Below are 56824 nucleotides of genomic sequence, written 5' to 3'. Positions count from 1 at the left end.
CGGCTGGTCCGCGAGGGTGTCGCGGATGACCCGTGACTGGTCGGCGACCTGGGCCAGGGTCTCGTCGCCGTAGAGGGACTGGCTCCCGGTGAGGAACCAGATCTCGCGGTCGGGCTGGGCGGGCGTCATGTCGGGGTGTGCTCCTTGTTGCGCGGGAAGGAAAGGTCCGGGCCCGGGGGCCTGCCGGTCAGCCGGCGGTGGCGGTGCGCGCGGTGTTGCGGATGCGGCGCAGGCGGTGCAGGAGGAGGTCGGCGCCGGTGCCGAAGTGGTCGTGCAGGGCGCGGTATTCGCGGAACAGCGCGTCGTAGGCGTCCGCCCGGCCGGGGTCCGGCGTGTACGCGTGCCGCTGGACGCTGCCCATCGCGGCGGCGGCGGTCCGGACGTCCGGGTGGGCGCCCGCGGCGACGGCGGCGTGGATGGCGGAGCCGAGTGCGGGTCCCTGCTCGGAGGTCCCGAGGGAGACGGGGCGGCGCAGGACGTCGGCGTAGATCTGCAGGAGGAGGGCGTTCTTCTTCAGGCCGCCGGTGACGATGAACTCCTCGACGGGAATCCCGCCGGCCTCGAACGCCTCCACGATCACCCGGGTGCCGTAGGCGGTGGATTCGAGGAGGGCGAGGTAGACGTCCTCGGGGCGGGTGTCGAGGGTGAGCCCCGCGACGACCCCGGAGAGGTGGTGGTCGACCAGGGTGGAGCGGTTGCCGTTCATCCAGTCCAGGGCGACCAGTCCGTGCGCCCCGACCGGCTGCCCGGCGGCCTTGCGGGTCAGCAGCTGGTGCAGGTCCTCGCCGGCGTCCCTGGCCTCGGTGCGGTAGTCGTCGGGTACGCCCTGCCGGAGCCACCAGGCGAAGATGTCGCCGACCGCGCTCTGTCCGGCCTCGTAGCCGTAGGCGCCGTCCACGATGCCGCCCTCGACGACCCCGCAGATGCCGGGGACGTCGGCGAGGGTGGCGCCGTTGAGGACGTGGCAGGTGGAGGTGCCCATGATGGCGAGCAGCCGCCCGTTCTCGACGGCTCCGGCGGCGGGGGCCGCCACATGCGCGTCGACGTTGCCCGCGGCGACGGCGATGCCCTCGGGCAGCCCGGTCCAGGCGGCGGCGCGGCCACTCAGTCCGCCGACGCGGGAGCCCAGGGGCGCGAGCGGGTGGTCGAGGCGGGTGGCGGGGAAGTCCGCGAAGTCCGGGTGCAGTTGACCGAGGTAGTCGGGCGAGGGGTAGGCCCCGTCCTGGTGGATGCCCTTGTAGCCGGCGGTGCAGGTGTTGCGTGACTCGGCGCCGGTGAGCTGCCAGACGATCCAGTCGGCCGCCTCGATCCAGCGGGCGCAGGCGGCGTAGACCCCGGGGTCCTCCTCCAGCACCTGGAGGGCCTTGGCGAACTGCCACTCGGAGGAGATCCGGCCGCCGTACCGGCCGATCCACTTCTCGCCCCGTTCGTGCGCGAGGGCGTTGATGCGGTCGGCCTGCTCCTGCGCGGCGTGGTGCTTCCACAGCTTCGGCCAGGCGTGCGGGCGGTCGGACCATTCGGGCAGCAGGGCGAGCGGGATGCCGTCGGCGGTGGCCGGCAGGACCGTGCAGGCGGTGAAGTCGGTGGCGATGCCGATGACGCGGGCGGGGTCGACCCCGGCGGCCCCGACCGCCGCCGGGACCGCGGTGCGGAGCACGTCGCGCCAGTCCTCGGGGTGCTGCAACGCCCAGTCGGGGGGCAGCGGTACGCCGGTGGGCGGGAGGCGGTCCTCGATGACGGCGTGGCGGTAGTCGTGGACCGCCGAGCCGAGTTCGGCGCCGTCGCGGACCCTGACCACCACGGCGCGCCCGGAGAGGGTGCCGAAGTCCACGCCGACCGTGCAGGCGTCGGGATGGTGACGTTCGGCGGGGCCGGAAGAGGCGTGTGGCGTCACGATGCGGTCTCTCTCGTCAGGGGTGAGCGGGGCGGCATGCAGCCCCCGATGATTGTTAGCGCTAACAATCATGAGGGGCAAGAGTTGCGCGCGCTTTGCCGCCCCCCGGCCTCGCCCACCGTGCCGCGATCGCGATCAATGGGTTAAACCTGCGGGATGCGCCACGGTTACCTCCGTTTCCTCCGGTTACGACCGGGCGGCGGCGCAAGAAAAGGCGACGAGGACCCTTGCACCCCATGGATGCGAGCGCTAACAATCGAGCCTCCACCCAAGGCCGCCGCCACGACGGGATTGTCAGGTAATGCCCATGAAGAACTTCCGAGCCGCGTCCGCCCTCGTGGCGGTGACCACCGGCTGCGCCCTGCTCCTCACCGCCTGCGGACAGAACAGCGAGGGAGGCAGTCAGGAGGGGAAGGACAAGAAGGACCTCACCATCGGCATCGCCATGCCCACCAAGTCCTCCGAGCGGTGGATCGCCGACGGCAAGAACATGACCGCGAGCCTGAAGAAGGCCGGATTCGCGACCACCCTCCAGTACGGCGAGGACGACCCCGACCAGCAGGTCGCCCAGATCGAGAACATGATCACGCAGGGTGTCGACGCGCTGGTCGTGGCCGCCATCAACGGCGAGGCCCTGTCCAACGTCCTCCAGCAGGCCGCGGACGCCGACATCCCCGTGATCTCGTACGACCGGCTCATCCTGGGCTCCCCGCACGTCGACTACTACGCGTCCTTCGACAACGAGAAGGTCGGCGAGCTCCAGGCCACGTACATCGTCGACAAGCTGGGGCTGAAGAGCGGCGCGAAGAAGGGCCCGTTCAACATCGAGCTGTTCGCCGGGTCCAACGACGACAACAACACCAAGTACTTCTTCAACGGCGCCATGAAGGTGCTGAAGCCCTACTTCGACAAGAAGCAGCTGGTCGTGCGCTCCAAGCAGACCCGGCTCAACCAGGTCACCACGCTGCGCTGGGACGGCGGCACCGCGCAGAAGCGCATGGACGACCTGCTGACCTCCGCGTACTCCAGCGCACACGTCGACGCGGTGCTCTCCCCGTACGACGGCATCTCCATCGGCATCCTGTCCGCCCTCAAGTCCGACGACTACGGCAGCAAGGCCAAGCCGCTCCCGGTCGTCACCGGTCAGGACGCGGAGGTCGCCTCGGTGAAGTCGATCATCGCGGGCCAGCAGACCCAGACCGTCTACAAGGACACCCGTGCCCTGGCCCAGGTCGCGGCGGACATGGTGACCGCGGTCCTCAACGGCAAGAAGCCCGAGGTCAACGACGAATCGACCTACAACAACGGCAAGAAGGTCGTGCCCGCCTTCCTGCTCGACCCGGTCAGCGTCGACAAGTCGAACTACCGGAAGGTCCTGGTCGACTCCGGCTACATCGACGCCAAGGAGCTCGGGTGACCGCCGCCGCGCCCGAATCCCCCACCGCGCCCGGCCCGGTCCTCGACATGCGCTCCATCGTCAAGACGTTCCCCGGTGTCAGGGCCCTCTCCGAGGTGACCCTGTCCGTGCGGCGCGGCGAGGTGCACGCCCTGTGCGGGGAGAACGGCGCCGGCAAGTCGACGCTCATGAAGGTGCTCTCCGGCGTCCATCCGCACGGCTCGTACGAGGGCGAGATCCTCTTCGACGGCGAGCCGTGCCGCTTCAAGGACATCCGGGCCAGCGAGCAGCGCGGGATCGTCATCATCCACCAGGAACTCGCGCTCGTCCCGCACCTGTCGATCGCCGAGAACGTCTTCCTGGGCAACGAACCGGCCCGGCGCGGGATCATCGACTGGCGCGCGTCGCTGCGCCGGGCGTCCGCGCTGCTCAAGCGGGTCGGCCTGGACGACCATCCGGAGACACGGGTCGCCGACATCGGTGTGGGCAAGCAGCAGTTGGTGGAGATCGCGAAGGCGCTGGCGAAGGACGTCCGGCTGCTGATCCTGGACGAGCCGACCGCCGCGCTCAACGACGAGGACAGCGCGAAGCTGCTCCGGCTGATGCGGGAGCTGAAGGACCAGGGCATCACCTCGATCATCATCTCGCACAAGCTGAACGAGATCGCCCGGATCGCCGACTCCGTCACCATCCTGCGCGACGGGCGGTCCATCGAGACCCTGGACGTCAACGACCCGGCCACCACCGAGGAACGCATCATCCGCGGCATGGTGGGCCGGGACCTCGACAGCCGCTTCCCCGACCGCACCCCGTACACCGGTGAGGCCGATGCCCGGCCCGCCCTGGAGATCAGGGACTGGACGGTGCGCCATCCGCTCGACCGCAGCCGCAAGGTGGTCGACGGGGTCTCGCTCCAGGTCAGGCGCGGCGAGATCGTGGGCATCGCCGGGCTCATGGGCGCCGGCCGGACCGAGCTCGCGATGAGCGTCTTCGGGCGCTCGTACGGGCATTACGAGCGGGGCTCCGTGCTGAGGGACGGCCGCGAGGTGCGTACGCGTACGGTGCCCGAGGCGGTCGCCCACGGCATCGCGTACGTCACCGAGGACCGCAAGCACTACGGTCTCGACCTCGGGGACTCGGTGGGCCGCAACATCTCCCTCGCCTCGCTGGGCACCCTCGCCCGGCGCGGTGTGGTGGACGGGCACGAGGAACGCAAGGTGGCCGAGCGGTACCGGCGGAGCATGAACATCAAGACGCCGAACGTCCTCGAACCGGTCGGCCGGCTCTCCGGCGGCAACCAGCAGAAGGTCGTCCTCAGCAAGTGGATCCTCACCGGTCCGGACGTCCTCGTCCTGGACGAGCCCACGCGCGGTGTGGACGTGGGCGCCAAGTTCGAGATCTACACCGTGATCGACCGGCTCGCCGCCGAGGGCAAGGCGATCCTCTTCATCTCCTCCGAGCTGCCCGAACTGCTCGGCATGTGCGACCGCGTGTACACCATGGCCGCCGGCCGGCTGACCGGCGAGGTCGCCCGCGAGGACGCCACCCAGGAAGTGCTGATGCGGCACATGACCCAGGACACCACCCCCGTACCACCCGAAGGACAGCAGTCATGAGCACCGACGTCAGCACCCACACGAAGACCGACCCGCCATCCGGCGAGGGCGGTTCACCGCCGACGGGAGTCCCGGTCGTCCGGGTGCTCCTGGACGGCGTACGGCGGAACATGCGGCAGTACGGCATGCTCTTCGCGCTCGGTCTGATCGTGCTCCTGTTCCAGATCTGGACGGGGGGCGACCTCCTGCTGCCGCGCAACGTCTCCAACCTGGTGCTCCAGAACAGCTACATCCTGATCCTGGCCATCGGCATGATGATCGTCATCATCTCCGGGCACATCGACCTGTCGGTGGGCTCCCTGATGGCGCTGGTCGGGGGCGTCGGGGCGGTGCTCATGGTCGAGCACCATGTCGCCTGGCCGGTCGCCGTGGTCCTCACCCTGCTGCTGGGCGCCGTCGCGGGAGCACTTCAGGGCTTCTTCATCGCGTACGTCGGCATCCCCTCGTTCATCGTGACGCTCGCGGGCATGCTGCTGTTCCGGGGGCTGACGGAGATCTTCCTCAAGGGCCAGACACTCGGTCCGTTCCCGGAGGGCATGCAGCGGGTCGCCAACGGCTTCCTGCCCGAGGTGGGGCCGGAGACCAACTACCACAACATCACCCTGCTGCTGGGCCTCGGACTGGCCGCGTACGTGGTGTTCCAGGAGCTGCGGGACCGCAGGCGGCAGCGCGAGTTCACGTTGGAGACCCTGCCGGCGAGCCTGTTCGCGCTGAAGGTGACGGCACTGGTCGCGGCCGTGCTCGTCACCACCCTGCTGCTGGCGAGCTACAAGGGTGCGCCGGTGGTGCTGCTGATCCTGGCCGTACTGCTGGTCAGCTTCGGTTACGTCATGCGGAACGCGGTCATCGGCCGCCATGTGTACGCGATCGGCGGCAACCTGCCCGCCGCGAAGCTGTCCGGGGTCAAGGACCGCAAGGTGACCTTCGCGGTCTTCCTCAACATGGGGATGCTCGCGGCGCTGGCCGGTCTCGTCTTCGCGGCGCGCTTCAACGCGGCCTCGCCGAAGGCGGGGGTGAACTTCGAACTGGAGGCCATCGCCGCCGCGTTCATCGGTGGTGCGTCGATGAGCGGCGGTGTGGGCACCGTGCTGGGGGCCATCATCGGCGGCCTGGTCCTCGGTGTGCTCAACAACGGGATGAACCTGGTGGGGGTCGGCACCGACTGGCAGCAGGTCATCAAGGGCCTGGTGCTGCTCGCGGCGGTCGGCTTCGACGTGTGGAACAAGCGGAGGGCGGGCGCCTGACCCGCCGGGAATGGCTGGTGCCACCGGGTCGCTGGCACCAGCCATTCCCGGAAGTCCGTTGCGCAGATGATCACGCTCTGCTGAGATCACCGGATGCTCGGTCTCATACTCCGCGTTCTGCCCTTCTGGGTACGCGAACCACTGCTCATCCTGCTCGGGTCCGTCTTCGGGGTGGGCATCACGATCCGCGCCGTATACGAGTCCTACTGGCTCATGGCGGGGCTCGGCGTGGCCGTCCTCGCCATCACCGCGTTCCGCATCCGTACGGTGCGCCACGCCTGGCGTGCCCGCCGGAGCGCGGTGGCGGCCGCCCCGGCGCCACAGCCCGGACCGCAGACCGGCGCCGGTCCGGCCGTCGCTCCGGCGCTTGCTCCGGCCCCCGCTCCGGCGGCGCCCCGGAAGAAGGAGCCCAGCGCCGCGGCGCAGGTCTTCGTCGCCCTGGCCCTGGTCGGGGCCCTCGTGGGCGCGGTGTGGCTGGCCCCCCGCGTCACGGGGGACGACGCCGCCACCGCCCGGAAGCCCGCCACCTGCTCGGACGACGCCGCCGGGGAGAAGCTGCCGAAGGCGTACGCCCGGACGCCGGGCGCGGTCACCGGCGACGACCTGTGCAAGGCGCTCAACCGCTCCGACCTGGCGGCCCTCCTCGGCACGCCCGGTGAGACCGCGCTGGTGGCGTACGGAAACAGCGGCACCGCGGCCCTGACCGCCGACAAGGTCGCCGAATCGGAGGCCCGGGTCCAGTTCGACACGTACACCGTGGACTTCTCGGCCACGTACAACCACATGACCATGGCCCTGTACGCGAAGGTACTGGCGCCCCAGAGCCTGGACCACCGGACGGACAAGGTCCTCGGCCGGCCCGCGGTCTTCACCTCGGACCACCTCACGCAGTTCCGCATCGGCGGCGACGCCTCCGGCGGCTCCGGCACGGAGGGCCCGCTGGCCAGGACGCTGACCGTCGCCCTCGACCGGAAGGACCCGGGCGGCACCTTCGACTTCACGGTGTGGAGCGAATCCGGGGCGGTCCTGCCCGAGGACGACGTCATCCTGGGCATCGTGGAGAAGATCCTCCCGACACTCCCCGGACAGCCCAGCTGAGCTGTGCGCCACCGGAGTGGCGTTCCTACGGTGGAGCCATGACGTCCTCCGCGCCGGACACACCGGCCACCCTCGCTCCCCCGGTCCCCGGGACCCGGATGACCGAGTCCTGCCTGCGCACGCTGGGCCGGGTCGCCTATCTGTGGGGGTGGCCGCTGGTGAACATGCACAACCGGCTCACCATCATGGAGAAGCTGCCCGCGCCCGGGCTGCTGGGCGGGATCGTGCCGGCCGGACCGCCGGGCACGCTCGGCATGCTGCGCGACTACATCGCCCCCGACGAACGCATCGTGGCCTGCCCGAACCAGGACGTGGCCTACGGCTTCGGCATCCTGGACGCCCGGCGCGGTCCCTCGGTGGTGCAGGTGCCCGACTTCGGTGACCGGTTCTGGGTGTACCAGGCGGTCGACCAGCGCACCGACTCGTTCGCGCGGCTCGGCGCGCCGTACGGCACGAAGCCCGGCTGCTATCTGCTGGCGCCCACCGGGTGGGACGGCGAGGTCCCGGAGGGCATCGCGGGCGTCTTCCGGTTCGACACCCGGATCGCCGTGTGCATCCCCCGGGTCTTCATGAACGACACCGACGAGGACGGGGCCGCGATCCAGCCACTCGTGAACCAGATCATGGCCTATCCGCTCGCCGAGTTCACCGGCCGGCTGCGGACGACCGACTGGTCGAAGGCACCGTCCTACCCGGCGGGCAACGCGACCGAGGGCGAGCAGGAGACGCGGTGGGTCGATCCGGCCGTGTTCTTCGACCTGCTGCCCGCGATCCTGGACGAGGTGCCGGCGCGCCCCGGCGAGGAGGCCCTGTACGGCGTGCTGCGCTCGCTGGTGGACGAGGCGGCGGCCCGTCCCGAAGCGGCCGACGTCCTGAGGGACACGGCGATCGAAGCGGACGGCACCCTGATGCGGGAGCTGTTCGAGTTCCGCAACATCGGGGTGCCGCTGGACCACCACTGGAGCACGCAGCGCAACGGGGCGGCGTTCGGCGGGGACTACCTGAGCCGCACGGCGATGGCCCGGGCCAACATCTTCGTCAACACGCCCCGGGAGACCGCGTACTTCTACCAGGACTGCGACGCGAACGGCGAACTGCTCACCGGCGGACACGGCTATGCGCTCACCTTTCCCGCCGGTTCGCTGCCCCCGGTGCAGGGGTTCTGGTCGGTGACGCTCTACAACGAGCACCACTTCTTCCACCCCAACGAGCTGAACCGGTATTCGCTGGGGACGAAGAACAAGACCCTGGTCCTCGGGGACGACGGCTCGCTGACCCTGTACGCGGGGGCGCGGCCGCCCTCCGACGGGCCCCGGGCGAACTGGCTGCCGGCCCCGGACGGGCGCTTCTCGCTGTACCTGCGCGCGTACTGGCCCGAGCAGCCGGTCGTCGACGGGACCTGGCGCCCGCCGGCCGTCACCAGGACGGCCGGCTGACGCGGACCGGTCAGGCGGACCCCAGCGCTTCGAAGTCGCCCGGCCGCCAGCTGCCGTCGAAGGCCGGTTCCGCGGGCCCGTAGATCCGGAAGTAGGCGAACCAGCCCCGGCCGGGGACGGTCCCGAGCCAGCGTTCCTTCTGTCCGGCGGGCGGGGTCGGGCCGATGTACAGGTCGACGGTGCCGTCCAGGTCCGGCGCGGGCTTCTCGTACAGGGAGCGCAGCGCCGCCCGGCCCTCGCCGGTCACCACCTGGGAGCGGGTCTCGCTGTCGTAGACGGTCAGGGACCAGAAGAGACCGGCCGGCACCGGGCCGGGGACGCGGAGGCGGTACGTACGCGAGCCGTCCAGCCACGCCCCGTCGGCGTCACGCGCGGCGAGCCAGTAGAGCGAACCGGAGCCGGCCTTGCGGCGGAACATCGCCGGGGAGGCGACGACGGCCTGGGCGAACCAGCGGTCGCGGGCCTCGGTGTCGAGGTAGTGCTCGTCCTCGAAGTCGCCGTTGGCGGGCTGGAGCCCGACCCACTCCCACCGGCGGTCCTCCCACACCGAGCGTTCCGGGCGGCGCCCGTCGAACGTGGTGGCGAGGAGCTGGTCCCGGCCGGTGCGGGCGGCCCGGGCCAGGAGCTCGCGCCGCTCGGTGTCCGGGGCGAAGGGCCGTCCCTTGGCGATGCCGAGCTGGGCGAGCAGGCCGTACATCGGGCGGTACTCCTCGCGGGCGGGCTCCGCGTCCACGATCCGGTGCAGCACCTCCCAGTACGCGAGGTTGTCCTCCCACGCGCGGGGCGTGAGGTCGATGTCCTGGTCACAGACGTCCACGAACCGGTAGGCGTCGGCCCGCTCGGGGTGGTCCAGCGGGTACACCTTCACCTCGCGCAGTGCGGCGAGAGCCGCATCGGGGCCGTCGACCGGGAGGCGGCGCAGCACCACGTAGACCTTCCAGGTCGGGGCGTGGGCGACGTGGTGGCCCTCGGGCACCTCGCCCTCCCGGCCCGGCGGGCAGATCAGATGGCGCCCGCCGCCGCCCGCGTCCGGGCCGGGCAGCCCCAGGTCGGCGACCCAGCGGTGGTGGTGGTCGTCCACGAGGGCGACGTACGGGCCCGCCGGGATCTCGATGACCGCAGGGCCCCACTTGGCGAGGTCGAGCACCGTGCCGCCGTACGGCGTATCGGAGTTGGGGGTGTAGATGGCGTGGCGGGGCGTCGTGTCGAGGACGATGAACGCCTCGTTGTCCCGGGCTCCGGCCGCACGGGTGCCGTGCATCAGCGCTTCCATCGACACGTCCGGGTAGAAGAACTTGTACGCGACGAGCGCGGCGGCGAAGTCGCCCTCGGCGTAGGCGCGTCGGGTCGTCTCCGGGTCCGGGAATCCGGCGGGGGTGGCGGGCATGGAGGGGCTCCTGTCCTTGAAGAGGTGTGCCGGGCGTCAGGCCCTGCGGGCGGGGGCGTCGAGGTGGGCGAGCGCGCTCTCCGCCGCCCTCGCGCCGCACATGCCGTGGACCCCGGCGCCCGGCGGGGTCGACGCCGAGCAGAGGTACACGCCGGGGACGCCCAGGCTGTACGGGTCGGCGGCGGCCCGGGGGCGCAGCAGGAGCTGGCGGGCGTCGTTGGCGCCGCCCGCGATGTCCCCGCCCACGTAGTTCGGGTCGTGGGCGGCCAGTTGGAGGGCGGTCCGGGAGTGGGTGGCGCGGATGCGGTCGCGGAAGCCGGGGGCGAACCGTTCGATCTGGGCGGTCACCGCCTCGGTGGCGTCGCCGGTGTGGCCGTGCGGGATGTGCGCGTACGCGTACAGCGGGTTGAGCCCGTCCTTGGAGCGTGACGGGTCCGCGAGGTACTGCTGGCCGACCAGGGTGAACGGGCGGCGCGGCAGCGTGCCCCGTGCGGTGGCGGCTTCGGCGGCCGCGATCTCCGCCGCGCCGCCACCGAGGTGGAGGGTCCCGGCCCGGCGGCAGTCGTCGTTGGTCCAGGGCACGTCCCCCTCGATCGCGTAGTCGACCTTGTGGACGGCGGGCCCGTGGCGGTACCGGGTGAGGGCGCGGCGGACCCGGGCGGGCAGCCGGTCGCCGACGATGCGGGCGGCGGCCCCCGGGGCGGTGTCGAGCAGGACGATGTCCGGGGCGGCGCCCAGCAGTTCGGTCAGGTGGTCGAGGCTCGTGACCGTGACGCCGGTGCGGACCGTGCCGCCGAGGGTGTCCAGCAGCCGGAGCATCGCGGTGGTGATGGCGTAGGTGCCGCCCTCCGCGACGGGCCAGCCGACGGCGTGGCCCGCCGTGGCGAGCAGCATGCCGACGGACCCGCTCAGCGGGGTGTCGAGCCGGCCGAAGGCGTGTGCCGCGACGCCCAGGAACAGGGCGCGGGCCGGTTCGTCCCGCCAGTAGCGGGCCGTCCAGGTCGCCGGGGGCAGCACGCCCAGCCCGAACCGGGCCAGGGCCAGGGGGTGCCGGGGCAGGTGGGGCACCGGCCGGAACACCTCGTCGGCGATCCGCGGGAAGCGGGCGGTGAGCGGGGCGAAGAGCCGCCGCCACGCCGCTCCGTCGCGGCCGAGCGAGTCCACCGTACGGGCCATGTCGCGGGAGATCACCCCGGCCCGCCCGTCGTCCAGCGGGTGGGCCAGGTCGATCTCGGGCCAGAGCCAGCGCAGGCCGTAGCGCTCAAGACCGAGCGAGGACAGGAAGGGTGAGGCCACACCGGTCGGGTGGATCGCCGCGCAGTCGTCGTGCAGCAGTCCGGGCAGGGTCAGCTCCGAGGTGTGGGTGCCGCCGCCGGGCCGCTCGGCGCCTTCCAGCACCGTGACGGTCAGTCCGGCCCGGGCGAGCCGGATCGCGGCGGCGAGACCGTTGGGGCCGCTGCCCACTACAGCCGCTGTGGCCATGGTGCTCAGCCCTCCGTGACCAGGGTGCCGGTGTCCCGCGCGGGGCGCGCCCACTCCACCTCGACCGGGACGGGACCCGCGGGCTCGGGCAGCCAGGGCTGGCGCTCGACGCAGTCCTGGACCTTCCAGGTGCCGCGCTCGATCACGCCGAGGGCGGCGTCGATGACCTGGTAGCGCTGGAAGTCCTGGTGGATGGCCTGGGACTCCACCCAGACGACGGTCAGCTCGCCGGGGGCGAAGTTCAGCCTCTTCTGCAGGGCGTTGATGAGGCGGATGTCGTGCAGGTGGCCGTCGCCGAAGTTCCAGCCGGTGAGCTGGTTGCAGACGAACTCGGCTTCTCGGACGGTGTAGTTGTCGATGTCCGGCACATGGCGGATGAGCACCGAGAACAGGCCGCGGCCCTGGCTGTGCAGGGAGCGCCAGGCCAACGGCATCTGCATGGCGACGGCGGCGGCGTCCTTCTCGTAGGGCATGAGCATGTTCTGCATCTGCTCGACCTGGATGCGGGCCGGTGCCTTCACCTCGTTCAGGCGCTCCTCGCAGCCGGGGGCGAAAGCCCAGGTGGCGGAGGCCCAGTTGCCCGCGTACTGGCGCATCGACGGCAGGAACGAGACGAGATCCGGGCGGAAGTTGCCGAGCACCGGGAAGAACGCGAGGGCGACGACGATCACCGGGAGCATCCAGCCCTGCGAGAAGTCCAGGACGCCGTAGCCGTCCTGGGCCGGATAACCGACGAAGAGGAAGACCGCGCCGAAGGCGAACAGCACGTTCCACTCCAGCGGCACCGCCAGCGGGAACGTGGACAGGATGAAGAGGTGGAAGACCACCATGGCGCCCGCCGCGAGCACGGTCACCGTGGTGTTCGGCGAGAAGAGGAGGATCAGCGGCAGGCCCAGCTCGACGGCGGTGCCGAAGATGTGGCCCATGACCCAGGCGAGGCGGGCGGGGCGCAGGTCGCGGGGGAAGTCGCGGTAGTGCGAGCGCCGCAGTGCGCGGGACGGGTTGAAGGGCGCGTTGAAGATCATCGGCGGAATGACGTTGGTGAAGTGCTTGCCGAACTTGGAGACGCCGGCACCCATCCACACGACGACCATGAGCAGCTTCCAGGCGATGACCATGTCGGTGAAGCCGAGCGACGCCGACAGGACGATCGCTGGCAGGTACTGCTCGCCGCGCGAGCCCAGGAATATGAGGCGGTCGCGCAGGCCGCACAGCACCAGCAGGACGGCGACGACCACATGGACGAGCGGGGGCACCAGGCCGCCCGTGCTGCCCGGCACCGCCGAGGTGAGAGCACTGTCGGCCTCACCCGGCAGGACCAGTCCGACGACGAGGCTCGCCAGCAGGGCGGCGTACAGCAGCACGTCCCCGACGGTCCGCTCGTCCCCGGCGGTGAAGGGGACCTTGCCCGGCCACGGGGGCAGCCGGATGGTGCCCGGCCGCAGCCAGTAGCCGACCGGGCCGGTCATCGGCTTGAAGTGCCCGGCCAGCGGCCCCCACGAGCCGGCCAGGCCCAGCGCTTCGAGGAGCACCGTCCACAGGATGAGCTTCTGGTAGACGACGGGCTCGTCCCACCACGCGGTGAAGTCGGCGAACGTGCCGAGGTCCGAGGTGTAGCGGACGACGAGGAGTCCGCCCAGGCAGTAGAGCACGGCCACCTTGACCACGTAGATCCAGGACACCGCGCGCGGTGCGCCGAAGCCGTGCTCGGCCCAGTGGGTGCTGAGGATCCGGATGCGCTCCAGGAAGGGGCGGGCCAGTAGGGCCCCGGGGTCTTCCTGTGGGGGGTTGGGCTTGAGGAATCCCATGGTCAGGCTCCCTTGGGGGGCGTGGAGGCGGATGAGGTCAGGAGGGCGCGCAGGGCCGGCTTGTCGATCTTGCCGACGGCGTTCTTCGGGAGGGCGTCCAGGACGTGCAGGGCCACCGGGTTCTTGACCTTCGTCAGGTGGGCGGCGCAGAGGGCGCGGAGTTCGCCGGTGTCCAGCGGTCTGCCGGGGTACGCGGAGACATAGGCGACCGGGACCTCTCCGTACACCTCGTGCGGGGCGCCGACGACGGCCGCCTCCCGGACGGCGGGGTGCTGGTGGAGGACGGACTCGATCTCCTTGGGGTACAGGTTCTCGCCGCCCCGGATGATCATGTCCTTGATCCGGTCCACGATCCGGAGGTAGCCGTCCTGGTCGAGGACACCCACGTCACCGGTGTGCAGCCAGCCGTCGCGCAGGGTCTCGGCGGTGGCGTCGGGGCGGCCCAGGTAGCCGCGCATGACGTTCGCGCCCCGGATGACGATCTCGCCGCGCTCACCGGCGGGGAGCAGCCGGCCGTCCGGTGCCATGACGGCCACCTGCTGGCCGGGCATGGCGACGCCGACCGTGCCCGCGCGACGGGGACCGTGCAGCGGGGTGGTCGTGGAGGCGCAGCTGCCCTCGGTCAGGCCGTAGCCCTCGATCACCGGGAAGCCGAAGCGGGTCTCGACGGCGGTCAGCAGTTCCTCGGAGGCGGGCGCGGCGCCGCAGACCGCGACCCGCACCGAGGAGGTGTCGGTCTTCAACTCCTCCGGCAGTCCGACGAGATGGGCGTAGATGGTGGGGACGGCGGAGAAGAAGGTGGGGCGCAGCCGTGCCACGGCGGCGAGGAAGTCCGCCGGGTGGAAGCGGCTGAGGACGGAGAGCCGCCCGCCGGCGCGCAGGGTGCTGAGGAAGCTGACGCAGATGGCGTTGACGTGGAACAGCGGGAGCACCAGCAGGCAGTGGTCGGTCTCGGAGATCTCCAGGGCGGCGGAGATGGACGTGACCATCGCGTCGATGTTGGCGTGGTCGAGGATGACGCCCTTGGGGCGGCCGGTCGAGCCGCTGGTGTAGATGAGCAGGGCGACGTCGTCCGGGGCGGTGGCGGGCTCCGGGAGCGTGCGGTACCCGGGGGCGCGGCGCAGTTCGTCGACGGCCAGCGCGGGCCTGCCGCCGTCGGGCGCGCCCGGACCGGTGTGAACGACGAGCGCGGCGCCCGAGTCGGTGATCTGGTAGTCCGCCTCGGCGGCGGTGAACACGGGGTTGACCGGTGTGGCGACGGCCCCGAGCCGCCAGGCGGCGGCCAGGCAGACGAGGAGTTCGACGCGGTTCGGCAGCATGATCGCGACCACCGTGCCGTGCTCGACGCCGTGCTCGGCGAACTGCTCCGCCACGGCTTCGACGCGGTCGGCGAACTCCGCGTAGCTGAGTTCCTGGTGTTCGTCGCCCACGCACGGCCGCCCGTCGAAGGCGGCCGGCCGGTGCCAGGGCAGGTGGGTCAGGGGCATGGTGCGGGATGCCTTTCGGGGCTGGGTCAGGGGCCCTTCGAGGGCCGGTGGACGGGCGGCGGTCTCAGAAGAGCGACGCGTCCAGGCCGCCGTCCAGGAGGAGGCCCGAGCCGTTGCAGAAGGACGAGCGGTCGCCGGCCAGGAAGAGCACGGCCTCGGCCACCTCCTCGACCGTGCCCAGCCGGCCCTGCTTCTGGTCGATGAGCGCGGCGAACCCACCGGACGGGAGGCCGAGTTGCTGCTCGAAGGTGTCGACGGACGCGTTCACCAGGGCGGTGCCGACGAATCCGGGCAGCACCGCGTTGACGCGCACGTTGTGGGCGCGCAGCTCGGTGGCGGCAGTCTTGGTGAGGTTGACGACGGCCGCCTTGGACGCGGCGTAGTGGGCGATGAGGGGGGTGCCGGCGGTCGCGGTGACCGAGCCGAGGGTGACGATGCTGCCGCCGCCGGCGGCGATGATCGCGGGGGCCGCGTAGCGGATCGAGAGGAAGACGCCGTCGAGGTTGACCGAGGTGACCTCGCGCCAGGCGGCCAGGTCCATACCGATGATCGGCGCGGGGCGCACGACCCCGGCGTTGGGGACCATGATGTGGAGGGCGCCGAAGTGCTCGACCGCCGCGTCCACCAGGGCCTTGACCTGCTCCTCGTCGCGTACGTCGCAGGCGACGGCCACCGATCCGGGGATCTGGGCGGACGCCTCCTTGGCCGCGGTCTCGTCGATGTCGGAGACGACGACGTTCGCGCCCTCCTCGGCGAAGCGGCGGGCGACGGCGAAGCCGATGCCGTTCGCGGCTCCGGTGACGACGGCGGTCCGGCCGGCCAGGTCCTGGTGCATGGGAGGGCCCTTCTGCGTGGCGTTCAGTGGTGTGCACCGAAAGCTAGAGGCGGGGAAGGGCGAGGTCCCTGTACCGGGAACACAAAGGTTGGCGGCCTCTTCGTGCGCCGGGGTCCAAGCAGGGCGCTCGTGAACCGGCGTACGGCTCAGGCGGTTTCGGGAGCCAGGACGGCGTCGCCCAGCCACTCGCAGGCGATGAGGGCCAGTTCGAGGTCGAGCCGGTCCTCGCCGAGTGGGCGGCCCCGCTCCTCCAGGGCCCGGTCCACGCGGTACTTCACGGTGTTCTTGTGCAGGTGGGTCCGCTCGGCCGTGGCCACGTAGCTGCCCTTCTCCGTGACGAACGCCAGCAGCGTGCCCCGCAGCCGGGCGGCCGCCTCGGTGTCGGCGCCGAGCGCACCGAGGGCGTCGCGGACGAGGCGGCGGGCCGCGCCCAGATCGGCGGAGAGCAGGGCGGCGGCGCGTACACCGGGGTCGGTGAACGAGGTCACCGTGCGGGCCCGGTCGCCCGCGGCCATGGCCACGCTGCGGGCGCGGAGCGCTTCGAGGTGGGACAGCCGGAAGCCTTCGGTGCCCGCCGACGGCGTGCCGAGCGCGACGCGCAGGCCCGTGCCGCCGCGGTGACCCGGCGTTGGATCTCGGCCAGGTCGGGGAGTTCGCCGCCGTGCCCGAGCGGTATCCAGCCCCAGCTGCCGGCGCCGTCGTTGCGGCCGAGCAGCGGCTGTCCCCTGCTCCCGGCGGCCGTCGCGACCTCGGCGAGCAGGGCTTCGCAGTGGTGCAGCTCCCGGGTGGAGGTCCGCCGGTCCCCGCCCCAGATCACGACACCGAGGTGGCGTCGGCCGAGCGCGTAACCGAGGGCCGCCTCGGCGGCGGCGGGTTTGACGGGCTCACCGGCGAGCAGGGAGGTGATCATGGCCGCCCGCACGGTGCCCCGGTTGGCGAGATAGCGCTCGCGCTCGGCCTCGTAGACATGGACGACCCGTTCGGAGACGCGGTCGATGTAGCGGAAGGTGATCCGGGTGAACGTCCGGCCGGCGGCGTGGGCGACGGCCGGGTCCGGTTCCTCGGCGGCGATCCAGTCGAACGCCCAGTCGAGCACGTACTCCTGGGCGAGCCGGTAGGCGCGGATCAGAGCGGTGGAGGAGGTGCCGTGCCTGGCGAGCCTGCGGGCGTACTCCTCGGCGGCGGAGGGGGCGGTCAGGTCCTCCTCGGGGATGCCGTACCGCATCACCTCGGTGAGGGTCTCCAGGTTGCTCTCGGTGCTGCCGTAGAGGAGTTCCAGGAGGCGCGGGTCGCTCTGCAGGTCGGTGACCTTGGCGGCCAGTTCGGCCTGGAGCCGCGCGGTCAGCTCGGGCAGGTGGGCCCGCAGGTACTCGGCCAGCGCCACGACGCGGGCCTCGGCGAGCCGGGCCGTCCCGTCGGCGGCGGTGGGGGGCCGGGTCACGGCGTACCTCCGTACGTGCTTGCTTCCCCGCACGGCGCTGCGCGAGGGCGCCCATCCTGACAGAGCGGCCCGCCCGGTCACAATGACCGAACGGGCTGCACTCGGGACATCACCGCAGGTGACAGGCGTGCGCGGGCCGGGCGTGGCCCCTCAGAACAGGCTCGCGGTCAGTCCCCCGTCGATCAGGTAATGGGCGCCGGTGATGAAGCGGGCGTCGTCCGACGCCAGGAACGCGACCAGTCCGGCGACCTCGTCGGGCGTGCCGGGCCGGCCCTGGCGGGCGTTGATCAGGTCGTGGAACGGGACCGGCGAGACGGCGTCGATGGGGGCGACCAGGCGGTCCGCCATCTCGGTGGAGACGATGCCGGGGCACACCGCGTTCACGGTGATCCCCGCCTGGCGGAGCTCCATCGCGGCGGACTCGGTGAACCGGAGGATGGCGCCCTTGGAGGCGCAGTACGCGCTGAGCATCGGGCCGCCGGAGACGCCCGCGACGGAGCCGAGGTTGACGATCGCGGCCCTGCCGGAGGCGGCCAGCGCCGGGATCGCGGCCTGGGTGACCCGGAAGGTGCCGCCGGCGTTGACGTCGAGGACGCGCATGAACTCCTCGTCCGTCAGCTCCGTGACGGGCTTGGCGATCTCGATGCCCGCGTTGTTCACGAGCAGGTCGAGCCCGCCGAGCGCCTCGACGGCCGCGGCGACGGCGGCCTGCGCGTCGGCAGCGGACCGTACGTCGCAGCGGATGCCGATGGTGTCGCCGCCCAGTTCCTTGGCGGTGGTCTTCGCCCCCTCCTCGTTCATGTCGGCGAGCGCCACGCGGGCGCCGGCCGCGATCAGCCGGGTGGCGATGGCGCGCCCGATCCCCTGCGCACCGCCGGTGACCAGTGCGCGGCGTCCGGTCAGATCTGTCATGGGGACCTCCTGGAGGTGGGTTGTACGGGTGACGGGTGGCGGCCACGCTAGGGACCGGGCGGCCGGGCCGTCTTGGCGCCCGCGCACGACATTCCGGCGCTCTTTCGTCTTCCCGCACCAGTCCGTGTCAGGGCGCGCCCGGCCTACCTTGCGCCGAGGCGGGCAACGAGGCCCGGCGCCGGGTGTCCCGCACCCCGGTTTCGTCTCCCGGCTGGAGCCGCATCCGTGAACTCACCGATCATCTCGGCATTTCTGCCCGCGGCCGTGGCGCTCGTCATGGTCGGGCTCGGACTGTCGCTGACCGTCCAGGACTTCGTCAACGTGAAGGCGCACCGCCGGGCGGCCGCTGTCACCATGGCACTGCAACTGGTGGTGCTGCCGGCGCTGTGCTTCGCGCTCGTCGTCGCGCTGCGCGTACCACCGGTCCTCGCCGCCGGGATGATGCTGTTGTCGGCGTCGCCGGGCGGCACCGTCTCCAGTCTGTTCAGTCACCTCTTCGGCGGGGACGTCGCCCTCAACATCACCCTGACCGCCGTGAATTCGGTGATCGCGGTCGTCTCGATCCCGGTGGTGACCAACCTGGGCCTGCACTACTTCCACCCCGACCTCGGCACCGGACAGGTCTCGCTCCAGTTCGGCAAGATGATGGAGGTGTTCGCGATCGTGCTGGTACCCGTGGCACTGGGCATGGCGCTGCGTCACTTCCGCCCGTCCCTGGCCGCGGTGCTGGACCGGCCGGTACGGATCTGCTCGTCGGCCGTCCTCGTCCTCGCGGTCCTCGGCTCCGCGTGGTCGGAGCGCGCGCATCTCCCCCACTACATCGTCGACGTCGGTCCGGCCGTGGTGGCCTTCTGCGCGCTGAGCCTCACCCTCGGCTTCGTCGTGCCCCGCGCGGTCCGGGTGGGGCGCCCGCAGGCCGTCGCCGCGTCCTTCGAGATCGGTGCGCACAACGCGACGCTGGCCATCACCATCGCCGTGAGCGTCCTGGACAGCAGCACCCTGGCCATGCCGGCGGCGGTGTACGGCCTGCTGATGATTCCGGGCGCGGCCCTCTTCGGGTGGGCGCTGACCCGGCGCGGGGAGCCGACACCGGCTCCCGCCGTACAGCGCGGGTGACGGAAACCCCCACTGGGCCCGATTACTGTCGATTGTCCCGCCATATCCCCGTGTAGCACCGAAGGAGCTCACCCATGACGTCCTCCCCCGACCGCTACGAGCAACTGGCCGCTCTGCCGTTCAGCGGCGGCAACCCCACCGAGGAGACCGCGCGGACGCTGACGGAGGAACTCTTCTTCCAGCGGGCCGTGCAGGCGTACCCACGTGATGTCGGTGTTCGAGAAGCGGCTGGGGCCCCGGACGCTCATCACCACCCCGAACTGCGATGTCATCTACGGGATGTGCTTCGCGAACCTCGCGGAGACCGGGCCCCTGGTGGTCGAGGCCCCGCCCGGCATCCAGGGCCTGGTGGACGACTTCTGGCACCGCCCGCTGACCGGCCCGCGCATCGACGACCGGCAGTTCCTCGGCGACATCGGGCTGCCGGGCCCCGACCGGGGCAAGGGCGGCCGCTATCTGATCGTCCCCGAAGACCTTGAGCCCGAGGAGCCCGGCGCGTGGGACGACTTCTTCGTCTACCGCAGCCGCACCGACAACATCTACTTCCTGCTGCGCGGCTTCTTCACCTCGGTGGACGATCTGTCGCCCGGCGTCGAGTCGATCGAGGGCATCCGGCTGCACCCGCTGCGCGGGGACGCGACGCCCATGCGCTTCACCCACGCGTCGGACACCCCGGCGGACGCCCTGTACCCGCGCGACTTCGCGTTCTTCGAGACGCTGAACGCGTTCGTGCAGGCCGACCGTACGGACAGGGTCGACCCGTATATGCACGGCGTGCTGGCTGCCCTGGGCATCCGCAAGGGCGAGACGTTCGACCCGGCGCCCCGGCAGCGGGACCTGCTCGACCTGGCGGCGCGGACCGCGTGGAAGACGGCCAAGACGATCGCCACCGGCTTCGACCGGGAGGACGGCGCCCTGTGGTGGGAGGACCGGCAGTGGGTCGCCCACGCCAAGACCGCCCAGGACGACTTCTGGCACACGCTGCTCGACGAGGAGTTCCGCACCCGGGCGACCGGTCACACCGATGTGAACGCCAAGGCGCACATGTTCGTCAATCACTACTCGATCAGTACCGGCATGATGAGCTCGGTCGTCGGCTTCGGCGCCAAGTACGCGGCGTCGTACCGCGATCACACGGGCCAGCTGCTCGCCGGTGAGCGCACGTACCGCATCGACCTGCCGGCCGACCCGCCCGCCCGGCTCTTCTGGTCGCTCACGCTGTACGACGCCGAGACGGCCGCCGAGGTCGACGCCGAGGGCCAGACCTTCTCGTCGCTGAACGGCATGAACGACCTCGGCTTCAAAGAGGACGGCTCGCTCACCCTCCACATCGGCCCCGACCGGCCGGAGGAGGCCCGGAACTGGATCAGGACCGTCCCCGGCCGCGGCTGGTTCTCCCTGATCCGCTGGTACGGCCCCGAGCAGGCGTTCTTCGACCGCCGCTACAAGCCCGGCGACTTCGTCGGGACCAAGGGCTGAGCCGAGGCCGCGGTGCCGACACGTCAGCGGGTGAGCGCGGTCTCCCGGTCCACCCGCGCCAGCTTCTCCGGGTTGCGGACGGCGTAGAGGCCGGTGATGAGGCCGCCCTCCAGGCGGATCGCCAGGACCGTGCCGATGCCCTCGTCCGTCCGCACGATCAGGGCCGGGTGCCCGTTGACCAGGGCCGGGCTCAGGCTCGCCCCGGTGATCCTCGCGAGCACCCCGGCCACCGTCGCGGCCCCCACGACCGGCTCCAGCGCGGCCCGTACGACCCCGCCGCCGTCCGTGAGCAGGACGACGTCCGGGGCGATCAGGCCGAGCAGGTCGTCCAGATCGCCCGTCTCCACGGCCTGCCGGAAGGCGGCCAGTACCGTGCGGGCCTGCTCGGGCGTGACGGACACGCGGGGACGGCGCGCCGCGACATGGGCGCGGGCCCGGTGGGCGATCTGCCGGACGGCTGCCGGGCTCTTGCCGACGGCCTCGGCGATCTCGGTGTGATCGAGGCCGAAGACCTCGCGCAGCACGAAAACGGCCCGTTCGGTCGGCCCGAGCGTTTCGAGGACGAGCAGCATCGCCATGGACACGCTGTCGGCCAGCTCGACGTCCTCGGCGACATCGGGTGCGGTCAGCAGCGGCTCCGGCAGCCACGGGCCGACGTACGACTCCTTGCGGCGGCGCAGCGTACGCAGCCGGGTCAGCGCCTGACGGGTGGTGACGCGGACGAGGAAGGCGCGCGCGTCCCGGACCGTGGCCTGGTCGATTCCCGCCCAGCTCAGCCAGCTCTCCTGGAGGACGTCCTCGGCGTCGGCGGCGGAGCCCAGCATCTCGTAGGCGACCGTGAACAGCAGATTGCGGTGGGCCACGAAGGCCTCGGTGGCCGGGTCGACCAACCGGCTCGGCGTGATCCTCAACCAGGCGGGCGGCGACTACCGTCCGGGCAGCCTCTCCTCGGTCGCGGGCTGACCCGGAGGGGCGGTGGCCGGTCCACGGCCACCGCCCCTCATTAATAATTTTGCCCGGCCTGCAAAATTGCATAGCATGCACCTTCATGAGCGACGACCCGCCCCTGGGGCTGCGTGAACGCAAGAAGCGGGCCACGCGTGACGCCCTGGCGGGCACCGCTCTGCGCATGGCCGCGGACCGGGGCTTCGAGCACGTGACCGTGGAAGCGGTCACGGACGCCGTCGGGGTCTCCGTGCGCACGTTCTTCAACTACTTCCCGTGCCTGGAGGACGCGATCACGCGCCCCGTCCAGGAGAACGCCGAGCGGACCCGCCGGGCCGTACTCAACGCCCCCGAGCACCTGGGCGCGCTCGACGCCCTCAGCGAGGCCATCGCGCAGGAGCTCGCCTCCATCGAGGAGGACCACGAGCGCTGGGAGCTCCAGCTGGAGGTGCTGAAGAAGAGCCCGGCGCTGCTCCCCAACTTCCTGGCCGCCCGGGGCGCCGACGAGACCGCCATGGTCGCCGTCGTCGCCGAACGGCTCGGTCAGGACCCCGAGACCGACCTGTATCCCCGGCTCCTCGCACACGTGGCCGTCGCCGCCGTGCGGGCCGCGGTCGAGGTCTGGGTCGCCACGGGCCGTACCCGTACCTTCCAGAGCCTGTACCGCGAGGCGTTCGCCTCGCTGGCCGCCGGCCTGAAGGGCTGAGCCCCCACCGCACCACCCTCCGCGCCCGCACCACTGGGCGCGGGGCCAGTCACCAGAGAATGAGGAACGTCAGCCGATGACCGCTGCCGTCACACCCGAAACCGGCGCCGCCGGTCCGACCGAGGGGGCCGCGTCAGGCATGACGCGCCGCCAGATACTCCAGGCCATGTCGGGCCTGATGGCCGGCATGTTCGTCGCCATCCTGGCCTCCACGGTCGTCTCCAACGCCCTGCCCCGGATCATCGCCGACCTGCACGGCACCCAGTCCTCGTACACCTGGGTGGTCACGGCCGAACTCCTCGCCATGACGGCGACCGTGCCGATCTGGGGCAAGCTCTCCGATCTGTACGACAAGAAGCTGCTCATCCAGCTCTCGCTGTCGATGTTCGTCGTCGGCTCGCTCGTCGCCGGCTTCTCGCACAGCGTCGGGCTGCTCATCGTCAGCCGGGTCGTGCAGGGCATCGGCGCGGGCGGGCTCACCGCGCTCGCCCAGGTCGTGATGGCGGCGATCATCCCGCCGCGCGAACTCGGCCGCTACTCCGGCATCTTCGGTGCCGTCTTCGCCGTCGGCACGGTCGCGGGCCCGCTGATCGGCGGAGTCCTGGTGGACACCTCCTGGCTGGGCTGGCGCTGGTGCTTCTTCATCGGTGTGCCGTTCGCGCTGCTGGCGATCGTGCTGCTCCAGCTGACGCTGAAGCTGCCCACGATCCGCCGCGAGGTGAAGATCGACTACGTCGGCGCCGTGCTCATCATGAGCGGGGTCAGCTCGCTCCTGCTGTGGGTGACCCTCGCGGGCAACCGCTTCGACTGGGCGTCCTGGCAGACCGCCGCGCTCGTCTCCGCCGGTGTGGTCCTGCTGGCCGCCGCGGTGTGGGTCGAGTCCCGGGTGGCGGAGCCGATCATCCCGCTGGACATCTTCCGCAACCGGACGGTGGCGCTGACGACGGTGGCGAGCCTGCTGGTCGGTGTCGCCATGTTCGGCGGCACGGTGTTCCTCTCGCAGTATTTCCAGATCTCGCTGGGCAAGTCCCCGACGATCGCGGGCCTGATGAGCCTGCCGATGATCCTCGGCCTGATGGTCTCGACCACCGTGGCGGGCCAGATCATCTCCGCCCGGGGCAAGTGGAAGGGCTTCCTCATCGCGGGCGGCGTCATCATGACCGCGGGCATGGGGCTGCTCTCCACGATCGGCGCCGACTCCTCGTTCGCCCTGCTCAGCGTCTACATGGTGGTCCTCGGCGTCGGTGTCGGCATGCTGATGCAGAACCTCGTGCTGGCCGCCCAGAACGACGTGCCCGCCTCCGAACTCGGCGCGGCCACCTCGGTCCTGTCGTTCTTCCGCAGCCTCGGCGGCGCCATCGGGACGAGCGCGCTCGGCGCGGTACTCGGCCACCGGGTGGCCGAGGAGCTGGAGAAGGGCTTCGGCGGGGCGGCCGGCGGCGGCACCGGCGGCGGTGTCCCCGAACTCGGCAAGCTGCCCGAGCCGGCGCGCGTCATCGTGGAGAACGCGTACGGCGTCGCCACTGCCGACGTCTTCCTGATCGGCGCCCCGTTCGCGTTCCTGGCGCTCATCGCGGTGCTCTTCATCAAGGAGAAGCCGCTGCGCACCCAGAGCGGCATGGAGCGCCTGGCGGAGGAGACGGCGGCGGCCCGGCCGACCGCTCCCACCGCGCACTGACGGCGGCCGTCCGGGGTCCGGCGGGCCCCGGACGGCTCCCGCGCCGCACCACCTGTCATGGTGTCGGGATGACAGCCCCCTCCCCCGTGCCCGCCGACCCGTTCCCCGATCAGTTCGGCCGCACCCGGCGCTTCTCGCTGGGCGTGCCCCGGCAGTTCACCGTCTCCCCGGACGGCGGGCGGGTCCTGTTCGTACGGGGCACCTCGGGCACCGACCCGGTGAGCCGCCTCTGGCTGTACGCGGACGGCGCGGAGCGGCTGCTCGCCGACCCGCTCGGACCGGGCTTCGCGGAGGAGGACCCCGGCGAGGTCCCGCCGGAGGAGCGGGCCCGGCGCGAACGCGCCCACGAGACCTCGTCCGGCGTCGTCTCGTACGCCACCGACGCCTCGGTGCGCCTGGCGGTCTTCGCCCTCGCGGGCACCCTCTGGCTCGTGTCCACGGAGGGCTCCGCACCCCGCCGCCTGCCGACGGCCGGCCCCGCCGTGGATCCCCGCCCCTCCCCCGACGGCTCGCTGATCGCGTACGTCTCCGGCGGCGCGCTGCGTACGGTACGGGCGGACGGCACCGACGACCGCGCGCTCGCCGGACCCGACGGCGCGCACATCACCTACGGCCTGTCCGACTACGTGTCGCAGGAGTCCATCGGCCGTACGCGCGGCTACTGGTGGTCCCCGCGCGGCGACGCCCTCCTGGTCGCCCGCACCGACACCTCCGGCGTCCGGCGCCGCCACCTCACCGACCCCGCGCACCCCGAGCGGCCGCCCCGCGAGCTGGCGTACCCGGCTGCCGGGACCCCCAACGCGCAGGTCTCGCTGCACCTCGTGCGGCTCTCCGGCGAACGCACCCCCGTCCGGCTCCCCGAGGCGGCGGGCGACGGGCATCCCGAAGGCGCCTGGACGGACCGGGCGTTCGAGTACGTCGTGGCGGCGGCCTGGGACGACCGGGGTCCCCTGGTCTCCGTCCAGACCCGGGACCAGCGCACCGTTCACGTCCTCGCCGTGGACGAGGCGACCGGGGGCACGACGACCGTGCACCGCGCCCACGACGCGGCATGGGTGGCCCTGCGCCCGGGCACCCCGCTGCGCCTGCCGGACGGCTCGCTCGTCGTCCCCGCGCACCCCGGCGGCGACACCCAGGGCCTGCGCATCGGTGACACCCCGACGCCCCCGGGCCTGGAGGTGCGCGAGGTGCTCGGGGCGGCGGACGGACGGGTGTACTTCACGGGCGGCGCCGAGCCCACCGAGGTCCACGTCTGGTCGCACGACACGGCCGGGGGCGGCCTGGTCCGGGTCTCCGGCGCACCCGGTGTGCACACCGCCGCCGTCGGGGGCCGGGTGGTGGTCCTCGACAGCCGGACGCCGGACGGCCACACGGTGACCGTGCTGCGGGACGGCGCGGACGCGGGCCGGATCGCCGTCCTGTCCGAGGAACCGCTCGTCACCGCGCGCCCGCTGGCCCTGAGCCTCGGCACACGCGAGCTGCGCAGCCGCCTGTACCTGCCGTCCTGGCACGAGCCCGGCGACGGACCGCTTCCGGTGCTGCTGAGCCCGTACGCCGGTCACGGCATGCAGGTCGTGCTGAAGGTGCGGACGTGGTGGACGGCGGTGGCCCAGTGGTTCGCGGAGCAGGGGTTCGCGGTCCTCGTCACGGACGGGCGGGGGACACCGGGGCGCGGCGAGGCGTGGGAGAAGTCGGTGCACGGCGACCGGCTGACGGCCGTGCTGGAGGACCAGATCGACGCGCTGCACGCGGTGGCCGCCGACCGCCCCGAGCTGGACCTGACCCGGGTGGGGATGCGCGGCTGGTCGTTCAGCGGGTATCTCGCGGCGGCGGCGGTGCTCCGGCACCCGGAGGTCTTCCACGCGGCGGTGGCAGGCGCGGCCCCGGCGGACCGGCGGCTCTACGACACCCACTGGGAGGAACGCTTCCTGGGCCACCCGGACGTGCTGCCGGAGAACTACGACCGCAACTCGCTGCTGGACGAGGCCGCTTCGCTGACCCGGCCGCTGATGCTGGTGCACGGGCTCGGCGACGACAACGTCACCGTGGCGCACACCCTGCGGCTCTCCTCGGCCCTGCTCGCCGCCGGCCGCCCGCACACGGTGCTGCCGCTGTCCGGGGCCGGCCATCTGGTGGGCCGGGACCGCACGGCGAGCGGGCTGCTGCGGCTGGAACGGGACTTCCTGCGCAAGTCGTTGGGGGTCTGACGGCCGGGCGGGGCCCCGATCGCACAGGACCGGCAGGCGGGACCGGTCAGCTTTCCGGCCCCAAGGGGTCGTCCAGCCCCCGCCCCGCCCCGCGCAGCGCCGCGACCGCCGCGCGGACCGAGGGCCGCCGGTCCGCGTCCGTCCGCCACACCGCGTGGACATGGCGGCGCATCCGCTGGCGTACCGGCACCAGCCGCACCCCGTCGGGCACCGGTCCCCGCCCGAGCCGTGGCGCCACGCACACGCCCATCCCGGCCGCGATCAGGGCGAGTTGGGTGTGGTGCTCGCCCGCGAGGTGGGCGATGCGCGGTTCGATGCCCTTGGAGCGGAGCGTGAACATCAGCCAGTCGTAACAGAATTCGCCCTCGGGCCAGGACACCCAGTCGTCGTCCGCGAAGTCCTCCAGGTCCACTTCGGACCGCCCGGCGAGCGGGTGGCTCGCCGGCATGGCGATGTCCGGTGCGTCGTCCAGCAGTTCGGCCCGGGTCAGGCCGCCGGGCACCGGGAGCCGCTTGTTGCTCCAGTCCAGGACCACCGCGAGGTCGATGTCGCCCCGGAGCACCGCCCGGACGCCTGCCTCCGGCTCCAGTTCCAGTGTCCGCACCCGCAGTTCGGGGTGGCCGGCGCGCAGGGCGAGGAGTGTGGCGGGGAAGAGCCCGCGCGCGGCCGTCGGGAAGGCGCCGAGCCTGATCTCCCCCACGACCTCACCGCGCTGGGCCTCGATGTCGGACTGGGCCAGCTCGACCTGCGAGAGGATGCGGGCCGCGTGGTCGGCGAGCAGCCGGCCCGCGTCGGTGAGCCGCACCCCGCGTCCGTTCCTGGCCAGGAGCTGCTGGCCGACCTCCCGCTCCAGCTTCGCCATCTGCTGCGAGACCGCCGACGTCGTCACGTGCAGCCCTTCGGCAGCGCCGCTGACCGAACCGAGCCTGGCCAGGGCGTCCAGGGTGCGCAGGCGCTCCAGGTTCAACATGTAAGCGATGCTACGCGAATGCGCACACAAATTCTCACTTGTGCTACGACGTGAGGACGGCGATCGTTGTCATCATGAGCGCCCCGACCGCACCGATACCCGCCACCGAGCCTTCCGCCTCCCCCGTCGCACCGCCCCCTTCCGCCAACGCTCCGGCCGCCGCCTCCGGCCCCGCCCGGCGGCCGGCCCTGGACTGGCGGCTGCGGTTCGCGGCGCTCTCGCTGATCTGGGGCTTCAGCTTCCTGCTGATCAAGGTGGGGACCGACGCGTACGCCCCGTTCCAGGTGACCCTGGGGCGGCTCCTGTCGGGCACGGCGGTCCTGGCGGTGGTCATGGTCGTGAAGCGGGAGCGGCTGCCGCGTTCGGCGCGGACCTGGGGCCATCTGGCGGTGGCGGCGTTCTTCCTCAACGCTCTGCCCTTCTCCCTGTTCGCCTATGCCGAGCTGTCCATCCCGTCCACGCTGGCGGGCATCTGCAACGCGACCTCCCCGCTCTGGGGCATGGCGCTGTCGCTCGTCGCCCTCTCGGAGGACCGGCCGACCCGCCGCCGTGTCGCCGGTCTCGGCCTCGGCTTCCTCGGCGTCCTGACGGTGCTCGGCGCCTGGCAGGGCTTCTCCGGGCTGGACTTCAGCGGTACGGCGATGGCGCTCCTGGCCTCACTGAGCTACCCGGTCGGCTGGATCTACGTGCGCCGGACGCTGGCCGGCAGCGGCGCGTCGACCCTCGCGCTCACCGGCAGCCAGCTCTTCCTGGGCACCGTGCAACTCGCGCTCGTCACCCCGTTGTTCACCACCGCCCCCGGCAGCTTCCCGGTCGTGCCCACCCTGGCCGTGGTCGCGCTCGGGGCGCTGGGCACGGGCCTGGCGGTGCTCCTCCAGTACGGCCTGGTCAACGAGGTCGGGCCGACGACCGCGCAGATGGTCACCTACTTCATTCCGGTCATCGCCACGGCGGCCGGAGTGGCGGTGCTCGGGGAGCAGCTGAGCTGGAACACGCCCGTCGGCGCGCTCGTCGTCCTGGCCGGCGCCGCGCTCACCCAGAGCAGACGGCGCGCCTGAGGGCCCGGGCGCGCCCTCACCCGTAAAGCCGGCGCTCCATCCCCGCGACGTCGCCCCCTCACCCGTAGCTCAGCGGTCTGGCCGGTCCCGCCGCCCGCGCCACCGCGTCGGCCAGCGGCGCGATGTCGGCGTCGGTGAGCGGGGAGACGGTGACCCGGACCGCCTGGGGCGCGGCGATACGGAACCGGGCCCCGGGCGCCACCGCCCAGCCCGCCTGCAGCAGCCGGGCCACCGCGCCCGTCTCGTCGCTCACCGGCACCCACACGTTCATCCCGCTGCGGCCGTACGCCTCCACACCGCGCTCCGCCAGGGCCAGGACGAGGGCGTCCCGGCGACGGGCGTAGGACCGGGCCACCTCGTGCGAGTCCACGGCGCCGGTGCTCCACAGGTGCACCACGGTCCGTTGCAGCAGCCGGCTGACCCAGCCGGGCCCGAGCCGCTGGCGGCCCGCCACCCGGTCGACGGTGACCGCGTCCCCGGTCAGCACCGCGACCCGCAGGTCCGGCCCGTACGCCTTGGCGACCGAGCGGACGAACGCCCACCGGCCCGTGGCCCCGGCCAGCGGGTACAGCGGCTGGTCCACGATGGCGTGGCCGTGGTCGTCCTCGATGAGCAGGACGTCCGGGTGCCGGGCGAGGACCGCCCGCAACCGTCCCGCCCGGTCCTCGGAGACGGTGGCCCCGGTCGGGTTCTGCGCCCGGTCCGTGATCACGACGGCCCGCGCGCCCGCCAGGAGCGCCGCTTCGAGCGCGTCCGGCAACGGCCCGTCCTCGTCCAGCGCCATCGGCACGGCACGCATGCCGAGCGCGGGCACCAGGTCAAGGAGACCGCCCCAGCCGGGGTCCTCGACCGCGACCTGGTCGCCGGGCCTGAGGTGGGCGGCGAGCACCCGCTCGATCGCGTCCAGCGAGCCGGAGGCGGCGGCCACCGGCCCGGGCGGCACCCCGTCGGCGTCCATCGCGGCGCGCGCGAGCGCGGCGAACTCCGGATCGACGGCCGCCTGCCCGTACAGCCCGGGCTCGCGCGCGTACGCCTCGGCGACCGAGGCGAGCGCCTCGCCCAGGCGCGGGAGCAGCGCCGGATCGGGGCTGCCGTCGCCCAGGTCCCGCACCCCGGGCGGCGCCTCGACCCGCATCGAACCGCGCGCGGTGCTCGCGGGGCGCGGCCTGATCCGGCTGCCCCGGCGCCCGGCCGTCTCGATCACCCCGCGCTCGCGCAGAGTGCGGTAGGCCGCCGCGACGGTGTTGGGATTCACCTCCAGACGGGCCGCCAGCTCCCGCATGGGAGGCAGCACATGCCCCGGCGGCAGCTCACCCGAGCCGACCCCGCGCTCGACGCTGGCGGCGATTTCCTGTGCACGCCGCCCACTGATCCGATACTCTCCTAGCACAAACAACAGTATGCACTAGTGCAATGGAGTACGCAATGCCGGAGACCGTTTCCCAGCAGACCACGTCCCCGGACGCCTCATCCGGCTACGAGCCCACGGACCGCACCGTCCCCACCCGGTCGCGGGACCGCGCCGCGTACGACCGGGAAACGGTCCACTCGATACTCGACGCCGCCTACCTCTGCCACCTCGGCTTCGTGCGCGACGGCGCGCCGGTCGTACTGCCGACGCTCTTCGGCCGGGTCGGCGAGCGGCTGTACGTGCACGGCTCGACCGGCTCGCGGCCGCTGAGGGCGACCGGGGGCGGCGACGAGGGGCTGCCCGTGTGCCTGACGGTGACCCATGTCGACGGCCTGGTGCTGGCCCGTTCGGCCTTCCACCACTCGCTCAACTACCGCTCGGTGGTCGTCCACGGCACCGCGTACCAGGTGACCGATCCGGAGGAGCGGCGCGTCGCCCTGGACGCGATCGTGGACCAAGTGGTGCCGGGCCGCTCCAAGGACTCGCGCCCGGCCGACGGCAAGGAGCTGGCCGCCACCGCCGTCGTCCGGCTGGATCTGCGGGAGGTCTCGGCCAAGATCCGCACGGGCGGCCCGAACGACGACCCCCGGGACCTCGGCCTGCCGTACTGGTCCGGCGTCGTCCCCGTCGCCCCGGCCTACGGCGCCCCGGTCCCGGCGGACGACCTGGACCCGTCGATCGACGTACCGGCGTACCTGCCCTAGAGACGGGCGTCGGCGCGATCCGCGGAGACGTCCGGCACCCCCGCGGCCACCGGCCCGGAGGGCGGCCGGGGCGTGGCCGACTGCGCGATGAGCGCACCGGCCAGGACGAGCGCGCCGCCGATGAGCTGCGGGGCGGCCAGGTGCTCGCCGAGGAGAACCCAGGCGAGCACGGTCGCGATGACCGCCTCCAGGCAGGCGACGACGCCCGCGACGGCCGGCGAGAGCAGGCGTACGGAGATCACCCCGGTGACGTACGCGATGACGGTGGCCAGCAGCACGATCCAGACGAGCAGCAGCCAGGCCGGCACGGCGGCGCCGTCCATGACGGTGTCCCCGCCGAGCACCGTCCAGTCCATGCCCCAGGGGCGGGCGATCACGGTGAGCACGAGGGCGCCGATCAGCAGCCCGTACGCGATGACGCCGACCGGGTGCGGGGGTTCGGCCCCGCCCGGGGACGCGTCCCCGCCACCCTGGTCGGAGAGGACGAAGTAGCCGACCTGGCAGCAGGCCGCGCCGAGCGCGAGGACCAGCCCGACCACGTCGAAGCCCAGCCCGCCCCACACCTCGACCACGCAGGCGAGTCCGCCGACCGCGAGGACGACCCCCAGGGCCGCGGCGCGCGTGACCGGGCGCCGCTGCACGAAGCGCACCCAGCCCAGGACGAGCGCCGGAGCGAGGTATTCCACGAGGAGTGCGACGCCCACCGGGATACGGGAGATGGCTGCGAAGTAGCAGGCCTGCACGCCCGCGACGGCGAGCAGCCCGAAGCCGAGCAGCAGCACGGGCCTGCTCCGCACCAGCGCCCGGTGGCGCCAGGCCACCGGCAGCATGACGAGCGCCGCGCCCGCCACGCGTAGCCAGACCACGTGGAGCGGGTCGAGCCCCGCCTCGATCAGCGGCTTGGCCGCCACTCCCGAACCACCGAATGCGAAGGCCGAGGCGAGGGCGAGTCCCAGGCCGGCGCTTCTCCCCTGAGACGCGTGCATCGGCACATCATGACAGCTGCGGTCAGGAGCGTCACCCAGGTGACACCTGACGCGGCGCGTACCCCGGGGAACGGGGCAACCGACGTCCCGCCCGCACACGTCCCACAGCAGGAGGCGGGTTGTTCGCGGCGGGGCGGGAGGAGACCGGGTGAGCTGGCTGGTGTCCCTGCCGGCGCTGGACGGGCGCGAGTACGTCTACCGGGTCCACGCGCCGCTGGACGCCCTGCCCGCGGACCTGTTCTGGTGCGCCTTCCACTGCCACGACGACGGACCGCACCCCCGCGCGTCCGACCGTTTCGACGCGGCACGGATCTGGCCGGTCACGACGGAGGCGTAGGGTCTCGGACAGCGAGGAGCCCGGCGGCCCGAGGCCGCCGGGCTCCGTCACACACCGGCCCACGGCGGGGCTCAGTGCTCGTCGGCGAGGATGAGGTACAGCTTCTTGCGGGCCTCGTTGATGACGGCGACCGCCTTGTCGCGCTGGTCGGCCGAGCCGGTCTTCCAGACCTGGCCGAACGCCTCCATCAGACCGAACCCGGCCTGCCGGACCTCGTTCATGCCCTCCCAGTCGACCCCGCGCCCGGCCTCTTCCCAGGGCGCATCGGGCCCGGTCTCGGCCTCGGTGCGGCCGGTGTCGGTGAGCGTGAACAGCTTCTTGCCGCCCTCGCTCGCGCTGGTGATCAGCCCCTCGTCCTCCAGCAGCTGAAGGGTCGGGTACACCGAGCCGGGGCTGGGCCGCCAGACCCCACCGCTGCGCTCGCCGATCTCCTGGATCATCTCGTACCCGTGCATCGGCCGGTCCTTGAGCAGCGCCAGGATCGAGGCGCGCACGTCACCGCGCCGCGCCCTCCCCCGGCCGCCGCCCCGACCCCGTCCGCCACCGAACGGCCCACCGCCGAACGGCGGCCCGAACGGCCCGAACGCCGCCCGCTGCCCCTCAAAACCACCACGTCGCCCCTCAGGGCCGTACGGGCCGCGCCCGTGACCATGTGCATGTCCATGCTCGAATCCATGTGAACGCATGACGTACTCCTCTGCTTACATTGATCTTTCGTCTATCGCTGTACTGTCGCGATGCCTCAACGATATATCGGAACCGATCGCATGACAACCCTGCCCGGAACGGACCGCGCGAGAGCGGTCCGGCGATAGCGTGATCTCACGACGTCTGAGGGCGAGGCGCTGATCGGCGGCATGGCGAACGCGGGCGGGGTCCTCCGCCGAGGCGAGCTGGTGGAACGGCCCGCACCGCGCCACGCGCGCGCCCTGCACGCCTGTCTCCATGAACTGAAGACGCACGGTTTCGACGCGGCACCCACCCCTGTCGGTCTCACCGCCGACGGCCGTGAGCAGCTGACGTTCCTCCCCGGCGACGTGGCTCCGACGTCGCCATGACCGCCCGCTACTGGGCGCCCATGCTCGACCCCGAATCCGCGTCCGCCCCCTACCCGCCCGGCCTGGACGCGGCCGTACGGCTGCGGATCCTCGCCGACGGTTACGGACTCCCGGCGGCGGACCGCGCCGAGTTGCCCGGCGTCGTCGAGCAGGCCACGGAGGTCTGCCGGGCCTTCGTCGCGCGCCGCGTGGCCGATGAAGACCCTGTCTATGTCCGGGCGTTGGCCGAGCGCGGCGGATGGGAGCGCCGGGACCGCGTACAGACCTGGCTGGTGGACCACCGGCGGACGTTCACAGCCGCCCTGCTGGGCTGAGCCGTACGCTCACCCCATGCCCCGCAACGCGACGAAGACCCGGCGGCTGGTCGCCGACGGGCACACGTATCGGTGGACGCTGCGCCACCGGCACGGCGACGGCGGGAGCTGCCGCCAGATCCTCACGCTCCACCGCGACCCGGGCGGACCCCTCCGCATCGTCTTCACCGAGGGCCCGGACCGCTATGTCCCGGGCGGCGCTCTCCTGGGCTCCGGAGACGTGGGTCACGTCGGGGGCGCCTCCCTCAACCTGCACGAACCGGGGGCTGTCCGCGCCCTGCTCGATGTGGCGAAAGCCCATGGATGGCAGCCGTCGGACCAGCGCCCGGCGGAGCTGGACGGCTGGACCCTGCTGGAGGCGGCGGCCACTCTACGGGAGGGGAACGCCCGCTGAGCACCGCGTCACGGCGCGGGCTCGGCCAGTGCGTTGAGCGCCGGCCGGAGCAGCGCGGCGATGCGGTCGGGCGACGCCTCGCGCAGGGCGGGCAGCCCCAGGAGCTGATGGCCGATGGTCACACCGAGCAGGGCGGTGACCGCCAGGGCGGCGCGCAGTTCGCGGTCGTCGGGAGCCGGGACAGCCGCACCGGCGGCGGTGATCTGACCGCCCAGCGCGGTGCGTACATGATCGGCGGCCGCCGGATCCGTGAGCATGGACCGCATCACCGCGAGCGTGCCCTCGGGCAGACCGCCCAGCTTCAGGCCCAGCGTGGCCAGCATCCGGTCGGCGAACGCTTCCGCGTCCGCGGCCCCTGGAGGGGGCGCGGCGAAGGTCTGCACGGCTCGGCCGAACAGCTCACGCTTCGAGCCGAAGTACTGCATGACCAGGGCCGGGTCCACACCGGCCGCGCTCGCCACCGCGCGGATGGTGGTCCGGTCGAACCCCTTGGCGGCGAACTCCTCCCGGGCCTTTTCCAGGATGCGCGCCTCGGTGGCGCGGCGGCGGTCGGCGCGGGTCTCCCGAGGCGTGGTCACGCCGCGACTCTACAACCGTTGACCGGACCCCTCCTCCCCGCCTACGGTCACGCTCAACAACTGTTGAGCGAATGGAGCCGTACCGTGTCGCACCCGGATTCCGCCCGTGCCCGTAGTCCCCGTGAGGCCCTGGCCGCTTACCACCGGGCCATGCTCGACAAGTCCGCGGACGATCTCGCGGATCTGTACGCGGCCGACGCGGTGCACGAGTTCCCCTTCACCGCACCCGGCTTTCCCCCGCGCTACGAGGGCCGCGAGGCCGTTCGCACGGGTTACCGGGCGGTCTGGGGCGCGAGCCCCGTACGGATCGACGAGGTCAGGACGGTGTCCGCGTACGGGACGGACGACCCGGAGGTGATCGTCGCCGAACATGTGGTGGCGGGGACGCTGCCGGCCACGGGCGCCGTCTTCACCGTCCCCGGCCTGCTCGTGCTCCGGGTCCGCGACGGCCTGATCACCCGGGTCCGCGACTACATGGACACCGCGGCCCTCGCCGCGGCCAGACGCTGAGCCCCGGCGCCGTCACCGGCCGACCGGGCTCACCCCTCACCGCGCAGCCCCAGCAGATACACCGCCGTCACGGCCACCCCCCGGTCCCCGTCCTCCGCCAGTTCTCCGAGCGCCCGTGTCGCCGTCGGGCCCGGGACGTCCGCGAGCGCCTGGGTCAGGCGGCGGCGGGCGGGCGCGTCGAGCAGGGGGTCGGCGAGGCGGTCGACGAGCGCGGAGGCGATCCGCTCGGCCGTCTCCGGTTCAGCGGCCAGCACACCGAGCGCGTCGGCCGCGTCCACGTCCCGCACCGCCTCCGCGACCATGCCGATCAGCGTCGGGACCGCCTCGGCCACCCCCCGCGCACCCAGCGCGGGCGCGGCGTATTGACGTACCGCGACATCGGGGTGACCGAGGGCGTCCCGCAGCAGCGCGCTCGCCGCCTCGCCCGGAATCCCCGCGACCGCCCGCACCGCCCGGGCGCGCACCGCGGCGACGGGCGAGCCCAGGCCCTCCGCCAGCAGGTCGAGCCCGCCGCCCGCCCGCGCGAGGGCCCACCGCAGCGCACCGGCCACGCTCGGGTCCCGCTCGCTCAGCACCGCTTCGACCAGCGCCTCCACCGGCGCCTCGCCGCCCGAGGACAGCGCGGCCCGCTGCCGGGTGCCGGGGCTGCTGGAGCCGAGGCCCTGGAGGAGGGCGACGGTACGCAGGACGCCTTCCCAGTCCCCGGGTCCGGCGGCGCCGATCCGGCTCAGCCGGGTCAGCAGCTCCGTCTCGCTCGCGATCCGTTCCCGGGTCCGCCGGGCGAGGTCGTCCACGAGACCGGCCGGGCTGAAGCCGGGATCGTCGAGGGCGCGCCCCACCTCGCGCAGCGAGAGGCCGAGGGACCGCAGGCTCTCGATGTGGAAGATGCGCCGGACGTCCTCGCCGGAGTACTCCCGGTATCCGACGTCGTTGCGCCCGGTGGGCCGCACCAGACCCAGCGACTCGTAGTGCCTGAGCATCCGCGCGCTGACCCCGGACCGCCGCGCCACTTCACCGATCAACACCTAGGGCCTTTCGTCCGGGTCACCGTACGCCCCGAGGGCCACCCTCCGCTTCGCCTCCTCGATCGCCAGGTCGAACCCGGCGTCCGGGTCGCGCCGCAGCTCCTCGGTGGCGAGCGCGTGCTCGCGGATCCGGGCTTCGGGGTGCGCGGCGGCGGCTTCCCGTGCGGGTTCGGCCGCCGCGCCGAGGGCGATCAGCGCCCGGCTGAGGCTCAGCCGCGTCTCGCGTCCGCCGCGCCCGAGCTGCCCGGCCAGCACCGCGGCGAGCGCGGGCGCCTCGTCCTCCGGAACGAGGAGGACCGCGGTGCGCCAGGCAGCGCGCGCCACCTCGTCGTCGGCGTCCGTGAGCAGCGCCCGGGTGATCGCCGGCCAGGCCCGCCGGTCGCCGGTCTTGGACAGCGTGTGCAGGGCCTGGCTGCGAGCCTGCGGACGCTCCGAGCGGAGCTCGCCGACGAGCCTGGGGACCGTCAGGTCCTGCGGGTGCCGGGTGAGCGCCCAGGTCAGCATCTCCCGTACGGAGAAGTCCGGCTCGGTCGCGCACCGCTCCACGAGCGGGTCCACCAGCCGCGCGTCGGGGGCCGATCCGACCGCCAGCGCGGTCCGCAGCCGCACCGACGCGTCACCGTGTTCCAGCCCGCGCAGCGCTCGTGAGACGGCCGTGTCCTCGTTCGTCGTGGTCATGGGGGACCACCTCCTCGCGGCCGAGTGAAGCGGTTGTCACCGTGACAAGGTCAAGCCGGACGCGATTTCGGGGCCACCGGTCCGCGATTGGCCTTGGTTCCGGGCCGGGACGCGGACCTACGGTCGGCCCATGAGGATTCGCACCGTAGACGCGTTCACCGACCGCCCCTTCACCGGCAACCCCGCCGGCGTCCTGCTGTTCGGCCCCGAAGGCTTCCCCGAGGACGCCTTCCTCCAGCGGGTCGCCGCCGAGCTGAACCTCTCCGAGACCGCGTTCGCCCATCCGCTGCCGCCGGGCGGTGACGCGGACTGGGCGCTGCGGTGGTTCACCCCGGTCACCGAGGTGGACATGTGCGGCCACGCCACCCTCGCCACGGCCCATGTCCTGCACACCACGGGCGCCGCCACCGGCACGGTCCGCTTCACCGCCCGGTGCGGCACGCTGACGTCGACCGCCCACCCGGACGGTTCGCTGACGCTGGACTTCCCGACCGCCCCGCTGTCCCCGGAGCGGGTGCCGGACGGCCTGGCGGAAGCCCTGGGCGCGGAGCCGGTGTCGGTGCACGACACCGGTGCGCATGTCGGGGACCTGCTGGTGGAGCTGAAGGACGAGGCGGCCGTACGGGGCCTGGCCCCGGACTTCGCGGCGCTCGCCGGTCTCTCGCGGCGCGGTGTCATCGCCACCGCCGCCGCGGCAACGATGGGTGCGTACGACTACGTCTCGCGCGGCTTCTTCCCGGCCGTGGGCATCGACGAGGACCCGGTGACCGGCAGCGCCCACACCGCCCTGGCCCCGTTCTGGTCGGCCCGGCTCGGCCGCGACGAGCTGACCGGGCTCCAGGCGTCCGCGCGCTCGGGTCTCGTGCGGACATCGCTGCGCGGCGCGCGCACCCTGCTGACCGGCAGCGCGGTCACCGTGGTGGAGGGCGAACTGCTCGTCGGCCCGTGATCCCGGGGGCTCATGGGGTGGGCAGCCAGCCCACCTTCCCGGCGAGCAGCGCGTAACCGACGAACGCGCCGATGTCCAGCAGCGCGTGCGCCGCGACCAGCGGGCCCACGCGCTGCCAGCGCCGGTAGAGCAGCACGAAGACGACACCCATCACCATGTTGCCGATGAACCCGCCGATGCCCTGGTAGAGGTGGTACGAGCCGCGCAGCACCGAGCTGGCCAGCAGCGCGGCCATCGGCGTCCAGCCCAGCTGCCCCAGCCTGCGCAGCAGATAGCCGACGACGATCACCTCCTCCAGCACGGCGTTCTGGAGGGCCGACAGGGTGAGCACGGGGAACTTCCACCACACGTCGGGCAGGGACTCGGGCACCACGGTGAGGTTGAAGCCGGCGGCCCTCGCCACCAGATAGAAGGCCAGCCCGGCACTGCCGATGCCCGCCGCGACGGCCGCACCCCGTGCCACGTCCTGCCCCGGCCGGGTGCGGTCGAAGCCGAGGACGCGCAGCCCGGCCCCTTCCCGGATGAGCAGATGCGCGACGAGCGCGACGGGCACCAGCGCGGTCGCGATACCGAAGAGCTGCCAGGCGAGATCCAGCCAAGGGCGGCCCGGGGCGGCCGAGCTGTTGAGGGTCGCCGCCTGATCCTTCAAACCCCCCGGTTTCGTCAGCGATCCGACAAAGCTGATAAGGGCGGACACGCCGCTCGCCCCCAGCGAGAGCGCCAGCACCAGCACCGTCTCGGACCGGAGAATCCGTTGTGACACGGCCTCCTGGGGAAAAGAATCAGCCACGCGCCCCGCTCCCACCTGTACACCTGCCCTCAGTTGTGCATTCGCGTCCCACGCCCCTCGCCGCCCCGCTAGGGTCTCGAATGCAGGTACGAAGATCATGCGCGACTGGCCGGGGGACGAGCGCCATTGCCGATGGTGTGGTCCCCCTTTTTCCTTGTACATCCTCAAGGAGGGGCACCACCGACATGGGACGTCACAGCTTGCCCGATGACCGCGCGGCGGCCGGAGGCGGGGACCGTCCACCGCGCCGCCGCCGGACCGTGGCCATCGCCACCGTGCTCGTCCTCGCCGTGGCGGGGGGCGCGGCGGTCGCGGCGCAGGGCGGCCTGCTCCCGTTCTCGAAGTCGTGCGAGGAGGACGCCGTCCATCTGTCGATGGTGGCCTCCCCGGACATCGCCCCCGCCGTACGTGCCATCGCCGACCGGGCACGTACGGACGAGGTGCGCTCGGACGGACGCTGTGTCGACGTGAACGTGGTGGCCCGCGACTCGTACAAGGTGGCGGACGCGCTCGCGAGCGGAACCCGCCCCGACTACCAGATATGGCTCCCCGACTCGGACCTGTGGCTGACCAGGGCCAAGGGCGCCGGGGAGGGCACCGCCATCACCCCCGGCGGCTCCGTCGCCACCTCACCGGTCACGCTCGCCGCGGTCCCGCCGGCGGCCAAGCGGCTCGGCTGGCCGAAGAAGACGTACACCTGGGCCGAGTTGACGGGCGCGGCCATGGAGTCCGACCGGGTACGTCTCGGCTCCGCCGACCCCGCGCGCTCGGCGACCGCCCTGCTGGCCCTCAACAGCATCGGCGCCTCCGCCGGGAAGCAGGGCGGCGACAGCGACACCCGGGTCGCGGCCACCGCCAAGCTGCTCGCCCAGCGGATGTCCGACGGGGACACCCAGGTGGTGTCGACCCTGCCGCAGGACGGCTCGGGCGCCGAGGAGGGCAACCCGGCGCGCAACCAGGCGGTGCTCCTCTCCGAGCAGGCCGCCTTCGCCCACAACGCCGAATCGGCGGCCGACGGCAGGCTCGACCTCTTCTACCCCGAGGACGGCACCCCGCTGCTCAACTACCCGCTCGCCATGGTGGACGAGCGCCACCAGTCGACGGACGAGAGCCGGGCCGCGCTGCGGTTCACGATCCTGCTCTCCGAGGACAGCTCCCTGCGCACCTTCCGGGAACACGGCTTCCGGACCACGTACGGTGCGGCGGACGAGAAGGTGGTCGCGGCGGCGGGCGGCCGGTCGCCCCAGCCGTACGACGCGACGCAGCCGCCGGCCCCGACGGACGAGGCGCTCCAGGAAACGCTCGGCATGTGGACGATCACCGTGCAGAGCGCGCGGCTCACCACCGTGGTCGACGCCTCCGGCTCCATGGCCGCGACGGTGCCGGGCCGCAACCAGTCCCGGATGGACGTCACCAAGGCCTCGCTGATCCAGGCGCTCAACCAGTTCACCCCGAACGACGAGATCGGGCTCTGGGAGTTCGCGACCACGCTCGACGGCGACAAGGACTACCGCCGGCTGGTGACGACCGCCAGGCTCGGCGACCCCGTCAAGGGCGGCGGCACCCACCGCGAAAGGCTCGCCGCCGCGTTCGCCGCGCTGCGCCCGGTGCCGGACGGCGCCACCGGTCTGTACGACACCGCGCTGGCCGCGTACAAGGAGGCGCAGCGCACGTACGTGAAGGGCAAGTTCAACGCCGTCGTGATCCTCACCGACGGGTCGAACCAGGACGAGCGGTCCGTCTCGCGTGCCGCCCTCATGGAGGAACTGAAGTCCATCGCCGACCCGACGCGCCCGGTCCCGCTGCTGGCCATCGCGGTCGGTCCCGAGGCGGACCGCGAGGAGCTGGACGAGATCGCCGAGGTCACCGGGGGCGGCGGCTACCAGGTGAACGACCCGGCGGAGATCCAGGCGGTGATCCTCCAGGCGGTGATGACGGCGGGCCAGGCCGCCCGCGCGGCCGGGGAATAGGGGGGCCGGTCCGCAGCACGGACCGGCCGCCCGTCACGGCGCCGGGATGCCCGCCGGCCAGGTGTGCACGGGGTCGCCGCCCTGCATCAGCTCGCCGTAGCGCCGGGTCATCGCGGCGAGCGCGGCGCCCCGGTCGAGCCCGGCCTCGCGCCCCCGGTGATAGGTGTCCGCCTGCCAGGACGCGCCGTTCGTCCGCCGCTTGCAGCGCTCCTCGATGATCCCGAGGTAGTGCGCCCGGTCCGCCGGCTCGATGTTCCAGCCGTCGAGGCCGTCGGCGGCGAGCGGCAGGAGCTCGTCGCGTACCAGCTTCGTGACGGGCACCCGGGTCAGCCCGCCGGAGCGGCCGGGCCTGGGCCACAGCAGCTCGGCGTCGATGCCGTGGCGGCACGCGGTCTCGAAGTTCTCGGCGGCGGCGGAGAACGGCATCCGCGTCCACAGCGGACGCGACTCCTCCGCCAGGGCCCGCACCATGCCGTAGTAGAGCGCGGTGTTGGCGATGACGTCGGCGACGGTCGGGCCCGCGGGCAGCACCCGGTTCTCCACGCGCAGGTGCGGAACACCGTCGGCGATCCCGTACACCGGACGGTTCCAGCGGTAGACCGTGCCGTTGTGGAGGACCAGCTCCTTCAGCTGGGGGACCCCGCCGTCGGCGAGGACGCGCAGCGGCTCCTCCTCGTCGCAGATGGGCAGGAGCGGCGGAAAGTACCGGAGGTTCTCCTCGAAGAGCTCCTCGACCGAACCGATCCACTTCTCCCCGAACCAGGTCCTGGGCCGCACGCCCTGGTTGCGCAGTTCGGGCGGCCGGGTGTCCGTGGCCTGCTCGAACAGCGGCGGCCGCGACTCGCGCCACACCTCCCGGCCGAAGAGGAACGGCGAGTTGGCCCCCAGGGCGACCTGGACGGCGGCGACGGCCTGCGCCGCGTTCCATACGTCGGCGAAGCGTTCCGGGGTGACCTGGAGGTGCAGTTGCAGCGAGGTGCAGGCCGCTTCCGGGGTGATCGATCCGGCGGTGGCGACCAGCCGCTCGACGCCTTCGATATCGAGCGAGAAACTCTCGCCGCGCGCCGCCAGCATTTGATCGTTCAGGAGGGCGTAGCGATCGACGTCGGAGAGATTGGACCGGACCATGTCCTCACGGCCGAGTGTCGGCAGGATTCCGATCATCATGATCCCGGCATCGACTTCACCGGCCTTACGGTCGGCATATCCGAGCCCGGTCCGCAGCTCTTCGGCCAGCTGATCCAGAACTCGCCCCGACAGATGATGGGGGACTATGTTCACCTCAAGATTGAACATCCCCAGTTCCGTCTGGAAATCGTGACTCGCGATGCGCTCCAGCACCTGCCCATTCAACATCTTCGGCATGGCGTCGGCGCCCGTGAGATTCAGTTCGATCTCCATGCCCATGAGGTTGCGCGGCCGGTCGAACCGCCGCTCGGCCAGGAGTCCGGACAGCGCCTCCAGGCACTGGTGCAGCTTCCTCCGGTACTTCTGCCGGTCGGACAGGTCAAAGTCGCCCGCGACGACCTTCTCCCCCATCGAAGTGTCCTCCTCAAGTGGCCGGCACGCGGCCCGGGCCGCCCGCATCACGATCGATAATGCCCGCAGGACGTGATCCGTAACGCCCCGCGGACGGCGCACACGCGCTAATCTGAGCGCCGGGGCCCCGGGCACATTCACTCGGCATGACGCAGCGGGACGTTTCCCCGCACGGCGGGACCGTAAAGCCCCGACGGGTTTCGGCCGACCGCGGCGCGGGAAAAACCCGAGGCGGCGGCTGCGCCGCTCGCGCCGAATCAGCATGATCTCCGCATAATAAAGTCCGGATACCGCCTTGTCGGCAATAGCCGTGGCGGCTAGTGGAAACACCGCGTGAACACGTGTCGTATAAACTCCGCGGACGAGGCAGAGAGTTGACGCACCGGCTCAGTCACCGGCCTCCTCTGGCCCCGCCCGCCGACAACGCCGTCCGCACCCGCCCGCGCACCACCGTGTCTCCGAAGTGAGAGGCGACCCACTATGCCGCTGCATGTTCCCCCGGCCCCCGCGCCCGCGCTGCGCAGCGTCCTCGCGGCGCTCGGTTCACCGACCGCGGTCCGCGAGGCCCGCACGCCCGCCCTGCGGTCCGCACAGGGACCTCTGAGCCCCGAACACCCGCTGCCCGTCCACGTGCTGGGCGTCGCCCCGGGCGACCTCGCACCCGCCACCCGGCTCGCCGCCTGGCGCTTCCAGATCCGCAGCACGGAGCGGGCGGTGGCGGCGGCGGACACCATGCTCACCGCGGACGGCTGGGCCTTCTCGCACTTCTTCGAGGGCCCGTACATCGCCTCGACGGAGCTGGCACTGCGCCAGGCGGAGGGGATGAGCGGCCCCTACCAGCCGAGGCTGCTGTCCATCCCCGACCTGTACATGCTGGCCCTGTGGCTGCACGGCGACCCCACGGCGGACGCCTCCTGCGGCGCGCCGGGCCCGGACGACGTGCTCGTGCCGCTGTCCCCGGCGCCTCCCGGCTTCGCCGCACACCGCCCGCACCGGGCCGCCGATCTGCTGCCGGTGATCACCACCCGGATCACGCCGGGCCCCGGTCCGCTGCTGGGCTCGCCGGCCCCGGCCTGAGCCGGCCTCCACCTCCGCGTGCTGTGCCCCGTCGCCCCGTCCGGCGGCGGGGCACAACACGCGCTCACGCGTACGAGAACCCGCCCATCCGGACTAGTCCCATCCGGCCACCCCGAACCACCCGAAGTGACAGTGCAGTTGAGTTGAACCGTCCGGGCGGGTGACGCGTCATCGGAGGAGTGGAAGCGCTGCGGCGAAATCCCTGCGGATTGTCGCCCGTGGGGCAACACTGGGATTCGACCGATCGATACGGGGGCGGTCATGAACACCTCTTCACACCGCAGGTCACTCAACTCGACGCAGCGAAAGAACCCATCCATGTGCCAGCATCAGCCACCCTGCCCGACAGCCGACTCAGCCGACCGGGAGGCCGCCCGCCAGGTGGCCCACCACCCGGAGCAGGGCTGGAGCCTGCTGTGCAACGGCGTCCTGCTCTTCGAGGACACCGGTGAGCTGCTTCCGGACGGGCAGATCATCGCCCCGCACAGGCCCCTGGCGGCGAGCGGAGTCGTCAAAGCCGCCTGAGCGGACCGTACGGAAAAGAAGGGGCCGGCCCGGAGAAGTCTCCGCACCGGCCCCGACGCGTGTCCGCGTCACACCGCTTCGATCAACGGATCAGTTGTCGTACTCGTCCAGGGGCGGGCACGAGCAGACGAGGTTGCGGTCACCGAACGCACCGTCGATCCGGCGCACCGGCGGCCAGTACTTGTCGGCGGCCGAGACACCGGCCGGGAACACGGCGACCTCGCGGCTGTACGCGTGCTGCCACTCGCCGCCGAGCGCGGCGGCGGTGTGCGGGGCGTTGGCGAGCGGGTTGTCGTCCGCGCTCCACTCCCCCGAGGCGACCTTCTCGATCTCGGCGCGGATCGCGATCATCGTGTCGCAGAACCGGTCCAGCTCCGCGAGGTCCTCGCTCTCGGTCGGCTCGATCATCAGCGTCCCGGCGACCGGGAACGACATGGTCGGCGAGTGGAAGCCGTAGTCGATGAGCCGCTTGGCGACATCGTCGATGCTGACGCCGGTCGCCTTGGAGATCGGGCGCAGATCCACGATGCACTCGTGCGCGACGAGCCCGGCCGGGCCGTTGTACAGGATCGGGTAGTGCGGTTCGAGACGCTTGGCGATGTAGTTCGCCGCGAGTACGGCCACCTGCGTCGCACGCTTCAGGCCCTCGCCGCCCATCAGGCGTACGTACGCCCACGAGATGGGGAGGATGCCGGCGGACCCCCACGGGGCCGCCGAGATCGGACCGACGCCCGTCTCCGGACCCGCCGCGGGCTGGAGCGGGTGGTTGGGCAGGTACGGCGCCAAGTGCGCGCGCACCCCGACCGGTCCGACGCCGGGGCCGCCGCCGCCGTGCGGGATGCAGAAGGTCTTGTGCAGGTTGAGGTGCGACACGTCGCCGCCGAACCGGCCGGGCTTGGCCAGGCCGACCAGCGCGTTCAGGTTGGCACCGTCGACGTAGACCTGGCCGCCGGCGTCGTGCACCTCGGCGCAGATGTCGGCGACGTGCTCCTCGAAGACGCCGTGCGTCGACGGGTAGGTGATCATGAGCACGGCCAGCTCGTCGCGGTACTGCGCGATCTTGGCGCGCAGGTCCTCGATGTCGACCTCGCCGTCGTCGGCGGTCTTGACGACGACCACCTTCATGCCGGCCATCACGGCGCTCGCGGCGTTGGTGCCGTGCGCGGAGGACGGGATCAGACAGACGGTGCGGTTCTCGTCGCCGTTGGCGCGGTGGTACGCGCGGACGGCCAGCAGCCCCGCGAACTCGCCCTGCGATCCGGCGTTCGGCTGGAGGGACACCGCGTCGTAACCGGTGACCTCGGCCAGCCGCTCCTCCAGCTCTCGGATCAGCGTCAGGAAGCCCTGGGCCTGCTCGGCGGGCGCGAACGGGTGCAGCGCGCCGAACTCGGGCCAGGTGATGGACTCCATCTCGGCGGTCGCGTTCAGCTTCATAGTGCAGGAGCCGAGCGGGATCATGCCGCGGTCCAGCGCGTAGTCGCGGTCGGCGAGCTTGCGCAGGTAGCGCAGCATCGCGGTCTCGGACCGGTGCTGGTGGAAGACCGGGTGGGTGAGGATCGTGTCGGTGCGCAGCAGCGCCTCGGGCAGCGCGTCCTCGGTGGTGGCGTCCAGCGCCTCGACGTCCCCGTCGGCGCCGAAGGCGGCCCAGACGGCGGCGACCTGGGTGCGGGTCGTCGTCTCGTCGCAGGCCAGCGAGACGGTGTCGGCGTCGACCAGGCGCAGGTTCACGCCGCGCTCCCGGGCGTCGGCGACGACCTCGCCCGCCTTGCCGGGGACGCGGACGGTGAGCGTGTCGAAGTAGGCGCCGGTCACCACGTCGACCCCGGCGGCGCGCAGGCCCTCGGCGAGGATCGCGGCGTAGCGGTGGGTGCGCCGGGCGATCGTGCGCAGCCCCTCGGGGCCGTGGTAGACGGCGTACATGCCGGCCATGACGGCGAGCAGCACCTGGGCGGTGCAGATGTTGCTGGTGGCCTTCTCGCGGCGGATGTGCTGCTCGCGGGTCTGGAGGGCCAGGCGGTACGCCTTGTTGCCGTCGGCGTCCACGGAGACGCCGACCAGGCGGCCGGGCAGGCTGCGGGCGAACTTGTCGCGGACCGCCATGTAGCCGGCGTGCGGGCCGCCGAAGCCCATCGGGACGCCGAAGCGCTGCGTGGTGCCGACGGCGATGTCGGCGCCCAGCTCGCCGGGCGAGGTGAGCAGCGTCAGGGCCAGCAGGTCGGCGGCGACGGTGACGATCGCGCCCAGCTCGTGCGCCCGGTCGATCACGGGCTTGAGGTCCCGGACGGCCCCGGAGGCGCCGGGATACTGGAGGAGCACGCCGAAGACGCCGCGCTCGGCCACCTCGGCCGGGATGCCGTCGCTGAGGTCGGCGACGACGACCTCGACGCCGGTCGGCTCGGCGCGGGTCTCGATGACGGCGACGGTCTGCGGCAGGGTGTCGGCGTCGACCAGGAAGACGCCGTTCTTGACCTTGCCGACGCGCCGGGCGAGCGCCATGGCCTCGGCGGCGGCGGTGCCCTCGTCGAGCAGCGAGGCGCCGGAGGTGGGCAGGCCGGTGAGCTCGGCGACCATCGTCTGGAAGTTCAGAAGGGCTTCGAGGCGGCCCTGCGAGATCTCGGGCTGGTACGGCGTGTAGGCCGTGTACCAGGCGGGGTTCTCCATGACGTTGCGCAGGATGACCGGCGGGGTGAACGTGCCGTAGTAGCCGAGCCCGATCATCGGGGCGAGGACCTGGTTGCGGTCGGCGAGGCCGCGGAGTTCGGCCAGCACCTCGGCCTCGGTCCGGGCCCCCGGCAGGGCCAGCGCCTCGGCGCTCTTGATCACGTCGGGCACGGCGGCCGCGGTCAGCTCGTCCAGCGAGCCGTAACCGACCTGGGCGAGCATCTTCGCCTGCGCCTCGGCGTCGGGGCCGATGTGGCGCTGCTCGAAGGGGATGCCCTGTTCCAGCTGCGTGAGCGGGGTGCGACGGGGGGTCATGGTGGAGGCCTCCTGGTCTGTCACGACCTGCGAGGGGCACCGCGGCGTCGGGTGCCCTGACGGCCTCCCCCTCTGTCATCTCAACCTGAGAGCTTCACCGGCACCACACGGGCGCCGGCTTTCACCGTCGGTGAGGGAGAGGCTCCGTACGGCCCTTCGGCCGCGCGCAACCCGCCCTGCTTTCCAGAGTGACCTCGTCCGTGCGGTACGGGGGCCTGAGAGATTCCGGGGAGGATTTGCTCCTTCGGCGTCCTCCGGATGGGCTCCGGACGACTCTCCCGCACGGGGTCAGCAGCCATGACCAGCCTACCAGCGGGGTACCCGACGAGAATTCTCGAGTGGCCAAGACCACGGAACTGCATTTCTGTAGTCCCTGTGGACCAGCCGCGACCAGTGTGGGAGGGACCGTGCAGACCGACATCGACCCGCGCAGCCTGATCGGCCGCAAGGCCTTCGACCGCAAGGGCACCAAGATCGGGACCGTGGACGAGGTCTACCTCGACGACGCGACCGGGGTTCCCGAGTGGGCGGCCGTGCGCACCGGTCTCTTCAGCCGTGACGCCTTCGTCCCGCTGGAGCCCAGCGAGTTCGTGGACGACACGCTCCATGTCCCCTTCGACCGGGCGCTGATCAAGGACGCGCCCGACTTCGGCGTGGGCCGCCACCTCTCCCCCGAGCAGGAGCTCCAGCTCTACCGGCACTACGGCCTGGACGCGGCGCCCGGCGCACCGGCCCCGGACCGCGACTTCGGCCGGCTGGCGGGCCAGGAGGAGTAGTCCGGCGGGTCCGGGACGAGCGGCAGGGGGTCGGCGGCCCGCAGCGCGGGATCGTCCACGCGGAACGTACGCACCCGGCCGGGTGCCGTGGCCCCCGGTTCCTCGAACCGCACGGTCACCCGCCCGACCCCGCTCCCCTGCACCCACCCGTGTCCGTGGACCTCGTGGCGCACATCGTGCCCGGCCGGCCAGCGGCGCGCCGCGAGCTGCTCCGCCTCTTCCGGCCCCGTCCCGGGCTCCGCGGGTCCCTCACGACCGCCTGAACCGTCCCCCGGCCCCGCGTCGCCGTCCTCCGGCGGGGCCGCCGCCGCACGCTCCCCGGCGGCCTGGGCGAACAGATCCTCCTGCGTGAAGTCGGCGAGTCCCGTGACCCCGACACCCAGCAGCCGCACCCCGCCGGTAGTGTCCACGGCCTCCAGGAGCCGGGCGGCGGCCTCCCTGACGACCGCGGGGTCGTCCGTGGGGCCGCGCAGCGTCTCGGAGCGGGTCAGCGTGGAGAAGTCGTACCGGCGCACCTTCAGCACCACCGTGCGCCCCGAGCGCCCCGCTCCCCGCAGGCGCCGGACGCACCGGTCGGCCAGCCGCTCCACCTCGGTGCGGACCCGGACGCGGTCGTGCAGGTCCACCTCGAAGGTGTCCTCGACGGAGACCGATTTCGCGTCGCGCTCCGCGACCACGGGCCGGTCGTCGAAGCCGGAGGCCATCCGGTGCAGCGCGGCGCCGTGCGCCTTGCCCAGCAGCCGTACCAGCTCCGCCTCGCCCGCCTCGGCGAGGTCGTTCACCGTCGTCATTCCGGCGCGGCGCAGATGGTCCGCCGTGGCGGGGCCGACGCCGGGCAGGGTGCGCACCGGCATGGGCGCGAGGTGGGCCCGCTCGGTGCCGGGCTCGATCAGGTGTATGCCGTCGGGCTTGGCCTCCTCGGAGGCGATCTTGGCGAGCATCTTGGAGCCGGCGAGTCCCACGGATCCGCTCAGTCCGGTGACGGCCTGGATGGCCTCGCGCAGTTCGCGGCCGATCTCCAGGGCGGAGGCGGTGTCGTCGGCGGTGCCGCCCGCTTCGAGGTCCACGAACGCCTCGTCCAGGCTGAGCGGTTCCACCAGCGGCGAGAGCCGGCCGAGCAGCTCCATGACCTGGTCGCTCACCGAGCGGTACAGCGTGAAGCGCGGGACCAGATAGGCGGCGTTCGGCGCGAGCCGCCTGGCCTGCGCCATCGGCATCGCCGAGTGCACCCCGAAGCGCCGTGCCTCGTACGAGGCGGTCGCGACGACCCCGCGCGGCCCGAGCCCGCCCACCACGACGGGTTTGCCGCGCAGGCTCGGCTTCGCCGCCTGCTCCGCGGAGGCGTAGAAGGCATCCATGTCCAGATGCAGGATGGTGGGCGCGGCTCTCACACCAGCCGATGCTGCCCTACGGCACTGACAATCGCCGCCCCGTCAGGCCCGGGCGCCCGCGATTCCCGCCCCGGGCGCCCTCCGGACGGCTCAGACGGCCCGGTTGCGGCGCCGCGCGAGCTCGTCGGCCGGGTTGTGCCCGATCAGCGTCTCGCCGGTGTCCACGCGCTCCCCGTGCAGCTGCGACAGGGCGGCGTCCACGTCCCGCCACACGACGCCGACGGCGATCCCGAAGACGCCCTGGCCGCCCTGGAGCAGGTCGACCACCTCGGCGGGCGAGGAGCACTCGTAGACCGTGGCCCCGTCGCTCATCAGCGTCATCCGCTCCAGGTCCTGGAAGCCCCGGGCCCGCAGGTGCTGGACGGTGGTCCGGATGTTCTGGAGCGCCACTCCGGTGTCCAGGAAGCGCTTCACGATCTTCAGCAGGACGACGTCCCGGAAGCTGTAGAGCCGCTGGGTGCCCGATCCGTACGCCGGACGGACGCTCGGCTCCACGAGGCCGGTGCGCGCCCAGTAGTCCAGTTGCCGGTATGTGATCCCCGCCGCCGCGCACGCCGTCGGTCCGCGGTAACCGATGTCGTCGGCCGATGCCACGCCGTCCCCCGCCATCGCGGCCGGTGCCGCCGACTGCCTGATGGTCCGGCCGGCCGAACTCCCCTGCTGCGGATACGGCGCACCCGCTGCCGTACCGTCGCCGCTGCTTCTCACGCCGACCTCCGTCCTTGACCTGCCCACTCGAAGGTAGGCAGTCACCCGGGGTGCGTCAACGATCGCCACACTCGGCACGCCGAGTGATAATCACCCTGAGGGTGGTTTCGCGTGACCGTTGACGGGGAAAGGCTCACCGGATGCGCCGGTGGCCGCCGCCGAAGCCGTCACTGGCTGTTGTTCGTCCCGAAGTCCTCCGGCGAGATCTGGTCGAGGAACTCGCGGAATTTCTCCACCTCGTCCTCCTGCTCGTCGGGGATCGCGATCCCCGCGTCGTCCAGCACCCCGTCACTGCCGTAGATCGGCGTGCCGGTGCGCAGGGCGAGGGCTATGGCGTCGGAAGGCCGCGCGCTCACCTCGACACCGCCGGCGAAGACCAGCTCCGCGTAGAAGACCCCTTCGCGGAGGTCCGTGATCCGGACCTCGGTGAGCTCCTGGCCGACGGCCTCGAGCACATCCTTGAAGAGATCATGGGTCAGCGGCCTGGCCGGAGCCATGCCCTGCTGGGCGAAGGCGATCGCGGTCGCCTCACCAGGACCGATCCAAATGGGGAGGTACCGGTCGCCTCCCACTTCACGCAGGAGCACGATCGGCTGGTTGGAGGGCATTTCCACCCGGACACCCACAACGTCGAGCTCGTTCACACAGCAACCCTAGGACGTGCTCGGCAGGTTTGGGTAGTCGGGCTGGTCCGCCTTCAGCGCAGACGTACCCGCAGAGCGGTGTGCACGAGCGCGGAGTGCAGCCGTACGGACAGCTCCGCCAGCTCCTTGGCGGTCGCCTCGGCATGCGCCCTGGTCTGCGGATTCCGGTGCCGGCGCAGGGGCGCGACCATCTGCTCGATGAGCCCGGCCTCCCGGTCGGCGGCGCCGCGCACGGCTCTCAGATGACGAGGTTCCAGACCGAATCGCCCCAGTTCCGCCACAAGCCTGGCGACGGTCACCATGTCGGCGTCGTACCCGCCGTCCGCCGCGGGGACGACCAGGCCGTACGACTCCCAGTCGTCGAGCTCGCTCTCGGTGATCTCGGCGGCGACCAGGAGCTCGGCGCGGCCGATCCGGGCGGCCGTGGCCCGGCCCGGCACCCCGGACCGCTCGTCGTCCTCCTGCCGCGGCTCCCCGTCGGGGGACGGCAGGGCCACCTGCTCACCGCGGGCGAGGGCGTCCAGATGCTCGCGGATGACCTTCAGCGGCAGGTAGTGGTCCCGTTGCATCCGGAGCACCTGGGCCAGCCGCTCGACGTCCGCGGCGACGAACTTCCGGTAGCCGGAAGGGGTCCGCTGCGGTTCGACAAGCCCTTCGGCCTCCAGGAAGCGGATCTTGGAGATGGTGACCTCGGGGAACTCCTCCTGCAGCTGCAGGAGCACCGTGCCGATGCTCATCGGCCGGCCGTCGGCGGCGGTGCCGTGTCGGGCACCGCCGCTCGGTGTTCTCAGCATGGACCTTCCTGGGGTTCCCCCCGGACGGTGTCCGGGGGCGGGTCAGATGCCCCGCTGGCTCGCGTAGAAGACCAGCCGGTACTTGCCGATCTGCACTTCGTCGCCGTTGGACAGGGCGACGGAGTCGATCCGCTCACGGTTGACATAGGTGCCGTTGAGGCTGCCGACGTCCCCGACCGTGAAGCTGCCGTCGGCGCCCCGGCGGAACTCCACGTGACGGCGCGAGACCGTCACGTCGTCCAGGAAGATGTCGCTCTGCGGGTGACGGCCGGCCGTGGTCAGCTCGCCGTCCAGCAGGAAGCGGCTGCCGCTGTTCGGACCGCGGCGCACCACCAGGAGCGCCGAGCCGAGCGGCAGGGCGTCGACGGCGGCCTGCGCCTCGGGCGACAGCGACGGCACGGCGGTCTGGCCGGTGGCCTCCGCCTCGTACGCCTCAAGGCCCGAGATCGAGATGGTCGACGTCGTCTCCGAGGCGCGCTCCGGGACCCCGCCGCGCAGCGGCGCACCACAGTTGGAGCAGAAACGGCTGGCCTCGGCGTTGCGGTGGCCGCACCTCGTACACACCGGCATGGACGAAGCCTCCTGGCTCGGGGCTCCGAAACCTATGCGGCCGGGACCGGCAGGGTCAACGGACGACGCGCCGGGACCCCCCGGGTAGTCACCCCCCTGGCCTGTCACCTGGTCACGGAAGAGCGGGCGCTCCGCGCCCTGCTCGTCGGGCTGACCATGGCGCGGCGCGCGATGACGTGCGTTCTCATCGCGGGCGCTCTTGCCGAACAACTTCCCAAACAACTTCACGGGCGATTCCCCTTGACCGAAACAGACCCGCCCGTGGGGCAGGACGAACCCTGAATGAACACACCTGCCGACCCGGACATCTTCACAACGTCCGTATCCACTCGACAGTTTCCACCACGCGCCACGATTACGACGCGGCGACCCCCCGCAACCGTCCGCTCGTGTTCCCCGACGCACGGGCGCCCGGGGATCACTGGCCCGACGACCGAGCGTAGTCAGGCCGCTCCGCCGGTCGCAAGGCGTCCACGACAATGTCGTCGGCCCGCAGCACGTGCACGGTGGCCTGCTCCTTCTCCAGCGTCTGCACCACACCCCCGGGGATGTTCAGCGCCGGTTCCAGATCCTGCGGCTTGCCGATGACCTTGAAGACGTACGGGGCGGTGATCTTGCGCCCGTCGACCTTGACGGCCCCCGCGTCACCGGAGAAGTACGTATTGGCCACCACGCGGATCCCGTTGACCTCGACGGCCTCGGCGCCGGCCGCTCTGAGCTCCTGCAGGGCGTCGAGCAGCATGTCGGGCCGCACGGCGCCGCCGGGGTCGTTGACCGTCATGGTGATCCCGGGTCCGTGGGCCGCCACGGTCCCGGCGAGCACACCGAGTTGCCGTTCCTTCTCGACCGTCTGCTTCCGGGCCTCCTCGGCCTGGTCGGAGCTGTTCTCCAGCTCCGTGCGCTGGGCGTCGAGGCGCTGCTTCTCGTCCTCCAGCCGCTGCGTGCGGTCGTCCACCTCGTCGAGGATGCGCACCAGGTCCTCCTGGCGCGCCCCGCGCAGCGCGTTGCTGTCGCTGTTGGACCGCACCTGGATGGCGAGCCCGAGGCCGAGGCCGAACAGCAGGACGGCGACGATGAGTTGGGCACGGGTCACCCTGGGCGGCCAGAGACCGGCGATCAGCCGCCGACGCCCGGTGAGCTCCTGATTGGTGTCGTCGTTGCTCATCGGCATCAGGCCCGGAAGACGTGCCGGCGGATCGCCGCGGCGTTGGAGAAGATCCGGATGCCCAGTACGACCACCACGCCCGTGGAGAGCTGGGCGCCGACGCCCAGCTTGTCGCCCAGGAAGACGATGAGGGCCGCCACGACCACGTTCGAGAGGAACGAGACCACGAAGACCTTGTCGACGAAGATGCCGTCGAGCATGGCCCTCAGGCCACCGAACACCGCGTCGAGCGCGGCGACGACGGCGATGGGGAGATAGGGCTCGACCACCGCCGGAACTTCGGGCCGGACCAACAGTCCGACCACGACTCCCACGACGAGGCCCAGTACGGCGATCACGAATTGCCCTTCCCTGTGTCTGCGGCCTTGTATGGCTCTGCTGTCCGTACGATCAGGCTGGGGGCGGCCGGAAGGCTCAGCTTCTCCTGGACCGTGATGGCGGTCCTGATGTCGAAACTGTCCTTCAGCGCTTGCAGGTACTGGCCGTCGGCACTGCTACGGAAGGCCGCACTCAGCTTCTTGCCGTTCCCCACCGCGAGCACCGTGTACGGAGGCACGAGCGGCCTGTTGTCGACCAGTATGGCGTCGCCCGCGGCCCGGATCGCCGACAGGGCGGTCAGCCGCTGCCCGTTGATGGCGATGGCCTCCGCGCCGGACTCCCACAGCCCGTTCACGACGCGCTGCATGTCCCGGTCCCTGACCCGCCCGGTGTCGGAGAAGCCGCTGGTCTCGCGGGGACCGCCGCCGCCCTGGTCGGTGTCCTTCGCGTCGTCCACGACGACCTTGAGGCCCGGTCCGTGCACGGGTGTGGCCCCGGAGAGCAGCGCCACCAGCTCCGCCTGGTCTCCCCCGTGTTCCTGGAGGGCCTTGCGCTGCCGGCTGCTGACGTCGTCGCGGACTTCCTCCACCTGGGATTCCAGGGCGTCGGCCGCCGCCGTCTCGGCGTCGATACGGTCGATCAGTTCCTGCTTCTCCTTGGCGAGGACCGGCGCGGTCACCCGCGCCTGGGCCGCGCCGAGGGTGACGACCAGGGCGGCGAGGACCAGACAGGCGGCGAGACCGAGTTTGGCCTTGAGCGTCCGGGGCATGCCGGCACGCCCCTCCGCCTCCCGGCGGGCCGCCGCTTCGGCGTACCCGTCGTCCAGGCTGTGCTCCATCACATTGGTCAGCAGCAACATGGACGCGTCGGGGCGCTTGGGCGGCGGATCCGTGCTCCGGCCGGGGGGCTGCTGCGACATGCCGCACATCGTCGCATGTCGCGGCGGCTTACGCCGAATGGCCCCACCGATGACCGCTCGGCCGCGAGGACGGGCAGTGCGTGCGCCCGCCTCGCGGCCCGGCCTCAGTTGCCGGCGCTGTCCACGATCGCCGCCCACTCGTCGAGCAGGGCCTCGGCGGAGGCGTCGTCGGGCCCCTCGGCCCACAGATGGGTGACGGCTTCCGCCGGGTCCGGCAGCACCATGACCCAGCGTCCGTCCGCCTCCACGACCCGTACGCCGTCCGTCGTGTCGACGTCCCGGTCGCCCGCCGCCTCCACGACCCGGCGCATGACCAGGCCCTTCACGGCCCACGGTGTCGCCAGGTCACGGCGCAGGACGTGGGCGCGCGGGATGCGGGCGTCGATCTGGCTCAGCGTGAGCTGGGTCCTGGCGACGAGCCCGATGAGCCGCACGAACGCGGCCGTGCCGTCGAAGACGCTGGCGAATTCGGGAACGATGAAGCCGCCGCGCCCGTCTCCTCCGAAGATGGTGCCTTCCTCACGCCCCACCCGGGTCAGGTCGTCCGGCGACGTGGTCGTCCACTCGACCTGTGTGCCGTGGTACGCGGCGACCTGCTCGGCGACCCTGGTCGTGGTGACCGGAAGCGCCACCCGCCCGCTGCGCCGCTCGGCGGCGACGAGGTCGAGCATGACGAGCAGCGCCCGGTCGTCCTCCACGATCCGGCCGCGCTCGTCCACCAGGGACAGCCGCTCGCCGACGGGGTCGAAGCGGACGCCGAAGGCCGCCCGCGCCGAGGAGACGATCTCACCGAGGCGCACGAGGCCCTTGCGCCGGGCTTCGGCGGTCTCGGTCGGCCGGGATTCGTCGAGCCCGGGGTTGATGGTGAGCGCGTCCACGCCCAGCCGCCCCAGCAGGCTCGGCAGCACGAGCCCCGCGCTGCCGTTGGAGGCGTCGACCACGACCTTGAGCTGGGCGTCGGCGATCCCGGTCGTGTCCACGTTGCGCAGGAGGGACCCGGTGTACGAGTCGAAGACGCTGGACGGGAAGTAGATGTCGCCGATCTCGCCGGGGAAGGCCCGCCGGTACTCCTGCCTGGCGTAGACCCGGTCCAGTTTCCGCTGTCGCGCCTGCGAGAGGTCGGCTCCGCGTTCGTCGAAGAACATGATGTCGACGGAGTCGGGCACGCCCTGGGACGTCCGGATCATGATGCCGCCCGCACTGCCGCGCGCGGTCTGCTGGCGCGCGACGGGCAGCGGTACGTTCTCCAGGTCCCGTACGTCGATGGCGCTGGCCTGGAGCGCGGAGATCACGGCGCGCTTGAGCGCCCGGGCGCCTCGGGAGTGGTCCCGGGCGGTGGTGACGGTGGAGCCCTTCTTGAGCGTCGTCGCGTAGGCACCGGCCAGCCTGACGGCCAGCTCGGGGGTGATCTCGACGTTCAGGATTCCGGAGACACCGCGCGCCCCGAAGAGGTGCGCCTGACCGCGGGACTCCCAGATCACCGAGGTGTTGACGAAGGCGCCGGCCTCGATGGTCTTGAAGGGGTAGACGCGGACATTGCCCTGGATGATCGATTCCTCACCGACGAGGCACTCGTCGCCGATGACGGCGCCGTCCTCGATCCGGGAGGCGCGCATGATGTCGGTGTTCTTGCCGACGACGCAGCCGCGCAGGTTGCTGTGGTCGCCGATGTACACGTTGTCGTGGACCACGGCCTTGTGCAGGAAGGCACCGCTCTTGACGACGACGTTCGACCCGATGACCGTGTGCTCGCGGATCTCCACACCGGCTTCGACCTTGGCGTAGTCGCCGATGTAGAGCGGGCCACGCAGTACGGCGTCGGGGTGCACGTCGGCGCCTTCGGCCACCCAGACCCCGGGCGAGATCTCGAAGCCGTCGATCTCGACGTCGACCTTGCGCTCCAGCACATCGGCCTGGGCCTTCACGTAGCTCTCGTGGGTGCCCACGTCCTCCCAGTAGCCCTCGGCAACGTAGCCGTAGATGGGCTTGCCTTCCTTCATGAGCTGCGGGAAGACGTCCCCGGACCAGTCCACGGAGGCGTCGGCCTCGACGTAGTTGAAGACCTCGGGCTCCATGACGTAGATGCCCGTGTTCACGGTGTCCGAGAAGACCTGGCCCCAGGTCGGCTTTTCCAGGAAGCGTTCGACCTGGCCCTCCTCGTCCACGATGGTGATCCCGAATTCCAGAGGATTGGGAACGCGGGTGAGGCAGACGGTGACCAGGCCGCCCTTCTCCTTGTGGAACGCGATGAGATCCGTGAGGTCGAAGTCGGTGAGCGCGTCACCGGAAATGACGAGGAAGGTGTCGTCCTTCAGCGCCTCTTCGGCGTTCTTGACGCTTCCGGCGGTGCCGAGCGGCTTCTCCTCGTTGGCATAGGTGAGCTCCATGCCGAGCTCTTCGCCGTCCCCGAAGTAATTCTTCACCAGGGAGGCGAGGAACTGGACGGTCACGACCGTCTCATTCAGCCCGTGGCGTTTCAGCAGCCGGAGCACATGCTCCATGATCGGCCGGTTGGCCACAGGCAGGAGCGGCTTGGGCATGCTTGAGGTCATAGGGCGAAGACGGGTGCCTTCGCCGCCAGCCATCACGACGGCCTTCATGTCGGAAACGTCCTCCTTGAGAGACGACGGTCGAGCCGACTTCGCCCGTCAGGGCAGCTTCTGTGTCATCAGCCGCAGGCCGACATCGTTGCACGGCACGACTTCAGCGAGCTCAATCGGCTACTACATCCGCCTTGACCAGGCGGCGGACCTGAACCACGTACAAGATTCCTGCCCACCAATAGAGGGTTGTACCCCACCCTGCGAACGCCCATCCGAAAACAGTGGCCACCTCTGCCAGCCAACCATGCCCGTCGCTGAGCAGCAACAAGGGGAATGCGTACATGAGGTTGAACGTCGCGGCCTTGCCCAGGAAGTTCACCTGGGGCGGCGGATAGCCGTGCCGGCGCAGGATTCCCACCATCACGAGGAGCATGAGCTCGCGGGCGAGCAGTGCGATGGTCAGCCAGAGCGGAAGGATCTCGCGCCAGGTGAGTCCGACGAGGGTGGAAAGAATGTAGAGCCGGTCGGCGGCCGGGTCGAGAAGCCGTCCGAGGCTGCTGATCTGGTTCCACCGACGCGCGAGCTTGCCGTCGAGATAGTCGCTGACCCCGCTGAACATCAGGACCAGCAAAGCCCAGCCATCGCTCTGGGGCCCGCCGAACTCGGGGCGGAGAATCAGCCACAGGAAGACAGGTACGCCGACCAGGCGCAACATGCTGAGGATGTTGGGGATGGTGAGTACCCGGTCCGTCTGAACGCGGGTCTCCTGGACCTCCACCCGGGGGCCTCCTGTGTCAAGAACGTGCCAATGATGCCCCCTGACCCTACCCTCAGCCGCAGCCGGTGGGCACGGAGGGGTGCCGAGAGCCCCCAGAAACGCGAAAGAGCCCCGTGCCACAAGGGCACGGGGCTCTTCCTAAAAGGAGTTCGGCGGCGTCCTACTCTCCCACAGGGTCCCCCCTGCAGTACCATCGGCGCTG

The 56824-nt window shown here is 71.9% G+C and carries 51 protein-coding genes, 1 pseudogene and 1 riboswitch (1 of these 53 cut by a window edge); of the genes and pseudogenes, 21 read left to right on the top strand and 31 right to left on the bottom strand.

The window, feature by feature from the left end:
• Positions 1-129, bottom strand: the start of a protein-coding gene (gene araA, locus ACFZAT_RS22320; protein ID WP_391266190.1) for an L-arabinose isomerase. Its footprint begins 1380 nt before the window's first position; only the first 129 of its 1509 coding nucleotides appear in the window; it begins with the start codon at positions 127-129; its stop codon lies beyond the left edge, outside the window.
• Between the two features lie 58 nt (positions 130-187).
• Entirely contained in the window at positions 188-1894 is a 1707-nt protein-coding gene (gene araB, locus ACFZAT_RS22315; RefSeq protein ID WP_391266189.1) for a ribulokinase, read from the bottom strand.
• Positions 1895-2201: 307 nt separating this feature from the next.
• Between araB and chvE the strand changes: the two genes are divergently transcribed.
• The 5 genes from chvE to ACFZAT_RS22290 all read left to right on the top strand — a co-directional run bounded on the left by chvE (position 2202) and on the right by ACFZAT_RS22290 (position 8684).
• A complete protein-coding gene (gene chvE / locus ACFZAT_RS22310; protein WP_391266188.1) occupies positions 2202-3311 on the top strand; it encodes a multiple monosaccharide ABC transporter substrate-binding protein in 1110 nt (369 codons plus the stop codon).
• A 47-nt stretch (positions 3312-3358) separates the two neighbouring features.
• Positions 3359-4906: a multiple monosaccharide ABC transporter ATP-binding protein gene (mmsA, locus tag ACFZAT_RS22305; RefSeq protein ID WP_391266610.1), complete on the top strand. Its 1548-nt coding sequence runs from the start codon at positions 3359-3361 to the stop codon at positions 4904-4906.
• On the top strand, positions 4903-6150 hold the full coding sequence (gene mmsB / locus ACFZAT_RS22300) for a multiple monosaccharide ABC transporter permease (RefSeq protein WP_391266187.1): 1248 nt from the start codon (positions 4903-4905) through the stop codon (positions 6148-6150). The genes mmsA and mmsB overlap by 4 nt, the downstream gene beginning before the upstream one ends.
• A gap of 93 nt (positions 6151-6243) precedes the next feature.
• The gene (locus ACFZAT_RS22295; RefSeq protein WP_391266185.1) at positions 6244-7248 is read left to right on the top strand and encodes a DUF6215 domain-containing protein; all 1005 of its coding nucleotides are present in this window, start codon (positions 6244-6246) and stop codon (positions 7246-7248) included.
• Positions 7249-7286: 38 nt separating this feature from the next.
• The gene (locus ACFZAT_RS22290) at positions 7287-8684 is read left to right on the top strand and encodes a DUF1214 domain-containing protein (RefSeq protein WP_391266183.1); all 1398 of its coding nucleotides are present in this window, start codon (positions 7287-7289) and stop codon (positions 8682-8684) included.
• Between the two features lie 10 nt (positions 8685-8694).
• On the opposite strand, the gene ACFZAT_RS22285 is transcribed toward ACFZAT_RS22290, so the two are convergent.
• The 8 genes from ACFZAT_RS22285 to ACFZAT_RS22250 form a co-directional block, all read right to left on the bottom strand.
• The gene (locus ACFZAT_RS22285) at positions 8695-10071 is read right to left on the bottom strand and encodes a DUF1214 domain-containing protein (protein WP_391266180.1); all 1377 of its coding nucleotides are present in this window, start codon (positions 10069-10071) and stop codon (positions 8695-8697) included.
• Between the two features lie 36 nt (positions 10072-10107).
• Positions 10108-11553, bottom strand: a complete 1446-nt coding sequence (locus ACFZAT_RS22280; protein ID WP_391266178.1) for an NAD(P)-binding protein — start codon at positions 11551-11553, stop codon at positions 10108-10110.
• A 5-nt stretch (positions 11554-11558) separates the two neighbouring features.
• Complete coding sequence (locus ACFZAT_RS22275; protein ID WP_391266175.1) at positions 11559-13361, bottom strand: DUF3556 domain-containing protein; 1803 nt, start codon at positions 13359-13361, stop codon at positions 11559-11561.
• Between the two features lie 2 nt (positions 13362-13363).
• A complete protein-coding gene (locus ACFZAT_RS22270; RefSeq protein WP_391266174.1) occupies positions 13364-14848 on the bottom strand; it encodes an AMP-binding protein in 1485 nt (494 codons plus the stop codon).
• 64 nt (positions 14849-14912) lie between these two features.
• A complete protein-coding gene (locus ACFZAT_RS22265; protein ID WP_391266173.1) occupies positions 14913-15683 on the bottom strand; it encodes a glucose 1-dehydrogenase in 771 nt (256 codons plus the stop codon).
• A 146-nt stretch (positions 15684-15829) separates the two neighbouring features.
• Positions 15830-16198, bottom strand: a complete 369-nt coding sequence (locus ACFZAT_RS22260) for a helix-turn-helix domain-containing protein (RefSeq protein ID WP_391266172.1) — start codon at positions 16196-16198, stop codon at positions 15830-15832.
• Entirely contained in the window at positions 16168-17124 is a 957-nt protein-coding gene (locus ACFZAT_RS22255; protein WP_391266171.1) for a hypothetical protein, read from the bottom strand. The genes ACFZAT_RS22260 and ACFZAT_RS22255 overlap by 31 nt, the downstream gene beginning before the upstream one ends.
• A gap of 150 nt (positions 17125-17274) precedes the next feature.
• Positions 17275-18036, bottom strand: a complete 762-nt coding sequence (locus ACFZAT_RS22250) for a glucose 1-dehydrogenase (RefSeq protein WP_391266170.1) — start codon at positions 18034-18036, stop codon at positions 17275-17277.
• Positions 18037-18261: 225 nt separating this feature from the next.
• Here ACFZAT_RS22250 and ACFZAT_RS22245 point away from each other — a divergent pair, with 225 nt between their 5' ends.
• Together ACFZAT_RS22245 and ACFZAT_RS22240 are read left to right on the top strand one after the other, a co-directional pair.
• Positions 18262-19152 carry a bile acid:sodium symporter gene (locus ACFZAT_RS22245; protein ID WP_391266169.1) on the top strand — a complete coding sequence of 297 codons (891 nt, stop codon included), beginning with the start codon at positions 18262-18264 and terminating at the stop codon, positions 19150-19152.
• Between the two features lie 207 nt (positions 19153-19359).
• A complete protein-coding gene (locus ACFZAT_RS22240; protein ID WP_391266168.1) occupies positions 19360-20631 on the top strand; it encodes a DUF1214 domain-containing protein in 1272 nt (423 codons plus the stop codon).
• A gap of 23 nt (positions 20632-20654) precedes the next feature.
• Here ACFZAT_RS22240 and ACFZAT_RS22235 read toward each other — a convergent pair whose 3' ends face one another.
• Positions 20655-21542 (bottom strand): RNA polymerase sigma-70 factor, encoded by an 888-nt coding sequence (locus ACFZAT_RS22235; RefSeq protein ID WP_391266167.1) that lies wholly within the window; start codon positions 21540-21542, stop codon positions 20655-20657.
• Positions 21543-21679: 137 nt separating this feature from the next.
• Here ACFZAT_RS22235 and ACFZAT_RS22230 point away from each other — a divergent pair, with 137 nt between their 5' ends.
• From ACFZAT_RS22230 to ACFZAT_RS22220, 3 genes are all read left to right on the top strand, one after another.
• Positions 21680-22282, top strand: coding sequence for a TetR family transcriptional regulator (locus ACFZAT_RS22230; protein ID WP_391266166.1), 603 nt, complete (start codon positions 21680-21682; stop codon positions 22280-22282).
• A 76-nt stretch (positions 22283-22358) separates the two neighbouring features.
• The gene (locus tag ACFZAT_RS22225) at positions 22359-23960 is read left to right on the top strand and encodes an MFS transporter (RefSeq protein WP_391266165.1); all 1602 of its coding nucleotides are present in this window, start codon (positions 22359-22361) and stop codon (positions 23958-23960) included.
• Positions 23961-24028: 68 nt separating this feature from the next.
• Positions 24029-26167, top strand: coding sequence for a prolyl oligopeptidase family serine peptidase (locus ACFZAT_RS22220; RefSeq protein ID WP_391266163.1), 2139 nt, complete (start codon positions 24029-24031; stop codon positions 26165-26167).
• A gap of 46 nt (positions 26168-26213) precedes the next feature.
• Here the strand turns inward: ACFZAT_RS22220 and ACFZAT_RS22215 are convergent, their stop codons facing one another.
• Positions 26214-27137: a LysR substrate-binding domain-containing protein gene (locus ACFZAT_RS22215; RefSeq protein ID WP_391266161.1), complete on the bottom strand. Its 924-nt coding sequence runs from the start codon at positions 27135-27137 to the stop codon at positions 26214-26216.
• Positions 27138-27211: 74 nt separating this feature from the next.
• On the opposite strand from ACFZAT_RS22215, the gene ACFZAT_RS22210 reads away from it, so the two are divergent.
• On the top strand, positions 27212-28195 hold the full coding sequence (locus tag ACFZAT_RS22210) for an EamA family transporter (protein WP_391266160.1): 984 nt from the start codon (positions 27212-27214) through the stop codon (positions 28193-28195).
• Positions 28196-28253: 58 nt separating this feature from the next.
• On the opposite strand, the gene ACFZAT_RS22205 is transcribed toward ACFZAT_RS22210, so the two are convergent.
• Positions 28254-29585: an aminotransferase class I/II-fold pyridoxal phosphate-dependent enzyme gene (locus tag ACFZAT_RS22205; RefSeq protein ID WP_391266158.1), complete on the bottom strand. Its 1332-nt coding sequence runs from the start codon at positions 29583-29585 to the stop codon at positions 28254-28256.
• Positions 29586-29620: 35 nt separating this feature from the next.
• Between ACFZAT_RS22205 and ACFZAT_RS22200 the strand changes: the two genes are divergently transcribed.
• Positions 29621-30310, top strand: a complete 690-nt coding sequence (locus ACFZAT_RS22200; protein ID WP_391266155.1) for a pyridoxamine 5'-phosphate oxidase family protein — start codon at positions 29621-29623, stop codon at positions 30308-30310.
• On the opposite strand, the gene ACFZAT_RS22195 is transcribed toward ACFZAT_RS22200, so the two are convergent.
• On the bottom strand, positions 30307-31296 hold the full coding sequence (locus tag ACFZAT_RS22195) for an EamA family transporter (RefSeq protein ID WP_391266154.1): 990 nt from the start codon (positions 31294-31296) through the stop codon (positions 30307-30309). The genes ACFZAT_RS22200 and ACFZAT_RS22195 overlap by 4 nt on opposite strands.
• A gap of 148 nt (positions 31297-31444) precedes the next feature.
• On the opposite strand from ACFZAT_RS22195, the gene ACFZAT_RS22190 reads away from it, so the two are divergent.
• The gene (locus ACFZAT_RS22190; RefSeq protein ID WP_391266153.1) at positions 31445-31633 is read left to right on the top strand and encodes a hypothetical protein; all 189 of its coding nucleotides are present in this window, start codon (positions 31445-31447) and stop codon (positions 31631-31633) included.
• 71 nt (positions 31634-31704) lie between these two features.
• Here ACFZAT_RS22190 and ACFZAT_RS22185 read toward each other — a convergent pair whose 3' ends face one another.
• Entirely contained in the window at positions 31705-32319 is a 615-nt protein-coding gene (locus ACFZAT_RS22185) for a helix-turn-helix transcriptional regulator (RefSeq protein ID WP_391266151.1), read from the bottom strand.
• Between the two features lie 171 nt (positions 32320-32490).
• On the opposite strand from ACFZAT_RS22185, the pseudogene ACFZAT_RS22180 reads away from it, so the two are divergent.
• A pseudogene (locus ACFZAT_RS22180) lies at positions 32491-33005 on the top strand (hypothetical protein).
• Between the two features lie 16 nt (positions 33006-33021).
• Positions 33022-33399 carry a hypothetical protein gene (locus tag ACFZAT_RS22175; RefSeq protein ID WP_391266150.1) on the top strand — a complete coding sequence of 126 codons (378 nt, stop codon included), beginning with the start codon at positions 33022-33024 and terminating at the stop codon, positions 33397-33399.
• 8 nt (positions 33400-33407) lie between these two features.
• On the opposite strand, the gene ACFZAT_RS22170 is transcribed toward ACFZAT_RS22175, so the two are convergent.
• Entirely contained in the window at positions 33408-33977 is a 570-nt protein-coding gene (locus ACFZAT_RS22170; RefSeq protein WP_391266149.1) for a TetR family transcriptional regulator, read from the bottom strand.
• A gap of 150 nt (positions 33978-34127) precedes the next feature.
• On the opposite strand from ACFZAT_RS22170, the gene ACFZAT_RS22165 reads away from it, so the two are divergent.
• Positions 34128-34487, top strand: coding sequence for a nuclear transport factor 2 family protein (locus ACFZAT_RS22165; RefSeq protein ID WP_391266148.1), 360 nt, complete (start codon positions 34128-34130; stop codon positions 34485-34487).
• Between the two features lie 29 nt (positions 34488-34516).
• Here ACFZAT_RS22165 and ACFZAT_RS22160 read toward each other — a convergent pair whose 3' ends face one another.
• A complete protein-coding gene (locus tag ACFZAT_RS22160; RefSeq protein WP_391266147.1) occupies positions 34517-35512 on the bottom strand; it encodes a HEAT repeat domain-containing protein in 996 nt (331 codons plus the stop codon).
• On the bottom strand, positions 35513-36190 hold the full coding sequence (locus ACFZAT_RS22155) for a HEAT repeat domain-containing protein (RefSeq protein WP_391266145.1): 678 nt from the start codon (positions 36188-36190) through the stop codon (positions 35513-35515).
• A 130-nt stretch (positions 36191-36320) separates the two neighbouring features.
• On the opposite strand from ACFZAT_RS22155, the gene ACFZAT_RS22150 reads away from it, so the two are divergent.
• On the top strand, positions 36321-37139 hold the full coding sequence (locus ACFZAT_RS22150) for a PhzF family phenazine biosynthesis isomerase (protein WP_391266143.1): 819 nt from the start codon (positions 36321-36323) through the stop codon (positions 37137-37139).
• Positions 37140-37149: 10 nt separating this feature from the next.
• Here the strand turns inward: ACFZAT_RS22150 and ACFZAT_RS22145 are convergent, their stop codons facing one another.
• On the bottom strand, positions 37150-37929 hold the full coding sequence (locus ACFZAT_RS22145; protein ID WP_391266141.1) for a type II CAAX prenyl endopeptidase Rce1 family protein: 780 nt from the start codon (positions 37927-37929) through the stop codon (positions 37150-37152).
• 185 nt (positions 37930-38114) lie between these two features.
• Here ACFZAT_RS22145 and ACFZAT_RS22140 point away from each other — a divergent pair, with 185 nt between their 5' ends.
• Positions 38115-39899 carry a VWA domain-containing protein gene (locus ACFZAT_RS22140; RefSeq protein WP_391266139.1) on the top strand — a complete coding sequence of 595 codons (1785 nt, stop codon included), beginning with the start codon at positions 38115-38117 and terminating at the stop codon, positions 39897-39899.
• Positions 39900-39932: 33 nt separating this feature from the next.
• Here ACFZAT_RS22140 and ACFZAT_RS22135 read toward each other — a convergent pair whose 3' ends face one another.
• Entirely contained in the window at positions 39933-41438 is a 1506-nt protein-coding gene (locus ACFZAT_RS22135; RefSeq protein ID WP_391266138.1) for a glutamate-cysteine ligase family protein, read from the bottom strand.
• A gap of 480 nt (positions 41439-41918) precedes the next feature.
• On the opposite strand from ACFZAT_RS22135, the gene ACFZAT_RS22130 reads away from it, so the two are divergent.
• Both ACFZAT_RS22130 and ACFZAT_RS22125 read left to right on the top strand, forming a co-directional pair.
• Positions 41919-42515: a hypothetical protein gene (locus tag ACFZAT_RS22130; protein WP_391266137.1), complete on the top strand. Its 597-nt coding sequence runs from the start codon at positions 41919-41921 to the stop codon at positions 42513-42515.
• A 318-nt stretch (positions 42516-42833) separates the two neighbouring features.
• Positions 42834-43040: a DUF5999 family protein gene (locus tag ACFZAT_RS22125; protein ID WP_026171781.1), complete on the top strand. Its 207-nt coding sequence runs from the start codon at positions 42834-42836 to the stop codon at positions 43038-43040.
• Positions 43041-43130: 90 nt separating this feature from the next.
• Here ACFZAT_RS22125 and gcvP read toward each other — a convergent pair whose 3' ends face one another.
• Positions 43131-46016: an aminomethyl-transferring glycine dehydrogenase gene (gene gcvP, locus ACFZAT_RS22120; RefSeq protein ID WP_391266135.1), complete on the bottom strand. Its 2886-nt coding sequence runs from the start codon at positions 46014-46016 to the stop codon at positions 43131-43133.
• 193 nt (positions 46017-46209) lie between these two features.
• Positions 46210-46307, bottom strand: a riboswitch (glycine riboswitch).
• A 116-nt stretch (positions 46308-46423) separates the two neighbouring features.
• On the opposite strand from gcvP, the gene ACFZAT_RS22115 reads away from it, so the two are divergent.
• Positions 46424-46792, top strand: a complete 369-nt coding sequence (locus ACFZAT_RS22115) for a PRC-barrel domain-containing protein (RefSeq protein ID WP_391266133.1) — start codon at positions 46424-46426, stop codon at positions 46790-46792.
• On the opposite strand, the gene ACFZAT_RS22110 is transcribed toward ACFZAT_RS22115, so the two are convergent.
• The 10 genes from ACFZAT_RS22110 to ACFZAT_RS22065 all read right to left on the bottom strand — a co-directional run bounded on the left by ACFZAT_RS22110 (position 46717) and on the right by ACFZAT_RS22065 (position 56622).
• Entirely contained in the window at positions 46717-48183 is a 1467-nt protein-coding gene (locus ACFZAT_RS22110) for a DNA polymerase IV (RefSeq protein ID WP_391266131.1), read from the bottom strand. The two genes, ACFZAT_RS22115 and ACFZAT_RS22110, sit on opposite strands and share 76 nt — an antisense overlap.
• A gap of 90 nt (positions 48184-48273) precedes the next feature.
• Entirely contained in the window at positions 48274-48891 is a 618-nt protein-coding gene (locus ACFZAT_RS22105; protein ID WP_391266130.1) for a MerR family transcriptional regulator, read from the bottom strand.
• A 167-nt stretch (positions 48892-49058) separates the two neighbouring features.
• Complete coding sequence (locus ACFZAT_RS22100) at positions 49059-49535, bottom strand: bifunctional nuclease family protein (protein ID WP_026171779.1); 477 nt, start codon at positions 49533-49535, stop codon at positions 49059-49061.
• A 53-nt stretch (positions 49536-49588) separates the two neighbouring features.
• On the bottom strand, positions 49589-50329 hold the full coding sequence (locus tag ACFZAT_RS22095) for a MerR family transcriptional regulator (protein ID WP_391266129.1): 741 nt from the start codon (positions 50327-50329) through the stop codon (positions 49589-49591).
• 42 nt (positions 50330-50371) lie between these two features.
• Positions 50372-51235, bottom strand: coding sequence for an FHA domain-containing protein (locus ACFZAT_RS22090; RefSeq protein WP_328904257.1), 864 nt, complete (start codon positions 51233-51235; stop codon positions 50372-50374).
• An 82-nt stretch (positions 51236-51317) separates the two neighbouring features.
• Positions 51318-52064: a DUF881 domain-containing protein gene (locus ACFZAT_RS22085; protein WP_391266128.1), complete on the bottom strand. Its 747-nt coding sequence runs from the start codon at positions 52062-52064 to the stop codon at positions 51318-51320.
• 5 nt (positions 52065-52069) lie between these two features.
• Positions 52070-52402, bottom strand: a complete 333-nt coding sequence (locus ACFZAT_RS22080; protein WP_003970459.1) for a small basic family protein — start codon at positions 52400-52402, stop codon at positions 52070-52072.
• Positions 52399-53301, bottom strand: coding sequence for a DUF881 domain-containing protein (locus ACFZAT_RS22075; protein WP_391266127.1), 903 nt, complete (start codon positions 53299-53301; stop codon positions 52399-52401). The genes ACFZAT_RS22080 and ACFZAT_RS22075 overlap by 4 nt, the downstream gene beginning before the upstream one ends.
• 104 nt (positions 53302-53405) lie before the next feature.
• Complete coding sequence (locus ACFZAT_RS22070) at positions 53406-55901, bottom strand: sugar phosphate nucleotidyltransferase (protein ID WP_391266126.1); 2496 nt, start codon at positions 55899-55901, stop codon at positions 53406-53408.
• Positions 55902-56013: 112 nt separating this feature from the next.
• Entirely contained in the window at positions 56014-56622 is a 609-nt protein-coding gene (locus ACFZAT_RS22065) for a CDP-alcohol phosphatidyltransferase family protein (protein WP_391266124.1), read from the bottom strand.
• Positions 56623-56824: the final 202 nt, after the last annotated feature.

Origin of the sequence: Streptomyces sp. NPDC008163 (assembly GCF_042956885.1) — a bacterium.
Taxonomy (GTDB): domain Bacteria; phylum Actinomycetota; class Actinomycetes; order Streptomycetales; family Streptomycetaceae; genus Streptomyces; species Streptomyces drozdowiczii_A.
The sequence above is the reverse complement of the archived record's forward strand: the minus strand, read 5'-3'. Positions and strand labels throughout refer to the sequence as shown.

Coding starts and splice junctions, on each gene's coding strand:
- chvE (WP_391266188.1), top strand. CDS start 2,202: ATGAAGAACTTCCGAGCCGCGTCCGCCCTCGTGGCGGTGACCACCGGC.
- mmsA (WP_391266610.1), top strand. CDS start 3,359: ATGCGCTCCATCGTCAAGACGTTCCCCGGTGTCAGGGCCCTCTCCGAG.
- mmsB (WP_391266187.1), top strand. CDS start 4,903: ATGAGCACCGACGTCAGCACCCACACGAAGACCGACCCGCCATCCGGC.
- ACFZAT_RS22295 (WP_391266185.1), top strand. CDS start 6,244: ATGCTCGGTCTCATACTCCGCGTTCTGCCCTTCTGGGTACGCGAACCA.
- ACFZAT_RS22290 (WP_391266183.1), top strand. CDS start 7,287: ATGACGTCCTCCGCGCCGGACACACCGGCCACCCTCGCTCCCCCGGTC.
- ACFZAT_RS22285 (WP_391266180.1), bottom strand. CDS start 10,071: ATGCCCGCCACCCCCGCCGGATTCCCGGACCCGGAGACGACCCGACGC.
- ACFZAT_RS22280 (WP_391266178.1), bottom strand. CDS start 11,553: ATGGCCACAGCGGCTGTAGTGGGCAGCGGCCCCAACGGTCTCGCCGCC.
- ACFZAT_RS22275 (WP_391266175.1), bottom strand. CDS start 13,361: ATGGGATTCCTCAAGCCCAACCCCCCACAGGAAGACCCCGGGGCCCTA.
- ACFZAT_RS22270 (WP_391266174.1), bottom strand. CDS start 14,848: ATGCCCCTGACCCACCTGCCCTGGCACCGGCCGGCCGCCTTCGACGGG.
- ACFZAT_RS22265 (WP_391266173.1), bottom strand. CDS start 15,683: ATGCACCAGGACCTGGCCGGCCGGACCGCCGTCGTCACCGGAGCCGCG.
- ACFZAT_RS22260 (WP_391266172.1), bottom strand. CDS start 16,198: ATGGCCGCGGGCGACCGGGCCCGCACGGTGACCTCGTTCACCGACCCC.
- ACFZAT_RS22250 (WP_391266170.1), bottom strand. CDS start 18,036: ATGACAGATCTGACCGGACGCCGCGCACTGGTCACCGGCGGTGCGCAG.
- ACFZAT_RS22240 (WP_391266168.1), top strand. CDS start 19,360: ATGTCGGTGTTCGAGAAGCGGCTGGGGCCCCGGACGCTCATCACCACC.
- ACFZAT_RS22230 (WP_391266166.1), top strand. CDS start 21,680: ATGAGCGACGACCCGCCCCTGGGGCTGCGTGAACGCAAGAAGCGGGCC.
- ACFZAT_RS22225 (WP_391266165.1), top strand. CDS start 22,359: ATGACCGCTGCCGTCACACCCGAAACCGGCGCCGCCGGTCCGACCGAG.
- ACFZAT_RS22220 (WP_391266163.1), top strand. CDS start 24,029: ATGACAGCCCCCTCCCCCGTGCCCGCCGACCCGTTCCCCGATCAGTTC.
- ACFZAT_RS22215 (WP_391266161.1), bottom strand. CDS start 27,137: ATGTTGAACCTGGAGCGCCTGCGCACCCTGGACGCCCTGGCCAGGCTC.
- ACFZAT_RS22210 (WP_391266160.1), top strand. CDS start 27,212: ATGAGCGCCCCGACCGCACCGATACCCGCCACCGAGCCTTCCGCCTCC.
- ACFZAT_RS22200 (WP_391266155.1), top strand. CDS start 29,621: ATGCCGGAGACCGTTTCCCAGCAGACCACGTCCCCGGACGCCTCATCC.
- ACFZAT_RS22195 (WP_391266154.1), bottom strand. CDS start 31,296: ATGCACGCGTCTCAGGGGAGAAGCGCCGGCCTGGGACTCGCCCTCGCC.
- ACFZAT_RS22185 (WP_391266151.1), bottom strand. CDS start 32,319: ATGCGTTCACATGGATTCGAGCATGGACATGCACATGGTCACGGGCGC.
- ACFZAT_RS22175 (WP_391266150.1), top strand. CDS start 33,022: ATGCCCCGCAACGCGACGAAGACCCGGCGGCTGGTCGCCGACGGGCAC.
- ACFZAT_RS22165 (WP_391266148.1), top strand. CDS start 34,128: ATGCTCGACAAGTCCGCGGACGATCTCGCGGATCTGTACGCGGCCGAC.
- ACFZAT_RS22155 (WP_391266145.1), bottom strand. CDS start 36,190: ATGACCACGACGAACGAGGACACGGCCGTCTCACGAGCGCTGCGCGGG.
- ACFZAT_RS22150 (WP_391266143.1), top strand. CDS start 36,321: ATGAGGATTCGCACCGTAGACGCGTTCACCGACCGCCCCTTCACCGGC.
- ACFZAT_RS22140 (WP_391266139.1), top strand. CDS start 38,115: ATGGGACGTCACAGCTTGCCCGATGACCGCGCGGCGGCCGGAGGCGGG.
- ACFZAT_RS22135 (WP_391266138.1), bottom strand. CDS start 41,438: ATGGGGGAGAAGGTCGTCGCGGGCGACTTTGACCTGTCCGACCGGCAG.
- ACFZAT_RS22130 (WP_391266137.1), top strand. CDS start 41,919: ATGCCGCTGCATGTTCCCCCGGCCCCCGCGCCCGCGCTGCGCAGCGTC.
- ACFZAT_RS22125 (WP_026171781.1), top strand. CDS start 42,834: ATGTGCCAGCATCAGCCACCCTGCCCGACAGCCGACTCAGCCGACCGG.
- gcvP (WP_391266135.1), bottom strand. CDS start 46,016: ATGACCCCCCGTCGCACCCCGCTCACGCAGCTGGAACAGGGCATCCCC.
- ACFZAT_RS22095 (WP_391266129.1), bottom strand. CDS start 50,329: ATGCTGAGAACACCGAGCGGCGGTGCCCGACACGGCACCGCCGCCGAC.
- ACFZAT_RS22085 (WP_391266128.1), bottom strand. CDS start 52,064: ATGAGCAACGACGACACCAATCAGGAGCTCACCGGGCGTCGGCGGCTG.
- ACFZAT_RS22075 (WP_391266127.1), bottom strand. CDS start 53,301: ATGTCGCAGCAGCCCCCCGGCCGGAGCACGGATCCGCCGCCCAAGCGC.
- ACFZAT_RS22070 (WP_391266126.1), bottom strand. CDS start 55,901: ATGAAGGCCGTCGTGATGGCTGGCGGCGAAGGCACCCGTCTTCGCCCT.